Origin of the sequence: Mycobacterium sp. HUMS_12744610, from assembly GCF_041206865.1 — a bacterium.
In the GTDB taxonomy this organism is placed as follows: Bacteria; Actinomycetota; Actinomycetes; order Mycobacteriales; family Mycobacteriaceae; genus Mycobacterium; species Mycobacterium servetii.
The window spans coordinates 1-57,285 of sequence record NZ_JBGEDP010000003.1 but is presented as its reverse complement, the minus strand read 5'-3'; the positions used below and the strand labels follow the sequence as shown (position 1 = coordinate 57,285).

Annotated in this window: 59 protein-coding genes and 1 pseudogene (1 of these 60 only partly in view); 39 read left to right on the top strand and 21 right to left on the bottom strand. The window is 63.3% G+C overall.

What is annotated here, in order from left to right; genetic code table 11:
- The 5 genes from AB8998_RS31060 to AB8998_RS31040 all read left to right on the top strand — a co-directional run.
- Positions 1-172 carry the final stretch of a tyrosine-type recombinase/integrase gene (locus AB8998_RS31060; RefSeq protein ID WP_369742125.1) on the top strand. It extends 947 nt beyond the left edge of the window, so 172 of the gene's 1,119 nt are visible here — the last part of the coding sequence; the start codon falls outside the window, past its left edge; the stop codon is at positions 170-172.
- 389 nt (positions 173-561) lie between these two features.
- Positions 562-2,040, top strand: a complete 1,479-nt coding sequence (locus tag AB8998_RS31055; protein ID WP_369742124.1) for a tyrosine-type recombinase/integrase — start codon at positions 562-564, stop codon at positions 2,038-2,040.
- A complete protein-coding gene (locus tag AB8998_RS31050) occupies positions 1,967-2,443 on the top strand; it encodes a hypothetical protein (RefSeq protein ID WP_369742123.1) in 477 nt (158 codons plus the stop codon). The genes AB8998_RS31055 and AB8998_RS31050 overlap by 74 nt, the downstream gene beginning before the upstream one ends.
- Positions 2,440-3,552 carry a cystathionine gamma-lyase gene (locus tag AB8998_RS31045; RefSeq protein ID WP_369742122.1) on the top strand — a complete coding sequence of 371 codons (1,113 nt, stop codon included), beginning with the start codon at positions 2,440-2,442 and terminating at the stop codon, positions 3,550-3,552. The genes AB8998_RS31050 and AB8998_RS31045 overlap by 4 nt, the downstream gene beginning before the upstream one ends.
- Before the next feature lie 66 nt (positions 3,553-3,618).
- On the top strand, positions 3,619-4,077 hold the full coding sequence (locus AB8998_RS31040; protein WP_369742121.1) for a DUF6262 family protein: 459 nt from the start codon (positions 3,619-3,621) through the stop codon (positions 4,075-4,077).
- Here AB8998_RS31040 and AB8998_RS31035 read toward each other — a convergent pair.
- A pseudogene (locus AB8998_RS31035) lies at positions 4,070-4,360 on the bottom strand (transposase); the annotation flags it as partial. The gene AB8998_RS31040 and the pseudogene AB8998_RS31035 sit on opposite strands and share 8 nt — an antisense overlap.
- 260 nt (positions 4,361-4,620) lie before the next feature.
- Between AB8998_RS31035 and AB8998_RS31030 the strand changes: the two are divergent.
- From AB8998_RS31030 to AB8998_RS31005, 6 genes are all read left to right on the top strand, one after another.
- Positions 4,621-5,259, top strand: coding sequence for a vWA domain-containing protein (locus tag AB8998_RS31030; protein ID WP_369742120.1), 639 nt, complete (start codon positions 4,621-4,623; stop codon positions 5,257-5,259).
- 370 nt (positions 5,260-5,629) lie between these two features.
- The gene (locus tag AB8998_RS31025; RefSeq protein ID WP_369742212.1) at positions 5,630-6,499 is read left to right on the top strand and encodes a protein phosphatase 2C domain-containing protein; all 870 of its coding nucleotides are present in this window, start codon (positions 5,630-5,632) and stop codon (positions 6,497-6,499) included.
- 64 nt (positions 6,500-6,563) lie between these two features.
- Complete coding sequence (locus tag AB8998_RS31020) at positions 6,564-8,231, top strand: hypothetical protein (protein WP_369742119.1); 1,668 nt, start codon at positions 6,564-6,566, stop codon at positions 8,229-8,231.
- Between the two features lie 196 nt (positions 8,232-8,427).
- Positions 8,428-9,138: a hypothetical protein gene (locus tag AB8998_RS31015; RefSeq protein WP_369742118.1), complete on the top strand. Its 711-nt coding sequence runs from the start codon at positions 8,428-8,430 to the stop codon at positions 9,136-9,138.
- A 29-nt stretch (positions 9,139-9,167) separates the two neighbouring features.
- Entirely contained in the window at positions 9,168-10,718 is a 1,551-nt protein-coding gene (locus AB8998_RS31010) for a hypothetical protein (RefSeq protein ID WP_369742117.1), read from the top strand.
- A 63-nt stretch (positions 10,719-10,781) separates the two neighbouring features.
- Positions 10,782-12,122: an IS256 family transposase gene (locus AB8998_RS31005; RefSeq protein WP_172835062.1), complete on the top strand. Its 1,341-nt coding sequence runs from the start codon at positions 10,782-10,784 to the stop codon at positions 12,120-12,122.
- 130 nt (positions 12,123-12,252) lie between these two features.
- On the opposite strand, the gene AB8998_RS31000 is transcribed toward AB8998_RS31005, so the two are convergent.
- The 5 genes from AB8998_RS31000 to AB8998_RS30980 form a co-directional block, all read right to left on the bottom strand.
- Positions 12,253-12,435: a hypothetical protein gene (locus AB8998_RS31000; RefSeq protein ID WP_369742116.1), complete on the bottom strand. Its 183-nt coding sequence runs from the start codon at positions 12,433-12,435 to the stop codon at positions 12,253-12,255.
- 63 nt (positions 12,436-12,498) lie between these two features.
- A complete protein-coding gene (locus AB8998_RS30995) occupies positions 12,499-12,990 on the bottom strand; it encodes an ISAs1 family transposase (protein WP_369742115.1) in 492 nt (163 codons plus the stop codon).
- A gap of 243 nt (positions 12,991-13,233) precedes the next feature.
- Entirely contained in the window at positions 13,234-14,574 is a 1,341-nt protein-coding gene (locus AB8998_RS30990) for an IS256 family transposase (RefSeq protein ID WP_172835062.1), read from the bottom strand.
- A gap of 74 nt (positions 14,575-14,648) precedes the next feature.
- Positions 14,649-15,233, bottom strand: coding sequence for a tyrosine-type recombinase/integrase (locus AB8998_RS30985; protein WP_369742114.1), 585 nt, complete (start codon positions 15,231-15,233; stop codon positions 14,649-14,651).
- Positions 15,234-15,328: 95 nt separating this feature from the next.
- On the bottom strand, positions 15,329-16,564 hold the full coding sequence (locus tag AB8998_RS30980) for an IS256 family transposase (RefSeq protein WP_369741377.1): 1,236 nt from the start codon (positions 16,562-16,564) through the stop codon (positions 15,329-15,331).
- Positions 16,565-16,681: 117 nt separating this feature from the next.
- Between AB8998_RS30980 and AB8998_RS30975 the strand changes: the two genes are divergently transcribed.
- A complete protein-coding gene (locus AB8998_RS30975; RefSeq protein ID WP_369742113.1) occupies positions 16,682-16,975 on the top strand; it encodes a hypothetical protein in 294 nt (97 codons plus the stop codon).
- 211 nt (positions 16,976-17,186) lie between these two features.
- Positions 17,187-17,363, top strand: a complete 177-nt coding sequence (locus tag AB8998_RS30970; protein WP_369742112.1) for a hypothetical protein — start codon at positions 17,187-17,189, stop codon at positions 17,361-17,363.
- Positions 17,364-17,560: 197 nt separating this feature from the next.
- Here AB8998_RS30970 and AB8998_RS30965 read toward each other — a convergent pair whose 3' ends face one another.
- The 5 genes from AB8998_RS30965 to AB8998_RS30945 form a co-directional block, all read right to left on the bottom strand.
- Positions 17,561-18,112, bottom strand: coding sequence for a dihydrofolate reductase (locus AB8998_RS30965; protein WP_369742111.1), 552 nt, complete (start codon positions 18,110-18,112; stop codon positions 17,561-17,563).
- Between the two features lie 70 nt (positions 18,113-18,182).
- Positions 18,183-19,892 carry an ATP-binding protein gene (locus AB8998_RS30960; RefSeq protein WP_369742110.1) on the bottom strand — a complete coding sequence of 570 codons (1,710 nt, stop codon included), beginning with the start codon at positions 19,890-19,892 and terminating at the stop codon, positions 18,183-18,185.
- A 304-nt stretch (positions 19,893-20,196) separates the two neighbouring features.
- The gene (locus AB8998_RS30955; protein ID WP_369742109.1) at positions 20,197-20,613 is read right to left on the bottom strand and encodes a hypothetical protein; all 417 of its coding nucleotides are present in this window, start codon (positions 20,611-20,613) and stop codon (positions 20,197-20,199) included.
- A 28-nt stretch (positions 20,614-20,641) separates the two neighbouring features.
- Positions 20,642-21,352: an HNH endonuclease family protein gene (locus AB8998_RS30950; RefSeq protein WP_369742108.1), complete on the bottom strand. Its 711-nt coding sequence runs from the start codon at positions 21,350-21,352 to the stop codon at positions 20,642-20,644.
- A 58-nt stretch (positions 21,353-21,410) separates the two neighbouring features.
- Positions 21,411-21,992, bottom strand: coding sequence for an exonuclease domain-containing protein (locus AB8998_RS30945; RefSeq protein ID WP_369742107.1), 582 nt, complete (start codon positions 21,990-21,992; stop codon positions 21,411-21,413).
- Positions 21,993-22,187: 195 nt separating this feature from the next.
- On the opposite strand from AB8998_RS30945, the gene AB8998_RS30940 reads away from it, so the two are divergent.
- A complete protein-coding gene (locus AB8998_RS30940) occupies positions 22,188-23,816 on the top strand; it encodes a DNA cytosine methyltransferase (RefSeq protein ID WP_369742106.1) in 1,629 nt (542 codons plus the stop codon).
- A gap of 37 nt (positions 23,817-23,853) precedes the next feature.
- Here the strand turns inward: AB8998_RS30940 and AB8998_RS30935 are convergent, their stop codons facing one another.
- Together AB8998_RS30935 and AB8998_RS30930 are read right to left on the bottom strand one after the other, a co-directional pair.
- Positions 23,854-24,912, bottom strand: coding sequence for a transposase (locus AB8998_RS30935; protein ID WP_369739255.1), 1,059 nt, complete (start codon positions 24,910-24,912; stop codon positions 23,854-23,856).
- Between the two features lie 8 nt (positions 24,913-24,920).
- On the bottom strand, positions 24,921-25,250 hold the full coding sequence (locus tag AB8998_RS30930) for a hypothetical protein (RefSeq protein WP_369739254.1): 330 nt from the start codon (positions 25,248-25,250) through the stop codon (positions 24,921-24,923).
- Positions 25,251-25,309: 59 nt separating this feature from the next.
- Here AB8998_RS30930 and AB8998_RS30925 point away from each other — a divergent pair, with 59 nt between their 5' ends.
- The gene (locus AB8998_RS30925) at positions 25,310-25,585 is read left to right on the top strand and encodes a DNA cytosine methyltransferase (protein WP_369742211.1); all 276 of its coding nucleotides are present in this window, start codon (positions 25,310-25,312) and stop codon (positions 25,583-25,585) included.
- Here the strand turns inward: AB8998_RS30925 and AB8998_RS30920 are convergent, their stop codons facing one another.
- The 4 genes from AB8998_RS30920 to AB8998_RS30905 all read right to left on the bottom strand — a co-directional run bounded on the left by AB8998_RS30920 (position 25,586) and on the right by AB8998_RS30905 (position 30,876).
- The gene (locus tag AB8998_RS30920; RefSeq protein ID WP_369742105.1) at positions 25,586-26,368 is read right to left on the bottom strand and encodes a methyltransferase domain-containing protein; all 783 of its coding nucleotides are present in this window, start codon (positions 26,366-26,368) and stop codon (positions 25,586-25,588) included.
- A 43-nt stretch (positions 26,369-26,411) separates the two neighbouring features.
- Positions 26,412-28,343 carry a protein kinase domain-containing protein gene (locus AB8998_RS30915; RefSeq protein WP_369742104.1) on the bottom strand — a complete coding sequence of 644 codons (1,932 nt, stop codon included), beginning with the start codon at positions 28,341-28,343 and terminating at the stop codon, positions 26,412-26,414.
- 78 nt (positions 28,344-28,421) lie between these two features.
- Positions 28,422-29,531 carry an FHA domain-containing protein gene (locus AB8998_RS30910; protein ID WP_369742103.1) on the bottom strand — a complete coding sequence of 370 codons (1,110 nt, stop codon included), beginning with the start codon at positions 29,529-29,531 and terminating at the stop codon, positions 28,422-28,424.
- 898 nt (positions 29,532-30,429) lie between these two features.
- Complete coding sequence (locus AB8998_RS30905; RefSeq protein ID WP_369742102.1) at positions 30,430-30,876, bottom strand: helix-turn-helix domain-containing protein; 447 nt, start codon at positions 30,874-30,876, stop codon at positions 30,430-30,432.
- A 128-nt stretch (positions 30,877-31,004) separates the two neighbouring features.
- Between AB8998_RS30905 and AB8998_RS30900 the strand changes: the two genes are divergently transcribed.
- From AB8998_RS30900 to dnaB, 20 genes are all read left to right on the top strand, one after another.
- Positions 31,005-31,781 (top strand): hypothetical protein, encoded by a 777-nt coding sequence (locus AB8998_RS30900; RefSeq protein WP_369742101.1) that lies wholly within the window; start codon positions 31,005-31,007, stop codon positions 31,779-31,781.
- Positions 31,782-32,290: 509 nt separating this feature from the next.
- On the top strand, positions 32,291-32,581 hold the full coding sequence (locus AB8998_RS30895) for a WhiB family transcriptional regulator (RefSeq protein WP_369742100.1): 291 nt from the start codon (positions 32,291-32,293) through the stop codon (positions 32,579-32,581).
- A 194-nt stretch (positions 32,582-32,775) separates the two neighbouring features.
- Complete coding sequence (locus AB8998_RS30890; RefSeq protein WP_369742099.1) at positions 32,776-33,249, top strand: hypothetical protein; 474 nt, start codon at positions 32,776-32,778, stop codon at positions 33,247-33,249.
- A complete protein-coding gene (locus AB8998_RS30885; protein ID WP_369742098.1) occupies positions 33,246-33,641 on the top strand; it encodes a WhiB family transcriptional regulator in 396 nt (131 codons plus the stop codon). Before AB8998_RS30890 ends, AB8998_RS30885 begins: the two co-directional genes overlap by 4 nt.
- A 247-nt stretch (positions 33,642-33,888) precedes the next feature.
- Positions 33,889-34,473 (top strand): helix-turn-helix domain-containing protein, encoded by a 585-nt coding sequence (locus AB8998_RS30880; protein ID WP_369742097.1) that lies wholly within the window; start codon positions 33,889-33,891, stop codon positions 34,471-34,473.
- A 109-nt stretch (positions 34,474-34,582) separates the two neighbouring features.
- Positions 34,583-36,268: an IS1634 family transposase gene (locus AB8998_RS30875; RefSeq protein ID WP_369736745.1), complete on the top strand. Its 1,686-nt coding sequence runs from the start codon at positions 34,583-34,585 to the stop codon at positions 36,266-36,268.
- Positions 36,269-36,404: 136 nt separating this feature from the next.
- Positions 36,405-36,980: a DUF1643 domain-containing protein gene (locus AB8998_RS30870; RefSeq protein ID WP_369742096.1), complete on the top strand. Its 576-nt coding sequence runs from the start codon at positions 36,405-36,407 to the stop codon at positions 36,978-36,980.
- A 237-nt stretch (positions 36,981-37,217) separates the two neighbouring features.
- A complete protein-coding gene (locus AB8998_RS30865) occupies positions 37,218-37,661 on the top strand; it encodes a hypothetical protein (RefSeq protein ID WP_369742095.1) in 444 nt (147 codons plus the stop codon).
- Positions 37,658-39,403 carry an SNF2-related protein gene (locus tag AB8998_RS30860; protein ID WP_369742094.1) on the top strand — a complete coding sequence of 582 codons (1,746 nt, stop codon included), beginning with the start codon at positions 37,658-37,660 and terminating at the stop codon, positions 39,401-39,403. Before AB8998_RS30865 ends, AB8998_RS30860 begins: the two co-directional genes overlap by 4 nt.
- Before the next feature lie 61 nt (positions 39,404-39,464).
- On the top strand, positions 39,465-40,001 hold the full coding sequence (locus AB8998_RS30855; RefSeq protein ID WP_369742093.1) for a hypothetical protein: 537 nt from the start codon (positions 39,465-39,467) through the stop codon (positions 39,999-40,001).
- Positions 40,002-40,050: 49 nt separating this feature from the next.
- Complete coding sequence (locus AB8998_RS30850; protein ID WP_369742092.1) at positions 40,051-40,614, top strand: ATP-binding protein; 564 nt, start codon at positions 40,051-40,053, stop codon at positions 40,612-40,614.
- 43 nt (positions 40,615-40,657) lie between these two features.
- Positions 40,658-40,909, top strand: coding sequence for a hypothetical protein (locus tag AB8998_RS30845; protein ID WP_369742091.1), 252 nt, complete (start codon positions 40,658-40,660; stop codon positions 40,907-40,909).
- Entirely contained in the window at positions 40,906-41,295 is a 390-nt protein-coding gene (locus AB8998_RS30840; protein ID WP_369742090.1) for a hypothetical protein, read from the top strand. Before AB8998_RS30845 ends, AB8998_RS30840 begins: the two co-directional genes overlap by 4 nt.
- A gap of 5 nt (positions 41,296-41,300) precedes the next feature.
- Entirely contained in the window at positions 41,301-41,744 is a 444-nt protein-coding gene (locus tag AB8998_RS30835; RefSeq protein ID WP_369742089.1) for a hypothetical protein, read from the top strand.
- Positions 41,710-42,429: a MazG-like family protein gene (locus AB8998_RS30830; protein WP_369742088.1), complete on the top strand. Its 720-nt coding sequence runs from the start codon at positions 41,710-41,712 to the stop codon at positions 42,427-42,429. Before AB8998_RS30835 ends, AB8998_RS30830 begins: the two co-directional genes overlap by 35 nt.
- A 163-nt stretch (positions 42,430-42,592) precedes the next feature.
- A complete protein-coding gene (locus tag AB8998_RS30825; protein WP_369742087.1) occupies positions 42,593-42,817 on the top strand; it encodes a hypothetical protein in 225 nt (74 codons plus the stop codon).
- Positions 42,814-43,266 (top strand): hypothetical protein, encoded by a 453-nt coding sequence (locus tag AB8998_RS30820; protein ID WP_369742086.1) that lies wholly within the window; start codon positions 42,814-42,816, stop codon positions 43,264-43,266. The genes AB8998_RS30825 and AB8998_RS30820 overlap by 4 nt, the downstream gene beginning before the upstream one ends.
- Before the next feature lie 204 nt (positions 43,267-43,470).
- A complete protein-coding gene (locus AB8998_RS30815; RefSeq protein ID WP_369742085.1) occupies positions 43,471-45,897 on the top strand; it encodes a DEAD/DEAH box helicase in 2,427 nt (808 codons plus the stop codon).
- Positions 45,898-46,596: 699 nt separating this feature from the next.
- Positions 46,597-47,778 carry a hypothetical protein gene (locus AB8998_RS30810; RefSeq protein WP_369742084.1) on the top strand — a complete coding sequence of 394 codons (1,182 nt, stop codon included), beginning with the start codon at positions 46,597-46,599 and terminating at the stop codon, positions 47,776-47,778.
- A gap of 17 nt (positions 47,779-47,795) precedes the next feature.
- Positions 47,796-49,178 (top strand): replicative DNA helicase, encoded by a 1,383-nt coding sequence (gene dnaB, locus AB8998_RS30805; RefSeq protein ID WP_369742210.1) that lies wholly within the window; start codon positions 47,796-47,798, stop codon positions 49,176-49,178.
- A gap of 13 nt (positions 49,179-49,191) precedes the next feature.
- Here dnaB and AB8998_RS30800 read toward each other — a convergent pair whose 3' ends face one another.
- On the bottom strand, positions 49,192-50,496 hold the full coding sequence (locus tag AB8998_RS30800) for a TnsA endonuclease N-terminal domain-containing protein (RefSeq protein ID WP_369742083.1): 1,305 nt from the start codon (positions 50,494-50,496) through the stop codon (positions 49,192-49,194).
- Positions 50,497-50,730: 234 nt separating this feature from the next.
- Positions 50,731-51,204: a hypothetical protein gene (locus AB8998_RS30795; RefSeq protein ID WP_369742082.1), complete on the bottom strand. Its 474-nt coding sequence runs from the start codon at positions 51,202-51,204 to the stop codon at positions 50,731-50,733.
- A gap of 724 nt (positions 51,205-51,928) precedes the next feature.
- On the opposite strand from AB8998_RS30795, the gene AB8998_RS30790 reads away from it, so the two are divergent.
- The 4 genes from AB8998_RS30790 (at position 51,929) to AB8998_RS30775 (ending at position 54,287) form a co-directional block, all read left to right on the top strand.
- Positions 51,929-52,645: a hypothetical protein gene (locus AB8998_RS30790; protein ID WP_369742081.1), complete on the top strand. Its 717-nt coding sequence runs from the start codon at positions 51,929-51,931 to the stop codon at positions 52,643-52,645.
- 34 nt (positions 52,646-52,679) lie between these two features.
- On the top strand, positions 52,680-53,108 hold the full coding sequence (locus tag AB8998_RS30785; RefSeq protein WP_369742080.1) for a prevent-host-death protein: 429 nt from the start codon (positions 52,680-52,682) through the stop codon (positions 53,106-53,108).
- The gene (locus AB8998_RS30780) at positions 53,105-53,530 is read left to right on the top strand and encodes a cytotoxic translational repressor of toxin-antitoxin stability system (protein WP_369742079.1); all 426 of its coding nucleotides are present in this window, start codon (positions 53,105-53,107) and stop codon (positions 53,528-53,530) included. Before AB8998_RS30785 ends, AB8998_RS30780 begins: the two co-directional genes overlap by 4 nt.
- A gap of 250 nt (positions 53,531-53,780) precedes the next feature.
- Positions 53,781-54,287, top strand: coding sequence for a hypothetical protein (locus tag AB8998_RS30775; protein ID WP_369742078.1), 507 nt, complete (start codon positions 53,781-53,783; stop codon positions 54,285-54,287).
- 553 nt (positions 54,288-54,840) lie between these two features.
- Here the strand turns inward: AB8998_RS30775 and AB8998_RS30770 are convergent.
- Entirely contained in the window at positions 54,841-55,890 is a 1,050-nt protein-coding gene (locus tag AB8998_RS30770) for a transposase (RefSeq protein ID WP_369738131.1), read from the bottom strand.
- Between the two features lie 26 nt (positions 55,891-55,916).
- On the bottom strand, positions 55,917-56,261 hold the full coding sequence (locus AB8998_RS30765; protein ID WP_369738284.1) for a helix-turn-helix domain-containing protein: 345 nt from the start codon (positions 56,259-56,261) through the stop codon (positions 55,917-55,919).
- Positions 56,262-57,285 lie beyond the last annotated feature (1,024 nt).

The following is a 57,285-nucleotide window of genomic DNA, read 5'->3' as shown; positions in this document are numbered from 1 at the left end:
GTATGCGACAGAGTTGTTGCGCCGCAAGGTGTCAGTCGAGGTAGTGCAGCACCTGCTGGGTCACGCGTCGATTGCCACGACCAGTGACACGTATGCGCATCTGAAGGTCGAAGACACGCGTCGCGCGCTAGTGGCTGCAGGGTGGCTGGCCGAGCGGGACGGGCCGCTGTGAGCATCGAGACGCTGGCGGCCCCGATCGAGTCTGGCTGGGTTGCGCATTTGGGTGCAGCGGTGCGACCGGAGTTTCGGGGCGAGGTGCTGGTGCCCGCAGTGGACGATCCGATTCTCGGGTCGCCCGCGTGCGCGGTGCCCGGATGTGTGCGTTCGAGTCGCTACGGCGGACTCTGCCCGGCCCATCTGGGCCGGTGGAGAAAGACTGGTCGTCCGGACCGGCAAGCGTGGGCGGCGACCGCCGATCCAGAGGTGATGGGGTACCGGCCGCTGCAGTCGTGCCTGGTGCCTGATTGTGGTTTCGGACAACATCGGTACCGGTTGTGCTACATGCATTCTCGTGCCTGGGACAAGGCCGGACGCCCCGCGGTGGATCAGTGGACCCCGCAAGTGGCTGGCACGCCTGCAGCGGTGTGCGCCATCCCGGGGTGCGCGTTGTGGGCCGAACTGGACGCGGGCTGGTGTCATTCCCACCACAGGCGGTGGCGGCTGCGTGGTCGCCCGCCGGCGGCGGAGTTCATCGCCTACTGCGCTAGCTACGGTGAGGACCGCTTCGACTTGCGGCTGCTGGCGCCGCAGTTGCGGCTTGAGATCCAGTACGCGCTGCAATGCCGGGTCGATGCGAACCGAACCCGCACCACACCGCGGTCGATCAAGCCACTGCTGGACCACTTGGCGGCGACCGGGGCCGAATCGCTGCTGGAGTATCCACTCGATGACTGGCTGGCCGGACTGCCGGCAGCGGCCGCGCTGCACACACCGCGCGCGTTCCTCGGTTACGCGATCGAGTGCCTGCTCGACCTGCGCGACGGGACCGGCTGGGACAGCGAATACCAGCGTGACGTGTGGCGGCTACGCCGGCTCGGTGTTTCCGGCCATGACGGAGCCCGCCTGGATTTCACCGCGGTGCAACCACTGTGGCTGCGAGAGCTGGCCAAACGGTGGTGCCGCTGGCGAATGTCGTGCGGAGTCGGGCTGGGGCAGCTACGTCGGGACCGCATTGCGCTGGTGCGGCTGTCGCAGCTGACACCGAGATTGGCGAGCTCGCCCGGCCTGAACGCACTCGACCGCGCTGCCCTGGAGGCCTATCTGGCCCAACTCGCGGTCGAAATCCCGCACCCGAAGACCCGCAGCACCGACATCGGCTGCGTGACCGGGTTTCTCCACGCGGTGCGCCAGCACCGGTGGGCATCGCTGCCGGCCGAGGCGCAACTGTATCCCAGCGACCAACCCCGCCGCGACGAGACACCGGCACCGCGGGCGATTCCCGAGTTCGTCATGGCCCAGCTGGAAAGCTCAGCCAACCTCGACCGCATCAGCGACCCACGGATCCGGCTGCTAGTCGAGGTCCTTATCCGCACCGGCCTGCGCATCGGCGACGCCACCCGGCTTCAGATGGACTGTCTGATCCGCGACCCGCAGGGCGCGGTCTATTTGCGCTACCGCAACCACAAGATGCGCCGCGACGCGATGGTGCCCATCGACGACGAACTGGCCACCATGATCCAGGCGCAGCAGGCACGCACTCGGCAACGGTTCCCAACTACCGCAGTGCTGTTGCCGCGGAGCAGCGCCAACCCCGACGGGCGGCTGGCCATTCCCACCGCGACGTTCCACCTCCAGCTCGGGCAGTGGCTCGAAACATGCGGTTTCACAGATGAACTCGGTCAGCCAGTGCATGTCACCGCTCACCAATTCCGGCACACAGCCGCCACTCGGTGGATCAACCATGACGTGCCGCAGGAAGTGGTCCGACGGCTGCTAGACCACACCAGCCACACCATGACCGCCGTGTATGCCAGAGCGGCTGGCCGACAGCACCATCCGCGAGCAGTGGGAACGCGCTCAAAAGATCAACATCCGTGGTGAGCCCGTCGAGACAACGATCGACGGACCGCTCGCCGATGCCGAATGGATGAAGCAAAACCTTGCCCGAGCGAAAATGGCACTGCCCAACGGCTATTGCGGGCTCCCGCTGCAAAAATCGTGCCCGCACTCCAACGCGTGCCTGACCTGCCCGCTGTTCATCACGACCGCCGAATTCCTACCCCAACACCACAAGCAGCTCGACGACACCCGCGCATTGATCGCCCGCGCCAAGGCTGACGGTCACACCCGCATGGCCGAGATGAACCGCACCGTTGAGGCCAACCTGCTCACCATCATCACCACCCTTGAGGCTGATCGGTCCGACTGCCAGTGCACAGCAGAGTGCAGCGAAACGCAGGCAGCGACGCGCGGTTCCGCACCCAGCTGGAGTGAACACGCATGAGCAGTCGGTACGGCGATTCCACTCGTAGCCTCAAAGCCGTGCGTTCTGCGGCCATCCCGGGCCAACCGGTGGCGCCGTCGGCCGTGCTGGCGTCCACCTACCACTTGTCGACCGACGAAACGCCCGACCTGGACACCTACGGCCGCAGCTCCAATCCGACCTGGCGGCACCTGGAATCGGCGCTGGCCGACCTGGAGGGCGCGACCAGCGCGCTGGTGTTCGGCTCCGGTATGGCGGCCATCAGCGCTGCACTGCGCGTACTGGCCACGCCCGGGTCGGTGTTGGTGGTGCCGGCCGACGGCTACTACCAGGTGCGCCGCTATGCCACGGAATATCTTGTGCCCGTAGGGGTGACGGTCATTGAGGCGGCCAGTTCGCAAATCTGTGACGCCGCCGCGAGTGCCGACGTTGTACTGGCCGAGACTCCCACCAATCCGGGACTGGATGCGGTGGATCTCCGCCGGCTGGCCACCGTCTGCCATGGTCGCCGCGCACGCCTGATCGTGGACAACACGACCGCCACGCCGCTGAGCCAGCAACCGTTGTCGTTGGGTGCTGATGTGGTGGTGGCCAGCGCCACCAAGGCCCTGTCGGGTCACAGTGACCTGGTCGCGGGATACGTAGCCACCAGCCAGCCCGAGTTGGTCGCCGCCGTGGAACGCCAACGGCTGCTCACCGGGGCGATCCTAGGTGGATTCGAGGCGTGGTTGCTGCTGCGCAGCCTGGGCAGCGCTGGATTACGGTTCGAACGGCAATGCCTCAACGCGCAAGCTTTAGCCACGATGCTGGCTAGCCATCCGGCGGTACGGAAGGTGCGCTACCCGGGGTTGCCGCAGGATCCCGCGCATCCAGTGGCCGTGGCACAGATGCGCCGATTCGGTGCCCTGGTGTCGGTTGAGTTGGCCGACGCCGCCGCGGTCCACGCACTGGTGCAGCACAGCGAGCTGCTAATCGCGTCCACCAGCTTCGGTGGCATCCACACCTCGGTGGATCGCCGGGCCCGCTGGGGCGACCCCGTTGCCGACGGATTCGCACGCATCGCACTAGGCATCGAGGACATTGACGACCTTCTCACCGACATCCAAAACGCTCTCGGAACAACCCAATGAAGGGCCAAACAACGTTCCGTCCAAAGCTTTTCACACTTGCTCGATGCTGCAGGAGGGAATCATCAGATGCGCAGTGACAACAGCCACCACCTCGTCGCCGCCGCCCACCGCCGTCGCGACGACACTCTCGAACGCGCCCGGCGAGCCTTACACGAACTCCGTGAAACCGGTCGGCCTCATACCATCACCCAGATTGCGGCCCACGCCGGCGTCTCCCGCTCATGGCTCTACGCCCAACCCGAATTTCGCGACAACCTCCGCCAACTAACCGCTTCCTCTGAAACGGCCAACTTGGCACCCCCTCGAAGCGAGCCCGCATCCGATGCCTCACTACGGCAGCGTCTCACCCTCGCACACGAACGAGTCCGCGAACTCGACCAAGAGAACCGTCAACTTCGCAACCAGATCGCACACTTGCACGGACAGATTCGCGCCAGCCGCATCGCCAGCACCACCGTCGCGGACACTGTCCACGATGCAAACATCCTGGTCACGCCACCAAATGATCCAATCCGCTCAAGATAACGTTGGCGCGCTTGAGTTCTCGGACTTCCTGCTCGAGATCCTTGATCCGCGCGGACTCCGCGGTCGAGACACCTGGAGCATATCCATCGTCGATGTCGGCCTGGCGCACCCACGAGCGCACCGACTCCACGCCATAGCCGAGCTGGCGAGCGACCCGCTGCACCGTGCCGTGCTCGGTGCCCAACTCGGCCCGCAAGGTGCGCACCATCCGCACCGCAGCGGCCTTCTCCTCCGGGCTGTACCTACGCGTCGTCGGCTTCCCTGGCGACTGTTCCTTCGGCATACCTGCATCCTCGTTTCCAAGGTCAGGAGTCTCCAGCATTTCCAGGGCGATTCAGTTAGCTGGTACAATGAGCGCAGGCTCATGCACCGCCTGGGCCGCATCCCACCGGCCGAAGCCGAAGCCGAGTACTGTGCTCGACTCGAGGCCGGAGAGCACACCGGTCACACGTAACGAGGTGTGCATGAAACCGGGGATGCTTCAAGGCGCTGAGCAAAGCAGTGAAGGGGCTGAGGGTGGAACCACAGGGCACGGTACTTCCGGTGTATTTCGTCGCAGATGAGTCGGGGTCGATGACACCCAACATCGCGGAACTCAATGAGGGGCTGGTGACACTCCAGGACTCGTTGCAGAAGGAATCTTTTGCTGCTGCCAAGGTGCGTTTTGCGGTCGTCGGGTTCTCCGACACTGCCCACACTTATCTTGAGCCGAGCGATCTGCGTGAATTGCCAGCAATGCCGAACCTGCAAGCGCGGGGTATGACTTCCTACGCTGCGGCGTTTAACGAGCTCATTACGCGTGTCAATCAGGACGTTCCCAATCTGAAGTCTCAGGGGTTCGCGGTGAACCGACCTGCCGTGTTCTTTCTGACCGATGGTCAGCCAAATGTGGGAGATGACTGGCAGGCTGCCCGCTCGAATCTGCTCGCGCAGCATGGTCGCCCGAACATCCTCGCTTTCGGAATCGGTGAGGCGGATGCCGCCACGGTGAAAGAGATTGCCACCAAACCGGAGTATGCGTTTATCGCTGCCAAAGGTGTTGATACCGGGGCGGCGATCAGTGAGTTCATTACCTCGTTGACGCAGTCGGTGATTAGCTCAGGTCAGGCGTTGGCATCGGGTTCTGCGGAGCTGCAGATGGAGAAGCCCGAAGGTTTCTCGTTGGCCGTCGATATTCTGTAGCGGCTAAACGGATATGGCTGACACGCCGAAACGTCGTTGGGGAAAGCGGTCGAAGTCGCAGGACGGGACGGATACTGACGCTGAGGCTGGATCTCCCGCCGCGTTCAAACGGTCTGGGGATTTCGCTGTCGAGATAGCGACGGACCCTGACGCCTCGGAGAGCACGGGTGGGACCGACAAGGCGCCGCGCCCTCCGAAGAGTGAGCATCGTCCTCCGAGTGTGATTGTCGGGGCTGGTGATGGTACTGATGCGGTATTCAACGATGAAGGACCGCCGGTTAGCGATACGGTCGCGTTGGAGACTAAGCCCGCAGATTCCCCCCAGGGTGCGGTAGCGGAGATTTCTGGACCTATCGGGGTGCCGCAGTTGGTGATCGGTACTGCCTCACCTGATGTCGAGCCCGGCCCGATAGGCGATGCATTTCGGTCGGTACCGTTTCGCCCTGACACCGTTATTGATGGGTGGTCGAGCGATGCGATGACGGTGCTGGGGGCATCCCTGCGGGGGCACTTCCACAGGTATAACGGCGCTCCTCGGCAGGACGACTTCGCGATTCATCTAATGCCGGACGGTCGCATCATTGCGGTTGTTGCCGATGGGGTATCTGCTGCTACCCAATCGCACCTCGGATCAAGCGCCGTGGTCAACTACGCCGCGCAGTGGCTGCTGTCCCAAGCTCCCAGCGACTCTGAAGAGACAGACTGGGAAGCCCTCGTGAAAAGCACGGCCTGGGCGTTGACGGAGCGCGCGCAGGTTCTCTTCAAGACACCTGATCCTGATCCAGGTTTGGCTGAGAAAGAGCTAGCCACCACGCTGACTTGCGCGGTGGTGGAGGCAGTAGCTCCGGACGCGTATCGAGCTTTCGTCATTGGTGTGGGGGACTCCGGCGCGTGGCTTCTGCACGACGGTCAGTTTCACGCTGTGCTCGACGGTAAAACGGTTGGCGAAGGGGGTATTTCCTCATCGGCGGTCTCAGGTTTGCCGCGCGTTCCTGCCCAGGTGGAGCCCTCGGTGGTGGAGTTCGGGCATGGGGACGTGTTGTTGCTCGGTACCGATGGGATCGGTGATCCACTGGGCGAAGGACAGGGCGGCGTGGGAAATCTCTTCAGGGAGCTGCTTGGTGGATCAACCCCACCGTCGCTCATCGAGTTCGCGCATGCGGTGGATTTCAGTCGTGAGACATTCGATGACGACCGCACGCTGGTTGCTATCAGTCCGCGTTTCCGTCCATCCGAGTGAGTTCCGATGTTGTGGTGCAGCGGGGAGATGACGGTAGTGCTCGTGAACGCAGGGGCTTAGATCAGTGACTAAGTCCATCGAACTCTCCCGTATTTCGGCAACCTTGGTGAAGATAAGCCAAGGCGGTCAAGGGGTCGTCTACAAAGCACCCCAAATAAGTATTCCTTTCGCAAAGTCCATGGTTTATAAGGAGTACAAGCAGGCGGCGTTGGCTGCGCTGGATGTGAATGCACTCAAGGCGATGCCTGCGTGTCTCGAGTCGCTTCCCTATGGCGAAGGGGCGCGGCTCATCAGCATTGCGGCGTGGCCTTGCCGCGTTGTGGAGGACAACGGCAGAGCTACAGGCTTCGTGATGCCAACCATTCCCGATGAGTTCTTTACCGACTTCTGGACGGTCAAGGGTCCGTCGAAGATCGCCGCAGAGTTCCAGCATCTTCTGAACGAGCCGCACGTGCTGGCAAGAAGTTTCGGCGGGCAGATGATATCGGACCGTCAGCGGTACGGGCTGCTACGCAGCTTGGTCTCCGCTTTGACGTTTCTCCACGGACACGGCATCTGTGTTGGTGACCTCTCGCCGAAGAATCTTCTGTTTTCGCTATCAGGCAACAACCCTGAAACGTACTTCATTGACTGCGATGCGATGCGTGTCAACGGCGTGTCGTTGACCACGCAGTTGGAGACCCCCGGATGGGAGGTTCCCACCGGGGAGGAGAAAGCGACAACCTTCTCAGACCGTTACAAACTCGGGCTTCTCGCACTACGCTTGATCGTCGGCAGCCAAGACGCAAAGGACCCTGCTCGATTGCCTGCTTCGGTTCACCCTGTCTTGCGTCAGGTCATCACGAATACGCTCACCCAGCCCGCAGCGAATCGACCGAACCTCTCTACCTGGGATTCAGCACTAGAACAGGCATGGCAGGCGGCTCCAGTGAATGCTCCGCCGCCTCCTCCGCCACCCCCGACTCCGCGGGTGATACCTGTGCAGGTGATTCCACCACCATCTCCGCCATCGGCGATACCCATGCACGGCATGCCGCCGCCTGCACCGATTCCTGTTGTGCAGCCACGCAATCCACCAGGTATGCCCACGCCGCAGTACTATCCGCAGCCACCGACACCGTCCCCGCAGTACTATCCGCAGCCACCGACACCGTCCCCGCAGTACTCCAAGTCTTCAGGGAAGCTTGCTTGGCTGCTGGTCCCCGTTGTATTCGGAGCGCTGGTTCTGGCTGCGAAATTTGATCCCGCGTGGTTTTCGGATAGCGCGCAAGCCGCTGATAAACGCACCACTGCGAGTACGACGACGAGAACCACCGCGCCAACGTGGACTTCCACCTCCACGGTTCCGCCACGCACGACCACCACATCGCCTACTCCTGTTAACGTGATCCCGCCTCCGGGGGCTTCGGGGCCAGACCCGACCGGGGAATCATGTAGCGGCGGCTATAGCCTGACGGATCGGTCGGGGTGGGCAACGAAGGCCATACGGGGAACCGCACGAACTTCGTGCAAGTTCACCGAGAGCGTCCTCATCGCGTACTGGAACACTTTCGGTGAACCGTCCAGAGAACGCCGCGACATGGAAGTAGCTGGTTCGGTCCGCTGCGACAGTGTTGCCGGGGCATCCTGTGCGCCGGGCGGTCGATTGTACGAGGTGACCTGCCAGGCTGATGCTGGTGAAGATTGGATCACCTGTGAAGGTGGCGTTGGGGCGGAGGTGTACCTCTATTAATCATTCTGTGTGCTCTCGGCGCAGAACTCTTTCGCTAGCGCTTTCTTTGGTGTGCGTAGTGGGAACCGTTTCGTGTGGCGCCGGTGGGAATCTTGCTACTGGTGATTCACCCGATGATCAAGCACCTAGCGTTTCGGAAACGACCGCACCAGCATCGGCTGCACCGACAGCTACAGCTCCGGCGCCAACGGATGCGGTGACGGCAGACGGGCTTCAACAGAGTTTCGAAGCCGTGAGTACCGCTATTGCTGGCGAAGTCGGGGTAGCTATCGCGAGCGGCAACGGAGTTCGGAGTTTTGGCTCATGGACAACCGGTCCTGCATGGTCAACCATCAAGGTGCCTCTGGCTATTGCCGCGCTTCGCCACTCGAATAAAGCCGCTGCTCCCCTTGTCGTGCCCGCCATCAGGGACTCCGATAACGCAGCGGCGGAGGCGCTTTGGGGTCAGCTAGGTCAACCGTCACAAGCGGCACAGTCCGTGGGTGCTGTTCTTGCAGAAGCAGGTGACACCGCGACTGTCGTACAGTCCGAAAAGACTCGAAGCGAGTTCACGGCGTTCGGGCAAACGAACTGGTCGCTGGCGAATCAAGCGAAGTTCATGTCAAAATTGCCGTGTCTGAACCAAAGCGACGCGGTAGTCAACGACATGCGCAGCATTGGCGGCAACCAGCAGTGGGGACTGGCGGGCAGCGCGAATGCCGCCGTCAAGGGAGGCTGGGGTCCTTCGCCGGAAGGCAGCTACCTGGTGCGCCAAATCGCGCTGGTGAAAACAGATTCGGGCGCCGTGGGGATAGCCATTGCGGCGCTCCCATCCGATGGCGGCTTTCAAACAGGGACCGCGCAACTCGACGCCCTATCCAAATGGGTTGTAGACCGCCTAGGTTCGTTCCCCGGTGTGCAGTGCTGAAGTCATCATGATGAAAAGGTGGGGTTGTCGTGGCTAGTGGTCTGAACGCGCTGAGGTCGAACCAGCAACTGCTGTACGCCATTGCGGGTTTTTCAGGTGGCGCGCTCGGCGCTGTGTTCGCCGAACTCGTCGTCGGTAGCCAATTGGACGCCGATAGCACTGCCCGCCAGCTACGTTTGGTTCTGGAGACCGCCCTGTGGTCAGCCGCGTTCGCAAGCATCCTGGGATTTCTACTGTACATCGCCGGTGAGTGGTATCAGCGGCATGATTTGAATCCAAGTCGCGCAGCACAAGTCCTCGCCGGGAGTGCTCTCGCGGGCTTCGTCGCAGGTGCCGCCGCCCAGTACCTCTTCAGCATGGATATCGGCTCCTTCGAACTGAAGTACTACGCCCTGCGCATCGTGGCGTGGTCATTGATGGGAGCACTTCTGGGTGCCCTGCTATCGAGAGCCGTCCCCAACCTCAGCATGGCCCGTGGTCTCGGTGCCGGAGCGATTGGCGGAGCCATCGGCTGCATGGGCTTCCTCTTGGCGTCGATGTTCCTGCCAGGCTTCGCGGGAAGGGTCGTGGGGATAGCGCTGCTAGGACTGGCGCTCGGCTTGGCGATGTACTTCGTCCAGAACATGGCTCGCGAAGCCAGCGTCGAGGTGGAATGGGCACCCTATGAAACGTCGTACGTTGGTCTCGGTTCCCAGCCCGTATTCGTAGGCGGTGGAGGCGAGGAACACATATTCAAGAAGGGGCTGCCTCCCCAAGTTTCCAGCCTCGTATTCAAAGACGGTCAGGTCGAGCATGTTGAAACGGCCTCGGGGAAACGAACGCCCCTGCAGGACGGTAGCCGCCTGCGCATCGGCGGACTGACGTTGGTCGTCCATGCGCCCACGACCAACGGCGCTGCGCAGAAGAAGCAGAATCTACCTGTCGTGATTTCGGTAGTCGCCACGGTTGTCATAGCCGCTATCGCGCTTACCCTCTTCGGACCCAGACCCGCAGCCGATACCCAAGCAAGTGCGGGAGCTAGCCGCATCACGACGTTGGGCAGCGCGGGCGAGTCAGCAACCCTGGACACATCAAAACCGATCACCGAAGTCAACGTTCGATTGACGTGGCAGGCTCCCGTGGACCTCGATATCGAGGCGGACTACCGCTTGTCCTCCGACGAGAACAAAGTAGGCAAAGTTAGCTGGGAACAAAAAACTGGACCGGGGATGTTCCTGAACAAGGATTCCGGTGTGGGTAAAGTCGGCGGAGACAATCAGGAAAACATCAAGATGTCATCTCTCGATGGCTTCAAGGAAATTTTTATTGTGGCGAGAATCTATCATCACACGGCTTCGAGTTCGTTCAGCGACTACGACGGAAAAGTGACCGTGCAGACCAATAATGGTGACACGATCGTCGTCCCGTTGACGGCGACGAAACCGACAAACACGATCATGATCGCGAAGATTTCATTCGAGGGCGGCAAACCCACGATCACCAACATCAACGCTGCCGTCACGCCTCAAGAGGCTGTAGAGATGCTGGGACCACCGTGGAAAGTCGGGCCGGAAACCGGTCGCGTCCTGAAACCGGTGTAAATGGGGCCGGGCGTAGGTTCTGCTTCGAGACCTACCAAGTCATCGAAGAAAGGACCTACGCCCGTGCCTGCACGAGTATTGCCGACCGACCGTGTTCGCGCCAAGATCGACGAGTTGTTCGCCTCCGATCGTGAGCTGCCCGAGATCCTGGAGGAGGTGGCCCGCCTCGGTGCGCAACTGTTGATGCAGGCCGCGCTGGAAGCCGAGGTGACCGAATTCCTGGGCCGGGAGCGCTACCAACGCACCGCAGCGACACCGGATGCCCAGCCGGGGTCACGCAACGGCTATCAGCCGGTGACGGTCAAGACCACCGCTGGCCCGGTCACCTTGGAGCGGCCCAAGCTGCGCGGCACGACCGCCGCGTTCGCCTCACGGCTGTTCGGCAAGCACGTCACCAAGACCAACGCGCTGGAATCGCTGGTGATCGCCTCATTCGTGCGTGGATTGTCGGTGCGCGATGTCGAGGCCACCCTTGCCGATGCGCTCGGTGATCAGGCCGCGATCTCGAAATCAACGGTGTCGCAGGTATGCCAAGCCATCAAGGCCGAGTACGACTCCTGGGCGGTCCGCCGCCTCGACGAGGTGGTGCTGGACTACCTGTTCCTGGATGCCTCGTTTTTCCGGATGCATCCCGGCTCGCCGGCCGAGCCGGTCCTGGCTGTCTGGGGCATCACCACCGACGGCAAGCCCGTCTTCGTGGGCCTGGCCCCCGGCACCGGGGAGTCGACGGATGCCTGGGCCGACTTTTTGACCGACCTACGCGACCGTGGGCTGGGGTGCCCGCTGCTGGTGGTCTCCGACGGGGCCCGCGGATTGATCGCGGCTATCGAACAAATCTACCCAAAAGCGTTGCGCCAGAGATGTCTTATTCACCGGCTGCGCAATATTCTGGCGAAGATCCCGGCGGGGATGCAGGCCGAGATCCGCGACGGCTACTGGGCCTGCTTCGACACCGACGGCCTCAACATCGAACCCGGCCCACGCCTGGTCGAGCTCATCGACGCCCGGCTGACCGCGTTCGCCGACCGCTACGCGCCCACCTACCCGGCGGCGATGAAGATCTTGCTGACCGACCGGGAGGGTCTGACCGCTTATCTGCGGTTCCCGACCGAGCATCATCACCGCATCCGGCACTCGAACTTCATCGAGCGCACCTTCGGTGAAACACGCCGTCGCGCAAAGGTTATCGGCCGCTTCCCGGGCGAGACCAGCTGCATCAGCATCGTCTGGGCCGTCCTTGACCGCGCATCGCGCGGCTGGCGCGGACTGACCATGACCCCCGCCGGGTTACGCCAGCTCCAAGACCTACGCCGTGCCCTGCTGCAACCACCACGGCAACTACGACCCCAGCACACCCCGGACTCCGCCACCAACAACCCCGAGCCTGTCAGCGCCACCGCGTAACATCACCCACCGAAGCCAGAACCTGCGCCCGACGATTTACACCAAAATCTGGACGCCACCCGGAAACCCCCAAGTCGTAGGCTTCCGCAGGTGCCGCGGTGCGGATCCAGGGTCCCGGAAAAGTCACGTCTTATGAGGTCAGGATCAGTTTGAGAGCGTGATCTGGGTGTCTGGCGTGGCGTAGGCCGGCGGTGTTGTCCCAGCCGACGATCCGCAGCATGCTGATCGCGAGGTTGCGGCAGCTGGCCATCACCCGTGGTGCTTGCCCGGTGCGTACCTGCGAGCGGTCCTCGTCGAAGGTGACATCACGCACCCAGTGGAGGCGATTTTCTATGCCCCAGTGCCCCTGTACCCAGGGTCCCGGAATAGTCGCGTTTCATGAGGTCAGTACCAGTGCGAGGGCCTGATCTGGGTGTCTGGCGTGGTGGCGGAGGCCGGCGGCGATGTTGTCCCAGCCGGCGATCCGCAGCATGCTGATCGCGAAGTTGCGGCAGCTGGCCATCACCCGTGGCGCCTGTCCGGTACGTACTTGCGAACCGTCCTCTGCGAACGTCACGTCCCGAATCCAATGCAGGCGATTTTCTATGCCCCAGTGGCCTTGTACCCAGGCGGCGAGTCGCTGCGGTGGCGCGTCGGTGTGGTTCGCGGAGGTGATCAGGTAGACGACCTCAACGGTCTTGGTTGTTTTGTCGGTGACGGTGCGGCGCAGTTGGGCGACTTGGGCCGCACCGGGGAAATCGATCCAGTCGGGAACATCGGCGACCTTGATCGTGCGGGTAACCCGCCGGCCGCGGTCAGTGGTCCTCGCCGTGGTGGCGGGCATGTCCTTCCACGGCAGCTTTTTGAGCTTGTGATGCAGGGTGGGCATGTTCGCCTTCACCGTCTATGCCGATATCGGCATAGACCGTCTTATGCCGTTGCTGGGACTATGCCGAGTCTGTGGGTGTTCGGGCGGAGAGTGGTTGTGGGGCGGCATGTCTGGGGTCGGTACCGGATCGAGCATCGGCATAGTTACAGGCCTTCGAGGAAGGCGAGGACGGTGTCGGAGGGCGGTGGCGTCCAGATTTTGGTGTAAATCGTCGGGCGCAGGTTCTGGCTTCGGTGGGTGATGTTACGCGGTGGCGCTGACAGGCTCGGGGTTGTTGGTGGCGGAGTCCGGGGTGTGCTGGGGTCGTAGTTGCCGTGGTGGTTGCAGCAGGGCACGGCGTAGGTCTTGGAGCTGGCGTAACCCGGCGGGGGTCATGGTCAGTCCGCGCCAGCCGCGCGATGCGCGGTCAAGGACGGCCCAGACGATGCTGATGCAGCTGGTCTCGCCCGGGAAGCGGCCGATAACCTTTGCGCGACGGCGTGTTTCACCGAAGGTGCGCTCGATGAAGTTCGAGTGCCGGATGCGGTGATGATGCTCGGTCGGGAACCGCAGATAAGCGGTCAGACCCTCCCGGTCGGTCAGCAAGATCTTCATCGCCGCCGGGTAGGTGGGCGCGTAGCGGTCGGCGAACGCGGTCAGCCGGGCGTCGATGAGCTCGACCAGGCGTGGGCCGGGTTCGATGTTGAGGCCGTCGGTGTCGAAGCAGGCCCAGTAGCCGTCGCGGATCTCGGCCTGCATCCCCGCCGGGATCTTCGCCAGAATATTGCGCAGCCGGTGAATAAGACATCTCTGGCGCAACGCTTTTGGGTAGATTTGTTCGATAGCCGCGATCAATCCGCGGGCCCCGTCGGAGACCACCAGCAGCGGGCACCCCAGCCCACGGTCGCGTAGGTCGGTCAAAAAGTCGGCCCAGGCATCCGTCGACTCCCCGGTGCCGGGGGCCAGGCCCACGAAGACGGGCTTGCCGTCGGTGGTGATGCCCCAGACAGCCAGGACCGGCTCGGCCGGCGAGCCGGGATGCATCCGGAAAAACGAGGCATCCAGGAACAGGTAGTCCAGCACCACCTCGTCGAGGCGGCGGACCGCCCAGGAGTCGTACTCGGCCTTGATGGCTTGGCATACCTGCGACACCGTTGATTTCGAGATCGCGGCCTGATCACCGAGCGCATCGGCAAGGGTGGCCTCGACATCGCGCACCGACAATCCACGCACGAATGAGGCGATCACCAGCGATTCCAGCGCGTTGGTCTTGGTGACGTGCTTGCCGAACAGCCGTGAGGCGAACGCGGCGGTCGTGCCGCGCAGCTTGGGCCGCTCCAAGGTGACCGGGCCAGCGGTGGTCTTGACCGTCACCGGCTGATAGCCGTTGCGTGACCCCGGCTGGGCATCCGGTGTCGCTGCGGTGCGTTGGTAGCGCTCCCGGCCCAGGAATTCGGTCACCTCGGCTTCCAGCGCGGCCTGCATCAACAGTTGCGCACCGAGGCGGGCCACCTCCTCCAGGATCTCGGGCAGCTCACGATCGGAGGCGAACAACTCGTCGATCTTGGCGCGAACACGGTCGGTCGGCAATACTCGTGCAGGCACGGGCGTAGGTCCTTTCTTCGATGACTTGGTAGGTCTCGAAGCAGAACCTACGCCCGGCCCCATTTACACCGGTTTCAGGACGCGACCTCGGAGGGCCGGTAGCGTCCCGGTGCGACGGTCGGTTGGGCGGTTATGGCGAGGGCTTTTTCCTTGATGGTCAGGTCAGCGTGCAGGTATGGGTTCGTTGATCGGACGTCGGCGTGACCAAGCCAGAGAGCGATCACGGAGGTGTCGACACCGGCTTGGAGCAGTGCGACGGCGCAGGTGTGCCTGAGGACGTGGGGGTGCAGGTGTCTGGCCTTCAGAGAGGGGCAGCTCTGGGCGGCCTTGTGGGCGTGCACCGCGATGCGCTGCTCGATCGCGTCCCTACTCAGGCGCCGCCCACTGCGGGTCGGGAATAGCGGATCGCCGGGCCTGCCGGCGAGCTCGGCGATCCAGTTCGCGAGTACCGCCTGGATGGTGGCGGTCAACGGAACGGCGCGTTGCTTGCGGCCTTTGCCTTCGCATCTCAGGTGCGCTCCGGGGCCCAACGTGATGTCGCCACAGTTCAGCCCGATCAGTTCGGAAACCCGCAGTCCAGTCTGGATGTCCAACGCCAGCCAGGCGTGGTCGCGGCTGTCTGCGTAGCTGCGCAGCGCCGCGATGGTCGAAGGGGACACCGGCAGGTCCCGGCCCTTGCCGAATTTGCTGTCCCGGATCCGAGCCTGTCACGATTTCTGTGTAAGTCAGAGGTGATTTGACTACGAGTTGTATTCTAGCACAATGGGATTCGCCCAGGGAATAGTCTGGCGAGTGTGTTGAGCGCCACAGTCCAGTTGTGCGTTCCAGTACCCGAATAGCCTCCTCTCTCGCTGGAGATGTTGCGCAGCCCGAGGTACAGCAACTTCATCGCGGCGTCCTTGTCCGTGAAATGACCACGGTTCTTGGTGATCTTGCGCAACTGGAAGTTGATCGACTCGATCGCATTGGTGGTGTAGACGATCTTGCGCAACTCCACCGGATAGTCCAGGAACGGAACGAATTCCCCCCAGGCGTTGTGCCACACGTCAATTGCACCCGGATATTGGGCGCCGAATTGCTGGTCGAACTCCTTGAGTGCGAGTTCGGCTCCATCGACGGTCGGCGCACTGTAGATCGCCCGCATCGCGGTGGCGACCTTCTTGCGGTCCTTATAAGACACGAAGCGCATCGCATTCCTAATGACGTGCACGACGCAGGTCTGCACCACGGTATCGGGATAGATCGAGCGGATCGCATCAGGCAGACCGGTCAGCCCGTCGCAGCAGGCGATGAGGATGTCGCGCACCCCGCGGTTGCGCAGGTCGATGACGACCTTCTGCCAGAACTTCGCCCCCTCGGAGTCCTGGATCCAGCAGCCCAAGGCGTGTTTGCGGCCCTCCAGATCCACGCCAATGGCCAAATAGGCGACCTTGGTGGTGATGACCCCGTTGTCGCCGATCCGCAGCCGCAGCCCATCGATGTAGAGGATCGGGTAGACCTCATCGAGCGGGCGGGCCTGCCAGGCCTTGATCTCATCGACCACCACCTCGGTGATATTGGAGATCAACTCCCGCGACACCGACGCCCCATAGACCTCCTGCAGGTGGGCTTCGATATCGCGGGTGGTCATTCCCCGTGAATACAGCGACAACACCACCGAATTGATGTTGTTGAGCCGGCGGGTCTTCTTCGGCACAATCGCCGGCTCAAACGAGCCGTTGCGATCACGCGGCGCATCGATCTGCACCGGGCCGTTGACGGTGGTCACCGTTTTCGGCGTGGTGCCGTTGCGCGAATTTCCCGATCCGCGTCCGGCCGGATCGCCGGCCTCATAGCCCAGATGGTGGGTTAGCTCCGCATTCAGCGCCCGCTCCAGCACGGCCTTAGTCAGCTGGTTCAGCAAACCGTCCGCGCCGTCGATCGGGGTCCCGGTCTTCACCGCATCCTTAATCAACGAGTCCAGCGTCTCTTCGGTGAACATCTCGGCCAGCCGCCGCGCCGCGGTCGTCTCCTCAGCCGGCATCTGCATGGTCTTGGTCACAAAACACTCCTTCTGTCCGCCCAACGGCGGTCCGATGATGGACCACCCCGGACTTACACAGATGGAATGACACGCCCCCTGGGAGCCGCCAACGTGGGTGCGGTCAATGTGGGCCTGGGCAACACCGGCAGCTACAACGCCGGGATCGGCAACACTGGCACCTACACCCTGGGCTACAACAATGTCGGCAACTTCGACGTCGGGATCAGCAACACCGGAAGCGCCGACATCGGGGCCGGCAACCAGGCCAGCAACGACCTCGGCGTGAAACTCAACCGCGACGACCTCATCGGCTACGGACGCCTCAACATCGGCGCCCTCGAAAGCCTCGCCGCATCGTTAGTCAGCTCCACCAATTAGCAGAGCTGACCGCAGGCGCGCGACACGTGCGCCTGCGGTCTGTGCACTGGGTGCGCGCTCGGCACCGTCATGTCGCTTCAAGTTGCGCGCCAACGCATCGGGCCTGCCGCGAAGATGTGGCCGCTACACCCCCGATGACACCGGCGACCACACTGACGAACACACCCATAACCCGCTGGCACCAGGCCCCGCGACGCGACAGGATCACACCATGACCAGCAACGAGTGGACGCAAGCACCACCACTGGTGGGAACCCCCACCGACCCCAGAGACATCGCACTGCTTCGGATGCTCAAGGACGCCCATTTCGGAGACGGCGGAATCATCCTGCCGTCGGGGCAATTGATCACCGGCGAACAAGCGCGCGAACTCACCAAAGACAGCTAATACCCGGCCTCAGAAAATCGCCCAGGCGCGGAGTTATCCGCCGTCACGACAAGGAGTTTCAACACAGGTTGTCTTACCGGAACTCATTCAGTGGCTTCCTGCCGTGGCACTCGACGAACCCATCGGCAACATTGGCGGCGCAGCGCTCGCCGACACGACCGCGACCGTAACAGCGCTCGTTTCCTGACGCCACGCAATCATCGCCCGCCGGCGCGGGAGCGGGTGCCTCTGCTCGTGACTGTTGAATAGACGTTGTGTCGTACCTCGGAGTTTTCGTACCAGGCGGTGGCAGTCGATGTCAGGTGGTATGCGCTGGGCAGCTCGGGGAAAAATGTGTCGCACTGGTAGTTACCTGCCACCACCGAGATCAGGATCTCGTCGGCGACGAGCATCTCTAGCGCTTGCCGGTAGATCGAGGCACCGCCGAATATGAAGACGTTGTTGACATCGTGGATGCCGGACGCAAGATATAGCGCCTCAACGAAATTCGGAGCCGTCTGAACGGCTTCGTCGAACGCGTTTTGGCGTGAGGTGACGACGATGTTGAAGCGGTTGAAGAGGGGTCGCCGCTTCTCTGGAATTGACAAGTACGTCGTTCGTCCCATCACCAGTGCATTTCGTGAACCTGGGGGTGCGGTACGGGTGACTTCGGATGTCCATCGTGCCTCGCCGGGGATGTGCCATGGCAGAGTGCCGCCGCGGCCAATTCCGCGGCGTTCATCGTGCGCAACGATCAGCTTGATAGTCATCGCCTATGCCCGCCACTCACGCTTGCGCCGGCCGGCCGTTTGTCCTATACCGCCGATGGCAACCACTCCATCATTGGGATTCACGTGGGTGACAGTTCACGAGCGTGGTGGAGATTCGTAGGGCGCCGCGGCCGGTGGCGAGTTCGAGGGATCTCAACCGCGACAGGCTGTTGCGGAATCCGCCCGATGTGGGGCTGTAGCCGGTCGCTTTGGCGATTTCGTCGACAGGTACGTCGCGGTCGGGGTGGATGGCGAGATAGTCTAGGATGAGGCGTTCGGCTTTGCCGAGATGCGTTGCCCACCAAACGATCAGCTCGGCACCTTGCGGCAGTGGCTTCCAGGTGCCTAAGGCGTCCTTGCCGGCGGCGGTGATGGCGATTTCACCGCGGCCCTCGATGAGGCCGGCGGTGCGCAGCTTGGACAGGCTGTTGCGGAATCCTCCGCTTTTGTGGCTGCGGCGGGTGAGTAGTGCGACCTGTGTTGTGGTGCGCGGGCCGTGTTGGGCCAATACGGTCAGGATTTCGCGTTCGGCTTTGCCGAGGTGGGTCGGGGCTGAGGACGCACCGTTGGTGCTGACCTGGTTGAGCGGTGCCGGTTTTGGATCGGCGCCTGCGGGCTGTCGGTGGGGCGGCTGGGCGGGTTTCGCGGCGCGTGAGAGTGCCGAGGTGAGGTCGGCTGCTGTGGCGGTGAGTTCGCGGCCCAGGGCGGCGAGTTGAGCGACGATGTCGTGGAGGCGGGTGATGTCGGTGTCGGCGAGGACCGGGATCTCCTCGCGCAGGATTTGGGGTGGTTGATTGCGTGCGGCGGCGAGCTGCTGTTCGAGTTCGTGGATGCGGGCGTTCGCGCCGGATGACGGGGTGGGGGAGGTGGTGGTGGCGGTGAGTGTGTCGTGGATTTCTGCGACGTCGACGTGGGCCCACTCGGTAGGTACGACTCGTCGGGCGCCGGCCTTCGGAGTTGCGCTGGAGTCGAAGGTAGTGCGTCGGTGTACGTGGATCCGCTGGGTGACACCGAGCCATTCGGGGGACCAGACCCAGGCTTGGCCGACAGGCAGCGATGGCAGTGAGGCCTTCAACTGTCGCGCCTCTTTCGGGTCGGAGTGCGAGCTGACCCAGTCATCGACGGCGGAGACGTCTTGCGGCGCGGTCAATCCGAGCACGATCAGGGCATCAACCTGCGAGAGAACTGATTTCGAGAGCGAGGCGGGCCGCTGGCTGATCATTGTGACCCCTAAACCGCGGATGCGTCCGCGGCGCACGATGTCCTCTGCTGCGCCGAGTAGTCGTTCAACTCCTGCATAGGATCGTTGGGGCGCGAATTCGTCGGATTCGTCGATGACGACGTGGTGGGCCAACCGATTTTGTTGGTACAGGGTTTCGAGGAAGGCGGTTGCGAAGTGGCGGCGTTCGTTTTTGCGGAGCACCGACAGATCCAGCACCGCCGGAAAGCGGCGCTCGACAAGGATTTCCGCGATGCGGGTCCCCATTGTGGCGGTCAGCGGCGCATCGCCATGTTCACCGCCGAAGATCACCACTGGCAGGCCTGGGGCTTTCCCGTCTGCGGATGACCGCAGCCCGTACCACGCCCCTGTCGGGTCGAGGACTGTTGTCGGCACGCCAGCCTTGATCAGTCCTTCAGTGAGGACAGCGGCGGTGTGTGTTTTGCCGCGGCCTTTCTTGCCGAGAATCCCGAAGGTGGCGGTCGCAGTGTCCAGAGGCAGTATGAAGTCGTCTGCGAGCACAATCTCCGACGTAGTGTCCGCCGTCATTGTCTCGACCATGATTCCTCTGTTGTTGCTGGTAGATGGCCTGCTGCGGTTCAGTATGCCACGTCGGGCGGACAGCTCGGCGAATCTGAATGGGGGACATGGTCCTCATATCGCCTGGGGCCGAAGGAGTCGTTGATTCCGTAGCTGGCTTGTCGGGATTGCTGCCAGGACAGCGCAATCATTGTCGTCTGCGCGACGAACGCGATTTTCGCTACGGTCGCCCCTCTTGCAAACTTAGAAAGTTGGGCTCTACCGCGAGGTTTCGCCCCGCAGAATTTCTCATGTGTTCTGATAGTCGATGATCACCGCTGCCCGCTCACTCATGACGCGAACCTAGGTTTGGCAGAGTCACGCCCGCTAGGAACAGCGCCAGCGCGACGGCGGCCCCGATAATGGCGGGAATGCTGCTGCCAAGTTGGGTGGCAAGCGCCGCGCCGCCGCCGACCGCGACAACGGCGCCCTCGGCGAGGGCCTCGTATAGATTTGCTTGTTCGCGATCGGTGAGATCGACCGTCGCGTTCGGGGGACGCTTGCCGAGTTTGTGTGCGCGCCAGCCGCGGTGAACGGCCATGACCATGCCCCATGCTGCTGCCGTTCCCGCGACCACAAACATCCGGGCATCGTGTGTGCCCGACATCGCGAGCACGACGGCGAAGGCAGCGCTGCACGTCACGAGGCCAATGCCGATGTTTCGCTGGCGTCTCGACCAAAGATAGTCGGTCATGTTCGTCATTGGTCTACCTCTCATTGCAGTCCGATGGTTATGTCGTGCAGGCGTGAACTGCGGCGTCACGTTCTGCGGTGGTGATAGGCAGTTGGTATTTCGCCGCCACGGTCAGGTATTTGGTGACGTAGCTGCATGGCTGGTAGACGGGGAGCCAGCGATCTAATCCGCTGTCTTTCTTGGCCTCATTGGCTTGAGCGGAGACCGCGAGGAGTTCAACTGGATCGTTGGCGAAGATCCTGCGCTGCTGCAAACTCCACTTCGATGCACCCGCGTTCCACGCGCGATGCAACGGGACCAGATGATCGATAGCAACGTTTGCCAATTGGATGGTCTCTCCGGTGTATGGATCAATTAATTCCCCAGCCATCACTTTGCATTCGTGTGTTCCGGGTTTATATTTGATGTCGCTGAGTTGTTTGCTCAATACCCGGTCGCGGGTGTTGCAGCCGGAATGGTCGGTGGGGTCATCCCACGCCGGACCGAAATCGCACAAGTGGCCTTTGCGGCAGCTGCGGTCATAGCCGTCGGCCTGGTCGAGGTGATCGACGATCGTGACGCGGTGGAGCAGATCAGTCAGTTGGCCGCCGGCAGCTGCTACGGGCGGTTGCGCCGCGGTGGCTTCGTGGCCGAGCCCGGGGTGCAGCAGCCAGGCCGCCGCCGCCGCCATGGCCGCGGCAGCCCAAGCACCAGTGGCGCGGCCACGTCCGATACGCCCGAGAGGTGGGATTCGCCTGAGCACGTTCATGGCGCGGAATAATAAGCGCGGCGACGGACAGTAACGGCACGCCCGACGATGCGTGCAGTCATGCGGCCGCCGAGAACAGCGGCGGCCGCAGCGAGGTGGGCGGGCGGACCGGCAGCGGCACACCGTGTGCCCGGGCGCGCTCGATCGAATGGGTCAGGATCCGTGTGAGGACGTGTGCGTCGTCGAGGGCGTCGTGGGGGCGGGTCTGGGGCACCCGCCAGTGGCGTGCAAGGGTTGCCAGTTTGTGGTTGTCGACGGGTAGGTGCAGGTGGTTGGACAACTCGACGGTGCACATCACCGCGTCGACAGGGCACGGCACGGCTGTACGGCGGAATTCGTTGGCTAGGAACGCGTAATCGAAGGCGACGTTGTGTGCGACCAGTGTGCGGCCAGCTAGCAGTGCAGTCAGGCGGGTGGTGATATCGGCGAATTGCGGTTGACTGATCAGCATCTCGGCTGTGATGCCGTGAATGTTTGTCGGGCCTGGGTGCACGCCTGGATTGAGCAGCGTGACAACGGCGTCGGTGATCGTTGCGTGGTCGTCGACGGCCAACGCCGCGATGCTGATGATGCGGCAATGCTCGGGGCTGGTGCCTGAGGTTTCGACGTCGACGACCGCCCACTGTGCTCGATTACTCATGGACTCAGCATGGCGACCACCACCGACATGGGGAAAAATAGCCTGCTCTTAACTGTCCGTCGCTGGGTTTACATTCCGCGGCATGGATTACGGGCATGGCGGCCGGCGTGTGACGGGCGTTGGTCGCACCGGCCGACGGTACGGGCACGTCCACGCAGGGTTGATAAGGCCGATCATCGCGAACGGTGTTGTTCTGTGCTGGAAGTGATGGATTGGTTCTGCGGTGCGGGTGGCTCGTCGCAAGGCATCGAGGCTGTCCCGCATGTGCGGGTAGCCCGGGCGGCCAACCATTGGGGCAAGGCGATCGAGTCACATTCAGCGAACTTTCCCGAGGCCGATCACTATCTGGGGGATATCCGTGAGGCGCCGGTGGAGAAGTGGCCGGTCGCGGACCTGTTCTGGGCGTCCCCGGAGTGCCCGCAGTGGACGGTGGCGCGTGGGAAGCGGCGCGACTTCGATGCCACATTGCAGGGTGATCTTTTCGATACTCCGCGCGACGAGGAGGCCGAGCGCTCCCGGGCCTTGATGGAAGAGGTGCCCATGTATCTGCGCGGGGTGATCGAGCGGGGCGGGCGGGTTCGCGCCGGTGTGGTGGAAAACGTTGTCGATGTGCGGGCATGGGACCAGTGGGATCGGTGGCTGGGCGAGATCCGCAAACTTGGTTACAAGACCCGCGTGATCGCGTTGAATTCCATGCACGCCCAGTCGGCGCGTACGTTGATGGCTCCGCAGTCACGCGACCGGCTTTATGTGGCCTATTGGGACAGTGGATTACGCCGCGATCCCGATTGGGACAAGTGGTTGCGGCCGCGGGGGCTGTGTCAGACGTGCGGGGAGTGGGTTGAGGCGATCCAGGTGTTCAAGCGGCCGGGTGCTGACATGGGTCGTTTCCGGCAACAGTATGTGTACCGGTGTCCACGCGTGACATGTCGTAATGCTGTCTTCGAACCGCCGGTGTTGGCGGCGGCGGAGGCTATCGATTGGGCGCTGCGGGGTGAACGGATCGGCGACAAGCCGGTGCGTGAATTCAAGGACAAGAAGACGGGAGAGGTGTTCTTTGGCCCGCTCGCGCCGAAGACGATGACGCGGATTCTGGCTGGGATGCAGCGTTATTGGGGGCCTTTCGTTCTCGACCGGCGTGGTGAATACCGTGTGCGTCAGATCGATGAGCCGCTGTCGACGGTGACCACGATCGAGACCACGAAGGCGTTGGTGGTGCCCATCGAGGGGCGCGACGGTAAGGCCGCGGTGCCGGTCGGTGCGCCGTTGCGGACGATGACGACCCGCAACGAAACCGGGCTGGTGGTTCCCTGCGGTGGGACATGGCGCGACCAGGCCGCCTCTATCAGCGAACCGATGGCCACGCGTACGACTCGGGAATGTGACGGCATTGCGTTGCCGCCGTTTGTGACGCAGTTCCGTGACCGGCCGCGTCACCTTGCGCCGGCGACGGATCCGCTGAACACGATTGTGGCTGATGGCGCCAACCATGCTTTGGTGCAGCATGTTCCGTTTGTTACCGAGCTCCGGGGTGGCGGCAGCGACGCCCGGCCGGTCACCGATCCGCTTGCGACCGTGACCGCGTCGGGTAACCATCACGGCTTGGTCACTAGCTATTACGGCAACGGTGCAGCGCGCAGCACTGATCAGCCGCTGGGGACGGTCACTGCGGTCGACAGACACGCCCTGCTGATGCGGAACAACACCGCCCGTGGTGATCAGGGACAGATGACCACTCCGGTTTGGGAACCGGTCCGGACCATCACCACGTCGGGGCATCAGTCGCTGCTGAGTGCGTCGGTGCTGCCTGTTGAGCTCGCCTGAGGTGTTTCTGACTTAACCGCAGAGATCGCGCGGGAAATTACCCAATGCATGGCGTCTCCCCGGTGGGGTTGGTGCTGGTTCGACGATGGTAGTCCAGGCGGCGTTGGCGTGCTCGGTCGAGGCCGTCACGACGGGCCTGGCGGATAGCCTCTCCACGGCCGGCGTGCTCGTCGTCGGGGGTCACATAGCCAATCGCTTCGTGGAGCCTGACGCAATTGTATTCGGTTCGCACCCTTGCGAGTTCGGTTTCCAGCAGCGCCGGGTCGGTGATGGCCTCCAGGTGCGGCCACTCGCACTTGATGTGGCCGAAGAACGATTCGATCCACGCTTGGTCTTGTGGCACGCCGGGGCGACCATGGTGTTGGACGATGGCCATCAGGGCCATGAAAGCGCGGGTGTCGTGGGCGGTCATCGGCGGCCCGTTGTCGGAAACCGCCAGTAGGATCGGGCGGCGCGGATCGTCCGCGTCGAGGTCGAGGCGCTCGTCGGTCAGCAAATCCAACAGGTCCTCGATTTCGAGGGCGTGTTCGAAGACCACCTGCACCTGGGTGGTGGTCTCCTCGACGCTGACCAGGGTGTCGATCCACTTGCGTGACACCATATCGACGATGGCGAAGACGACGCGGCGAGCCCGGGTGAAGTGGGTCGCGTCCCAGATCCAAATCCGGTTGGGCGCCCACACCAGCCAGTCCGGCCAGGGCTTTTTCTCCGACCGGCGCCGTGGTTGAGGTGCCGGCAGGCTCAGCCCGTGGGTGATGAGCACCCGGCGCAGGGTGGCCGGCGCCACCCACACCAGCTGCTGGTAGGAGCCGCGGTGGGCCAGCTTGCGATGCGACCGGTCGATCGGACCCCACTGCTCGACCAGGTCGAGGATCGCGGCCACTTCCTCGGGCAGCAAACCGTGTATCGGGTGCCCGCCCGGGGCGCAGTCGACCAGGGTGCCAGTGTCGCGGCGCCGCGCCCGCCACCGGTGCACCCGCGAATCGGAGACCTGCCACAGCGCACACGCCCAGCTATGGGAGAACCCGGCTGCGACCGCCTCGTCGACCGTCTTGAGGACCAGCTCCTTCGCCTCGGCGGGGACCCGCGCCGGCACCGGTCCGCTCAGCCCCAGCCGGATTTTCCCCGCACAACCGCCAGCTCGATAGCCTGCGCCTTGACCGCCTCGGTCAACTGCGCGATCTCGGATCGTGCCGCCTCCAATTGCCAATCGCGTTGCCGGCCAGGACGCCCCGGCTTGCGGGCCAGGGCGGCCAGTGCGGCGTCTTTGACTGTGCGGCGTATCCCGATCACCGTTGACACGTCGACGGCCCACCTGCGCGCGGCCTCGGCCTGGCTGATCTCCCCGGCAGTGACCTGCAGGAAGATCTCCCACTTCGTCTCCGCCGACAGCTTCATCGGCCGCCGACGGCCGGACTCGTTCGACTCGGGCATGGATCGCTCCTCTCGGATCACCCGAGAAGACTCCCACCCTTGGGTAATTTCTCACCCCGATCTCTGCGGCGAAGTCAGACGCAAACCACGCCGATGTCTATTTTCGGATGCTTGAACCGCACGAGATTGGTCGGGCGATGGCGTTTGGGGATAGCTATGTGGTGGTGGGCAACAAGCGTCAGCGTGTCCGTCAGTATGGTAATGCCGTCACCCCGCCGGTCGCCGAGGTCATCGTGTCTGCGCTGGTGGAGGCGATCACCGGTGAGACCATAGAGCGTCTTGAACGGTGGTTGGTTTCTGACGAGTGCCACCGAACTGCTGTGTTGTGCAGCTAATTACAGCTTTGGTTTGTGGGCTTCGATTAGGACTCGTGAGCTGTGGGTGACGAAGCTTCCTTGGGCACGAATCTGCTCATGCATGTCGTGCAGTTTGTCGCGGTATTTGGCGACGGTGAAATCAGGGACCACCCAACTGAGTTTGCGGAGAAAGTAGACCACCGCGCCGATGTCGAAGAATTCTTCTTGGATTTCTTCGTGGCGGATGTCGACGGGTTCGAGCCCGGCCGCGGCGATTTCTTCGCCCACGGTTTCAAAGTTGACCTGTCCGCGGATTCGTCGATCTTTGGGTTGGGGGCCCAGGAAGTATTCGCGCAGCGTGCGTAGGTAGATGATGCCGACGTGCTGCGCGAAGTAGGTTCCGCCGGGCTTGAGGACCCGGGCGAACTCGTCCCACCACACAAATGACGGGTGGCGACTGGTGACGAATTCGAATGCGTTGTCGGAGAATGGTAGTGGTGGTTCGTTGCCGGTGGCGACGAGAACTGCGCCCAGAGGGTGCAGGAGTTGGGTGGCTGGCTCGATGTTGGGTGGCCAGGGTTCGGTGGCGGCCATGGTCGGAGGGAATGGGGCAGCGCCGGCGAGGACTTCGCCGCCGCCGGTCCACATGTCGAGTGCGGATTGGACCTGCGTGAGACGTTCTTTGAGTAGTCGTTGGTACCCCCAGGATGGGCGTTGCTCGGTTGCGCGGCCGTCGAGCCAGGAGAAGTCCCAACCGGAGACATCGACTGCATCGGCTTCGGTGATCAGTTCATCGAAAGTGCGGTCGCTGCTGTCGCTCATGTCTATTGCCTTCCGTTTTGTTTGTGCGTTTGGTTCGTGAAGTTCAGCGTGTGGGCTCGATGACCGACATGGTGTTGTTGCTGTTGGCGGTGTAGGCGGTGTGGGTGCTCGGGTCGATCGCTATGCCCCACAGCCGGTTTCCGACGTTGATGCTCGACGTGAGGGTGTGGGTGGCGGTGTCGATGGTCGCTACGGTCCCGTCGCTGCTGTTGGTGACGTAGGCGGTATGGGTTGTGGGGTCGACGGCGATGCCCCACGGGTTCGCGCCCGCTCTGATCGTGGCGGTGACGGCGCGGGCGGTGATGTCGACGACGGCCACGGTGTTGTCGGTGTAGTTGGCGGTGTAGGCCGCGTGTGCGGTGGAGTCGACCGCGATTCCGAGTGGACCGTTGCCGACGCTGATCGCGCTGGTCGTGACGGCGTCGTGCGCGGTATCGATCACTGACAGGGTGCCGTCACTGTTGTTGGTGACGTAGGCGGTGTGGGTCGTCGGATCCACGGCAACCATTTCTGGGTGCTTGCCGACCTGGACGGTTGCCATCACGCTGCGGTTGTCGATGTTGATGACGGACACCGTGTTATCCCAGTTGTTGGCCGTGAAGGCGGTGTGGGCCACCGTGTCGATGGCGATGCCCCAGGGATTTGTGCCGGCGGCGATCGTGGCGATGACGGAACGACTCATCGGGTCGACGACTGACACGCTGTCGTCGCGGTTGTTCGCGGTGTAGAGGGTGTGGGTGGCGGTGTCGACGGCCACCCCGATCGGGCCCCTCCCGACGGGGATGGTCGCGGTCACGGTGTGGGTTCGGGTGTCGATGACTGACACCGTGTTGGCGCTGTAGTCAGCGGTGTAGGCGCAATGAATGGCGGGGTCGACGGCCACTCCTTCTGGGTGTTTGCCGACTGGGATGGTGGCGCTGACGTGGGCGAAGGCCGTGCTGGCTGCGGGGGTGGCGGGCTGGCTGTGACTGCTCATCCAGAATGGGGTCGCCCCGATCAGACCGGCGGCAATGGTTCCGGCGGCGGCCAGCGCAGCGATCCTGCGGCGGCGAGACGGCGGGGGTGCGGGGATCTCTACGGGCGGGGCCGATGAGGCGGGGGCCGCCGTAAGGTTGGATTGGTGTGGTGCGGTGAGTGCGCGGCGAGCCGCGGCAGCTAGCTCGCCTGCACTGGCGTAGCGGTCGGCGGGGTCTTTGGCCATGCCCCGCGAGATGACGTCGTCGAGTTCGACTGGCACACCCGCGTGTTGGCTGGGTAGTGGGATGGGTGTTGCTAGGTGGGCGGCAACGAGAGCGGCCTGGTCGTCGGCGTCGTAAGGCGGTGCGCCGGTAAGGCATTCGTAGAGCACGCAGGTCAGAGCGTAGACGTCAGTGCGACGGTCGATCTTTTGCCCGTTGAATCGTTCGGGGGCCATGTAGGCGAAGGTTCCGATGGTGGTTCCGGCGCTGGTGAGTTTGGCGTCGGTGGCGGCGTTGGCCAGCCCGAAATCGACCAGGCAAGCGAAGTCCTCGGTGGTGAGCAGGATGTTCGCTGGCTTGACGTCGCGGTGCACAATTTCTTCGGCATGTGCGGCGTCCAGCGCGGAGGCGATTTGTGTGGCGATGGATATCGCTCGGGTGAGCTCGAGTGGCCCGGACTGGTTCAGCACGGCGCGCAGGTCAGTGCCCGGGATTAGACGCATGTCGATGAAGAGTTGGTTGTCGATCTCTCCGTAGTCGTGAATGGGCACGACGTGGGGTTCGTTGAGTCGGCCTGCGGTGGAGGCTTCCCGAAAGAGGCGTTGCCGGAAGGTCGGGTTGGCTGAATAGGAGGGCGGCAGCAATTTCAGCGCGACGGTCCGGTTTTTGACAGTGTCGAAGGCCTCATACACTTCGCCGAATCCGCCGCTGCCGAGCAGCCGCTTCAGCAGGTAGGGGCCAAACCGCGATCCGCTGCGCCATTCGGTCGTGTCGCCGGGGGGCGGCTGCTGCGACACAGTAACCCCCTGATGACCGTGGCGGTGGTATTTGTCGGGAGTTTAATCCGGTGCGTGCCACCGCTGATTCAGGTGGCGTTAACGTCGGCGGGTGAGCGCTTTGAGCGCCATCGACAGCGCCGCCTTGGTCTTGTCGTTGAGTGGAAGTTCGGCTTCGGCCGCGGTGATCATTTCGGCCGGCACGCCGGCGGCGTTGGCGGTTTCCTCCACGCTCAGCTCGGCGCGGTATCTGGCGGCGTAGAGCTGCTGGCCGAGCGTGGCACCGGGTGCGCGTGCCGCGCGCAACATGAGGTCTTTGTAGCGTCTGCGGACGGAGCTGAGCACGAGCGCCAGATCGGGATTTCCCTTGGCGGTAGCCGCGGCGTTGGCTGCGACGGACTCTAGTCGGCGCAGATCGGCCAAGAGTTTCCCGGCGCGGGCGCTGAAGGTCGCATCGTTGGTATCCGGCAGTTTCTCAATGGCATCGTTGACCGTCCCTAGTGCCACCTCGACGGCATCGGCCATGAGGGAGGCCTGACCTGTATTCGTTGTGCCGCCGGTGTTTTCGGAGTCGGCGGCGGTGATGTTGCCTTCCCGGCGGCGGCGCGCGATCTCGCCGTGCGGCCAGTTCAGCGCGTCCTCGAGTTTGGTCCGCGTGGCCTTGCGAGGCCAGCGGCGACCTTTCTCAAACTCGATGAGTCCGCCTGCGTTGATGATGCCTTGGCGGGCTAAATAGCGCTGCGTCAGCTTGAGTTCTTGGCGGCGTGCGGCGACCGCTGCGCCCGCGCGCGCGATTCCGGGGTCTTTGACCGGCAACTGCTCACTAATGTCGTCATCGTTGAGGGTGGGTTCCGGTGCTGGGGGTTGTGGCCCGAAGGCCACCGGGATCCCGTCAGGATTTCCTAGGTGGATCGTGATGCCGTCGCGGATCGGGATGGTGGAGTGCTGCACGCGGTCAGCGAAGATTCCGTTGCGGCTTTGGTCATAGGCGACCCATCCGTCGTCTGCTGTGTGTTCGAGGCGCATGTGCGTGCGAGAGATTCGGTCGTCATCCACGATGACGTGGGCGGATGCTTCGCGGCCCACGAGGATGGGGGCGTCGCGTGTATCGAATGTGTATGTGTCTGGCCCAACGTGAATGACCAGCGCTGACTGTGTGCGGCGCGGCTCGGATAATGCTGGTGGTGACGCTTCCTGGATGGTCCTCATGTGATCACACTCCAATGTTGCGCCCCCGCTATCACTGCTACAGCTAAAGCTATCACAGGGTTCCGCTCCGGGCTGTAGCGGATTCGGCTTGCGTTGGTGGGGCTAGATATGTCGGCTCGCTCTAGGAGACGAGTGTTCCCTTCGTCATCTAGCGCGAGCATCTGAAGGGTTGGTTGACCCGTCGCTGCAGCGGTCAGAGAGCGGCGTTTTTGCTGTTCAAGCATGGTCGGTGGCTGATTATGCTTCGCGAGGAAGATTGCCTCGATTTCCTGTTGCACTGCTACTGGGGAACATGATTTGATATGTAGCACTATTCGGGGAGTGAAGGCGGTGTAGACGTGTCAATTCAGGTTCGTGACGGAGTTGGAACGCTCCGCAGTCCAGTAGCACGTGTCAGCGCCGCGGCTGTGGCTTGTTCCCGCTCCCGGGCGCACCGCCGAGCCCATGCGAGCGAGCGGGCTGCGGTTGGCCGGCAAGAACAACATCGGGAGCAGTCAAATCCATTGTGGCCTGGTCTATTTCGGCACAGCTTGGCCTCATCGGCACGGGCTCACTACCAGCACGGGTGGTTACAACAAGTGGCCGCTCAGCACAGCCCTTCCGTAATTGTTATCAAATCGTTACCGCCAACTTGTCGGATCGATGTTTGCCAACTTACGTGACTTCTGCGGTGGTGACGTGTTGGAATTTTTGTACGAGTCGGGATAAGGCGCCGGCACCGGCGGCGGCGCAGGAAGGATTGGCAGTGCCTAAACAGCCCTCTAGCTGCATTCTTGGCCATCCAGCCAAGTTAATCAATGTGGCGTTTGAGTGCGGGGCAGATGCCGGAGAATCGCGCGCACGGATAGGCGTTGCGGGTCAGGTCCTGGCGGACCATTGTTTGCTCGACGTTCCGGGTTTACACCGGGATGCCTGGCGGCCGTTGACGGGCGCGGTTGTAGGCCGCACGGTACTCGTCGACGCTGATTCCCAAGCGTGCAGCCAGATTGGCGGCGTTCGTATCGGTCAGTCCGATGTCGGCGCGTTCGATGCCGCGAAGGGTGGTCGTGGCGATTCCTATGGCGGCCGCCAGCTCCGGTTGAGTCAGGCCGTTCATGACTCGCCAATCGCCGGGATAGCGATCAGGCGGGGCGATCAGCACGACTTCGCTGATCGGCGCTTTGAGGATTTTCATGGCCTTGGCCAGCAGGTCGACCTGCGGCGTGCGGGTGCCGGCTTCCCAGGAGTGGATCGTGGATGCGCCGATGTCGGCGAGTCGCGACAGGTCGGACACGCTGAGACCGCGGGTGCGGCGGGCGTCGGCGAACGCGGCGGCGCTGAAGCCACGCAGAACTTTCCTGGTCATGTGTGTTCTGCGCCGGTCATAGGAAGACAGGTTCACCGACGTCACCACTTTTCTTTTAATACGGCTGTCGTATCGAGTTGTCTTTGTGTAGAGTACAGGCTTGTTCGGTACTCACGAAGGAATTCGACATGAGCGCGCGGCGACTTATTGGACGGGGTGTCGACGGCCGCCCCATCCCTGAGCTGTCGCTGCTGGCCGGTTACGAGCCGCAGTTCGCACCCGTCCCGGGTGGCGGCGTCAATCAGCCTGTTGCGGCGGTGCGTCCGGTGTATTGGTGGGCGCAAGAGTTGAACCGTCAGGGTTACGTGGTGCGCCGGGTCCGGTTCGAGCTGAAATCGGTAACCGCAGTTGTCGTCGTCGAGTTGCCGTCGCACCGAGTCGTGGAGCTGATCCGGCGTCCGCAAGACACACCCGTGGTCACCGACCTGCCCTCGCTCTTGTTGGAGGCGGTGTGGCGGCTCAGCGCCGGCGGGTGGGTGCAGGAGCTTGCAGGTGCGGTCGGTTTGCTGAATGGGGCGGCTCCGCTGGCTCCGCTTGCGGTGTGCGAGCACAGCATTCCGGGTGTGCGTGATCAGCCCGAACCGCTTGTGCGAGTGCTGTATTGGTGGGCGCGGCGACTTTTGGGTTATGGGTGGCAATTGGAGTCCCTGGGCGAAGAGGTCGCCCGCGGTGGCTTCATTGCCCAGATTCCTGAGCCTGGCGGGCCGCTGCTGGTGATCTACCCGCGTCTGATACCTCACGATGGGACGGAGGCGTCGGCTCTGGCCAATGCGCTGTACCGCCTTACCCTGCCTCAGCGGGCGCTGCTTACTGGGCTTGTCGATGCCGCGGCTGCCGAGATCCAGGCCGCGGGTGCGACGTCGCTTAAGCGGACCGGTTCAGGAGGTGATGCCGCACCGCTGTGATTTCGGGGCGTATCGGCTCTTGATGCGCCTGCCGGACACGTTCATATAGACCCCAGGTGTGACGAAACCCCCCGAAGGGGGTTCGCTCCGATCCTTTTTGGTCGGGTGGAAGGTGACGCTTCCAGTCCCGGGGTCTCCATTAAAGGAGAGACTTTGCCAAGTCCATCTCAGGGTAAAGGCTGCGCCGGTGCCGGGGCAAGCGTTTCGCTACCTGTAGTTCAGAACTTTGCTGCGACCAGCGCGAATAGCTCCGCTACACGGAGCACGGTCCATGCCAGCGGTCACAGCGCGCGGATTAGCTCATTTGCGGATTCTGCCGGTCGTGGCTGCCCGCTGTGCGGTGAGGTGCCGGGAGAGCCGGTGTTTGTCGACGGCCAGTTGGCCTGCCGCGGCTGTGTGAGTTCGTGCGGCTGCTGCGGAGCCGCATGCCTACCGGGGGAGACGGCGTGCGATGAATGCCGCCGGCCTGATGAGGCGCTTGCGGGGGCGTCGGCGTTGGGGGCGTGGCGATGAGCGCGGCGATGGGCGAGGGGCTCTGCGTGCTGGGCGGGGCCCCGGAGATGTGGGCGCCCGAGCGGAAGCCGCACCGACCGCAGCTGGCGGTCCTCGCTAGCGTCTGCCGCGGTTGCCCGGCGCGGCGGTCGTGCGCTCAAGAGGCGCTGGACGACGAGTCCGGGTTGATCTACGGAGTCATTGCCGGCATCTGGGTTCCGGATCGGGGCAAGGCACGGCGGGACGCGATGGATGTCCTGGGCATCATCGCCGGCCAGCCCCGCCAGGACTTGGCGGTGCCGGCATGAGCGCGGCGGCTCGAGCCATGGTCGATGGGCGCGGCGGGGCGGGGCGGGGCGTGACTGGCAGCCCTCGTTATACCGATGTCGTTGCGCGGGTGCGCGCGGAGCTGTGCGGGCTGCCTGAATCCGGTGACGTGCTTGTCGGGCATGTCGCGGGACTGATCGCCTGGACAGCAGACGTACGACATGAAAACGGTGCTATGGCTGTGCCGTTGGACAACATCAAGACTGCCCGGTGGCTGGCCAGCCGGCTACCCGAGCCCGCTGTTGACGTCGAGGTCGACAGCCCCGGGGCGGTCGTTCGGATCAGGAACCCGCAAACGGTGCTAGGCCGCTATGGTTACCGGCGCGGGCGGTGGATGTTCAGCCACGGCTTGCTCACGGCCCTGGGTGTCGCACGCGGTGCGGTGCACGCCGCGGGAGTGTTTACTGCGCGGGGCGATTTGGTGGTGCCCAGCCCGACGGTGTCGTCGATGTTGACCGTTACCGGGATATTTCGGCGGTTGCGTATCGATGCGGTGCCCAGCGGAGGTGTTCCGAGGACTCGCATTCGCGCCAACGGCGATGACGTCGGTAGTGCGTTGGGGCGACTGGGCGTTGATGATGCTGCGGGCTACTACCGGAAGGTTCGGGAAGCGACAACCGTGGTGCGCGGGAAGGCCCCACGATCATGAGCGGGTCTATGCGGGTAGATTCGGCTCGCCGGCGTTATATCGCGCATACGATGCGGCGGCGGGGCACTCCGCTTGATGCGATCGCTGAACATCTCAAAGTTGAGAAACGCAGTGTCGCTCGTTATTTGGCACAGCCATGCCCGACGTTGGAAACGCCAATCAGGCTTGATGATTTCATCTGGCAGGGTGCGTGTGCGGGCCAAGGTGACGTGATGTTCCGCGAGGATTCCGCGGGGATCGCCGCGGCCAAGCAGTTGTGCGAGCAATGCCCGGTGATGAGTCAATGCCGCACCTACGGATTGACGACCGGCAAGCATGACGTAGGCGTGTGGGGTGGTCTGTCGGAGACCGAGCGGCGGGCTATGTTACGCCGGAAGACGCGTGCAGCATGACCAGACAACATGTGGACTCTGTTGTGGCGGCGAGTCTTTCCGCGGTTGGGCCTCTACCTGCGGATGGCGACGCGGCGTACCGGCGGGGGTTGTGCCGCGACTGCTTTGTCACTCGGTACTCGCCGGGTCGGACACGGTGTACGGACTGCCACAGCGTCTATGCGGCCAGTGGGCCTGTGGCGGCGGCGGCCGCCGGGGCTGCTCGGCGGGCAGCCTGGATCGGTGACCGCGTGGGGGTGACGGCGTGATGGCTGGTGCGCGCCGGCCGCGCGGATATGCAAATAATCCCGAGCTGTCCGGTGCTGGGGCCCGCGCTAATTCGCGCCGGGCGGCTGAGGCCGGGCGGCGGCAGGCCCATGTGGCGCGCGAGGCTCTGGCAGTCCTTCGGGCCGGCGGTGGTCGTCAGCAGTGGCTGAATGCGCTGGAATTACGTGTGGCTCGGCCTGATTCGTCTATGGGTGAGTTGGGCGCGGCGATGACGCCGCCGATGACTAAAGACGCGTACGCGGCATTGCTGCGGCGGGCTGTGCGGGCCGCAGATGCTGCGCGGGCCGGTGAGTCGACGGCCCCGCGGGCCGGTCATCAAGATACCGAAGCTATTCGCGTTGTTTTGGGGGAGTTGTTGTCCTCAGGTCGATTCATCACAACATCCGAGCTTCGTATCCGGTTGGGCGATCACGGATTTCCTGGTCTGGCTCACGAGACGGTATATCGGCAGCTGCGCGTGTTGGCCGGCCGAGGGCTGATCCGGCGCGTTGGGGGGGCCGGGCACGGCCGTGATGTGCGATGGACGAGCCGCGGTAGTTGGTCCGGCAGTGGGGTTCGGCGATGACTCTTGCGTTGAACGTGCACCTAGCGGGAGTTTCCAGCCTTTGTAGCTGATCGGCGTGTCTTGCGTTGTGGTGCTTGATGTTTGTGGGGCTGGAGTGTATTACCCATATATGGCGTCGATCGTGGGTAAGCGGCGCGGCAAGCAGACCTATTACTACCTGGTGGAATCGGCCCGCGTGCAAGGTAAGCCGCGCATCGTTTCGCAGCAGTATTTGGGCAGCGCGGAGGAGGTGATGGCGAAGCTGTCGGCGACGCCGGCCGGGCAGCCGATCCGTAGCCAGCACAAGCAGTTCGGGGATCTGGCTGCGGTGTGGTCGATGCTGGCCCGGCTGGATGTGGCCGGCATCGTCAACGACGTGGCGCCCCGGTACGCGAACGCGGCCGCACCGGTGGGCACCTATGTGGCCCTGGCGTGCGCGAACCGGATTGTCGACCCATGTTCCAAGCGTGGCTTCGCCGACTGGTGGGCCACCACGGCCGGGTCACGGTGGGTGAAGCTGGACCGGGCCGCGCTGGATCATCGCCGGTTCTGGGACGCGATGGACCGCCTCGGCCAGACCGAACTGCGTGAGATCGAGACCCGGCTGGGACGGCGGATGGTGACCGAGTTCGGGCTGGATTTGACCGGGCTGGCGTTGGACATGACCAACTTCGCCACCTTCATCGACACCGGCAACGACCGCGCGCCGATCGCGCAGCGGGGCAAGGCCAAGCAGAAACGCACCGATCTGCGGTTGGTCGGGCTGGCCCTGGTCGTCACCCGCGACGGCGGGGTGCCCGTGATCAGCCACCCCTATCCCGGGGACCGGCCCGATGTCACCCAGTTCAGCACCGTCGTCGACGAACTGCTCACCCGCTACCGGGACCTGGTCGAGCACGTGGAGTCGCTGACCGTGGTCTATGACGCCGGGCAAAACAGCAGCGACAACCATGCGGTAGTGGAGGCGCACCGGATCGGGTTCGTCGGTTCGCTGCCGCCCAGCGATCACCCCGAACTGCTGCAGATCCCGACCCGGGACTACCGGCCCGTGGACGACGACCGCTACCCCGAGCTGAGCTATGTCGACACCACCGTCACCGCGCTCGGCGTCACCCGCCGAGCGGTACTCACCCACTCGGCGAACCTGGCGGCCAAACAATCCCGCGGCCTGGACCAGACCCTGGCCAAGGCCCGGCGCCGCCTGGCCGAGCTGGCCGCCCGCCTCGCGCGCGGCCGCACCCGCCGCGACCGCGACCAGGTCCAGGCCGAGATCACCGCGATCCTCAAACCCCGCTGGGTCGCCGACATCATCACCACCACCCTCACCGGCGACACGCCCGCCCAATTGAGGCTGTCCTGGCGCACCGACACCAAGGCCCGAAAGCGCCTGCAAGAACGGCTGTTCGGCAAGCGCATCCTATTCACCAACCGCGACTGGCCGGTACCCGACGTGGTGGCCGCCTACCGATCGCAATCCGACGCCGAATTCGGGTTCCGCCAACTCAAAGACCCCCACGTAGTCTCGTTCAGCCCGATGCACCACTGGACCGACTCCAAGATCCGGGTGCACGTGTTCTACTGCGTGCTCGCCCTGGCCGTCGCCCACCTGATGCGCCGCCAGACCGAGCACGCCGGGCTGCACCTGTCGGTACGCGAACTACTCGACGAACTCTCCGGCATCCAAGAGACCGTGTTGATTTACCACGACGGCAGCAAGGGACGGCCCCGCGTGCAGCGCATGCTCACCGACACCAGCCCCACCCAACAGCGACTCGCCGACCTGTTCGCAATCCACCAATACGCACCCACCCGCTGACCAACAACGCCCAACACAACGACTTGGGTAATACACCAACCCTGCCAAAAACCCAACCCCACCAGGGCAAATCAGGCCGTCGATCAACGAAGGCCGGAAACTCCCGCTAGGGCATCTCAAGAGCGCGTCACACGCGGTGTTCTCCGATGACGGCCGTTATCGGTACCAGTTGACTCGTTGCCCGAAGCCACGGCTGCCGATGCTGGCTGTGGTGGGGCTCGCGCCGTCGACCGCCGGGGTGTATCGAAATGATGCGACGGTTCGGCATCTGCTGGGCTTGGTTGAGGCCAGTGGTCACGGCGGATTCACACTCGTCAACTTGTATGCCGGTATCGGCTTCGATCCGAAAGATCCTGCCACGATCGACGATCCGGTCGGCGCGCTAAACGACATGTATGTGCAGCGTGCCGCCGACGAGCACGACCTGATCGTGTTGGCGTGGGGCGAGGGCGCCGATCCGGTGCGGGCCCGCGCTGTGGCAGCCCGGCTGTGGCGCACGGTGTGCAGCACGGGAGGGCAGTTGGCGGTGTGGCAGTGGACGGCCGGTGGCCAACCGCACCACCTGTTGGAGGTGAATCACAACACCCTATTGCAGTGCCTCAGCGGTGGGGCGCACACCGATTTCGTCGATGTCGATCCTCGGTGGCCGGACCTGGTCGCGTCATGCGTCGAACCTGATTATGGGGTTGGAGGCCACTATGTTTCACCATGACGGCCCTCATAGTGTGGGCCCGGTTCTGGGTCTGTTGCGTCTGATGGTGTTCACGCTGGGCGTCGTACTGCTGGTGCGGCTGTGCCTGGAATGGCATGCCAGTTGTGCTTGGCTACTGGTAGTTGGTGCGGTGTGGATCTGGAGGCGGCGGCGGACCCGCACCCGCGCTCTTGTGGCCCGCCGTGAGGCGTGGTTGCAGCGTTACGTCGCCGAGTCATTGACCGATGCCAATCTTCGGTGGGCGGTGACGGTGTGGTCACGCAGGAACCGATGATGCTCGCCGGCGATATGGCACGCGTGGGCGGCTCGGCGGTCGGGGTGGCCGAGGACCTGGTCGGGGTGCTGCGGTCACACATCATTCGCGGGCAACGGGAAACCCAGATCCAGGACGGGGTGGAACAGGTCCTGCGGGCCGCCACACGGTATGAGGTTGTGCGCGAGTGCCGGTTATCGGCGCAAGACCGCCCGGACTTTCTCGTCGATGGCCGAGTGGTGATCGAAGTCAAAATGCGGGCATCGGGATCTGAGGTGCTCTGGCAGTTAGGGCGTTACGCCGCACATGAGCGCGTTGCGGCGATCGTTGTTGCCTCACCACGGTTTTCGACACTGTCACGGATCCCGTCGATGATCCACGGGGTTGCGGTGCGTGTCGTCGGGCTGTCGGGGGCGGGGCTGCGATGAGCGCGCGGGTAGCGGGTCAGTACCGGTGGCTGCCAGAGGGCGTTTGGGAAATAGAGGCCACCCCCGATGTGATGATGCGGATCAAGCGGTGGTTCCCGCGGGTCGACACCACCTGCCGCGGCACGGTCACCGTCACCGGCACCGATGAGGTCGCCCGCGATCTGGAGATGATCGTTGGACGCCACCCGATGCGCGCCTCGGTGCAGGATCGCCGGCGGCTGCAGGAAATGGCCGCGGCGCACCGGCGCAGTGAGGCGGCGGTAGCGCGGTTGATGTCCGGCGAAACTCTCAGTGTGGGGGAGGGGCCGGGCTGGGTGCAGTCGACTAAGCCGTTGCGTCCTTCTCAGCGGATCGCCCGGGATCTGGTGTGGACGTCGGGCGGGGTGCTTGTCGCCGACGCTTTGGGCGCGGGTAAGACGGTCACTTCGCTGGCGTTGTTGGAGCAGCCCGAAGCGCGGCCGGCGCTGGTGGTGACGTTGACCGGCGTTATGGGTCAGCAGTGGCGAGATGAGCTGGCTGAGTTCTACCCGATGCTGACCTCGATCGAGGTGCGAACCGGTGAGCTGCACTCGTTGAAGGTGCGGGGCCGGGTAGCTGATCTGATCGTGATGAATTACGCCAAGCTCGACAAGTGGCAATACAGGTTGAAAGGTCTTGTGCGAACAGTGATTTTCGACGAGACCCAGGAACTTCGCCGTTGCGATTCTAACCGGTACAAGGCTGCGATGAGCGTGGCGTCGGCGGCGCGGTTCCGTATCGGCATCACCAACACCCCGGTCTTCAATTACGGCGGATCGGAGATCTACAACGTCATCGACGCGCTACGGCCTGGTGTGTTGGGGTCCCGGGACGAGTTCGCCCGCGAGTGGTGCAACACCTCCAGCCTGCATATCAAGTCGATGGTCGCTGATCCTGCGGCGCTGAACTCGTACCTGAAAGCTCACGGGTTACTGTTGCGGCGCAGCCTGGAAGAGATCGGTATCGAGCTTCCTCCGCTGTATCCGATCGAGCAACCCGTTCCCTCAGACCCGAAGGTGCTAGCCGAAATTGAGGGCAATGCGGTCGAGTTGGCGCGGTTGATCCTCGATCAGTCGGCCAATCCGCGTGAGCGGTGGAGCGCGGCCGGGCAGTTCGACTGGCTGATGCGCCAGCAGACTGGAATCGCCAAGGCCCCGTTCGTTGCCGACTTCGTCAAGATGGTGCTGCAAAGCCAGCAGCGCGTCATCCTTCTGGGTTGGCATCACGCGTGCCACCGGATCTGGATGGAACAGTTGGCCGACTACGAGCCGATGCTGTACACGGGGGAGCAGACCAACACCCAAAAGGCGCGCAGCATCGCGGCTTTCAAGAACGGTTCTTGCCGGGTTCTGATCATGTCGGTGCGCTCCGGGGCCGGCGTGGATGGACTGCAGCAAGTTGCGTCCACGCTGGTGTTCGGTGAGCTCGACTGGTCCCCGGGCCCGCACAAGCAAGCCATGGGGCGGCTACACCGGCCCGGTCAGACGGTCCCGACGATGGCCTACTTCTGTGTCACCGACTCCGGGTCCGACCCCATCATGGTGGAAACTCTTGACCTCAAGCAGATGCAGGCCGACGGGATCCTCGATCCTGTCCCCCTTGACGCGGATTCGCGTCAAGGCCAGCTCGAGCCACACGTCGAACGCTACGACCAAATCAAGCGCATCGCCGCCAACTACCTGGCCAGTATCGACGAGCAGTCTTCGCAGCGGAGGTCCGCATGACCGATCACCCCTATGCAGCAACGGTTTCCAATGTCTGCTCCCTGTGGGTGGGGGTGATGTGATGGGCACGTACTACGAGCCGGTCGTGGAGCTCGATGAGGGCCCGTACCCGATCATCGACCCCGACGCTGAGGGCTTCTACCTGTCGTGGCAGCTCGACGTCACTGACCTCCGGACGCGAGCCGTGCTCGCTCTCATCCAGGAGGCACCGCGGCGGGTGTGGTGGGTCGCCGATGACACACCGTTCTACTACACCCTGACTGACCACTGGCGTCAGCGCCTCGGCCCGGGCTACGACGCGACATCGACGATCCCCGAAGGGATTGCCGACTCGACGATGTCGTACCCGGTCGTCGTCAACGTCGACAAGGACGAATTCTTTGTCGCCGCACAGTGGGACGGTTGCCCGCTGCCTGTGCTGGCCGCCTCCCACCTGCCCCGCGTGCTGCCCGATGGCTGGGCTGCGCTGTGCGGGCGTTGGCACGGCGACCGGATCACGGTGCGCGCCGCGCAGCCTTGTGGGCTCGTCGAGCTTCGTCCCGAAGGCGCACACACGAATTCGGCCATCACATCTGGAAGCGAGGAGACAGGGTGCTGACGTGCACGTCGCTATCAGCGCGATACGGCGCGCCCTATCCGAGAAAGCTATGAACACATTTGGTGACCCGTACCCGGCACCGGTCGTGACAGATGGGCTGGTCCGCCTGGGCGAGTTCGTCGTTGATCGCAACTTCCTGTGCGCGGTCGTCATTTGCGGTTATCCCAGCTGCGCGAAGACCGCGCTCGCAACGCGACTAGCGGAGATCGCCGACGCTGTCGTGCTCGACACCGACACCTACGCCTCGATGCCCGATCGGCATGCCCCCTCGCGGCTTGCAGAAGTAGTCGAGATCGACGCCAGTGGCGCTCAGAGGCGCACCACGTTTCCCCTTCAGGCGTTCTCGGCCCTTTTGGCCACGGGGTTTCGCACCGCCAAGCGGTGTCCTGTCGTTATCGATGCGCCGTGCCTGGGACACGTTCACATCGCCGCGCAGCGGCGAATCCGTCTCGCTGACCATCTTCGTGAACATGTCGGCGACGACGTCGCCGTCGCGACCGCATGGGTCGAGACCAACGACCCCCCGCCGCCCTACTGGCCGGCATCGGGTTCAGTCATTCAAAGACCGACTGTGTCAGCAGGCCCGCAACATCGTCGACATTGTCATCGCTAGCTGAAACAGACTGTCAAGCAACCTGACTCAGAAAGGGACTCTTATGCCTAAGTCCGCTCTCGCCTCCCGCTCGACGGCGGTATTGACGCCGGGCTGGCTCGTCATCGACCCCACGGGAGCCGCGTACGCCTGGTACAGCCAGGCGATCGCCACCGACATCACGGCGGTGTGGAAGCTCATCGGCCGCAACGCCGCGATCCGCAAACGGTATGTGGCTGACGGTTGGACAGTTCGGGCCGGTAGCTGGCCTGAACTGTTCAGCGACGGCGCCGAACTGGTTGCGGTCTCAGCATGACCGCACTCAACGAGGTGTGCGGTCCTATCCTGCGGCGGCCCGATAGCGGTGACAGCGACCGCGATCTGTTCGAAGACCTTTTCGCGCGCCGCATTCATGACGTGGCCAACGGTTCTATCCGTGTAGTCTCCGCCGTTCGTCGCCCTGGCCGAGGCAGCGTGGTTGCGGTGCAGTCGGCTGCCGCCGGCGTCGACGCCGCAGCGGCATGCATCGGGTCGGGCGGATGCCGTGTCCGCGACATCGAGGCATGGTTCCCCGGCGAACACATCACCATCGTCAGCAGCGACCCACCGTCTCCGCCTGTCACGGCAACAGGCGCTGCTTACCAACGGGTCCGCGGCGAGTCGGCCGCGTTGGTCTCACGACACAGCCACATCGAGGAGTAGCAACGATGTACCGAGCAGCTCACATCACGACTAACCGGACAGCTCACGACATCGCCATCGGCGGCACGCACGATATTGCCGAGGTACTGCGCCAACGGCACATCGAAAGCCTCAGTGCGCATGATGATTTGGATTTTTGGTTCAGTCCGTCACTCATTACCACGCAACGGCTGAACATATTCGCCACCGACCTGCTCTTGCTGGCGAGCACGCGGTACGGTGCGTCCAGCGTGCCACTGTTGTACGGCGACATCGTGGTGGCGGCACACAATCCGTCTGGGGCGCTAGCTGACCTCACAAAGGATCATCTCGAGCGTCTGCGCGCGGTCCTGGGCTGGCGCCGCGAGTGGATCTTGAATTGGCGGTACGACTTCGCCGAACGCCGCGCCCGGTCATGCGCGAAATCACGGGTCTGTGCGCACGCCGAAGGGATTCACCGTGCCTTCTGATCCAGCCCTCACCCGAAACGGCTCCATGGTCCAGGAGGCCTCAATGACATGCCCCGCACAGAACCCTGCGCCCTGTTCGGTCGACGATCCCAGCACCGCGGAGCTGGCGCGGATGCCGGAGTACATTTTCGATGAGCGCCGAAACATGCTGTGGGAGCTCGAAGATGACGGCCTGTACGGTCTTGTGGCCTCACAGGATCCGATGGCATATATGCGTCAGAGTCTCACCCAGCTGCGCGGCGTGCTCGGCAGCGTTCTTTTACCATTGCGCGTCGATCGGCGACCCCGCGACCCCATCTCGTGTCGGCTTCGCGATGAGACCGATCCGCGTTCTCCGATAGGTGCGGACAGCGAATCGCCAGTGGTCGACATCGACTCGCTGTCTCGGGCCGTGGGGGAGTGTCTGGACCGCATGGGTGTCGAACGCTCGGATTGGTTGCGGGTGGCCAAGGTCGGCGAGGAGGCCGGCGAGGTGATCGGCGCTTTGATTAAACGTGGCCTCGCGCGCGCCGATATCGACGATCTGGTGGCCGAACTCGGCGACGTGTTCCTGTCGGCGCTAGGTGCCGCCGATCAGCTCGGACTAAAGGCGTCCGCGGTGATCGCGCAGCGCTGGCAAACCGTCGCGGCCCGAGCCGACGTCGGCGATCCAGCAACAGCTGGACACGGTGGACAGGAGTTGTGACCCTATGCCGAGATCGTCGACACACCAAGACATTGGCTCAGGTAGAGCCGCGGCGGCTTGTGCCACCGCTGGGCGCTGCTCGCATGGCCGCACGCCAACCATTGGCGGCTACGCCCCCTATGCGACGCCCTGCACCCATGAGCAAGCGTGTATCCGCTGCCCGATGCTTCACATCGATCACAGGATGATCCGCCGCCTTGATGAGATCGAAACCGACCTCGTCAAGCGCCGCGAACGCGCCGAGATCGAGGGCTGGATCGGTGAGATCGAAGGAGTCGACCTCACCCTGACGTTCCTGCGCTCCAAACGGATAGGAGCCGTCCGCCTGAGCCGACGAATTGTCTCACTCGGACGTCCCCGCCAGGCGCATGAGGAGACACCGTCATGAGGGATGCAGCGATGAACGGCACCGCCTACGCCTTGATCGAGCCGATACCCGCCGACGCGGTGGGCGGCGCCGACGGTCACCCCTGGCAGCCGGCCGCGAGGCACACCGGTCACCGCAGCGACGGTGTGGTGTCGACCGGGGCGGCCAAAGACGAGATCGGTGAACTGCGCCGCATCGTCGACCTGGACACCCCACCCGCGCCACCGGGCCCGGCAGCGCCGCCAGCTGTAGAAGCATGCGCCGCGCCCGCCAACGCCGCGGCGCTGTCGGAACCAGCGGGCTCAGCAGTCCGGTCAGGCGACAACGGCGGTCCCCATACCGCGGGGGCCGACTGGTGGTCGCTGTTGCAGGATGACGACCCCGAGGAGCACGTCAAGGTCGAACGCGTCCCCGAGACGGGGATCCCACACGACATAGCCATCGAGGGAGCGCGGTGGCCCAATGCCTGACCAGCGGCGGACCGGTGACACGGCCTCCGATATGCGCGCAGACGCGGTAGCTAACGAGGCCAAAGTGCGTGTTCTGTCGCGCTTTTGGACCGGCGATGGGTCTGCTGACATCCGACTTGTCAGGTCCTTCCCCTCAGCCGAAGGCACCGCTGTGAGCGCACACCACACCTTGAGCGCGGCACCGTCAGTATCGGATCTCGGCAGATGACCACGGCAGAGGTTATTACCTGGGACGACCGTGGATCGCTGTCTGTGGCTCCTTCAGTCTCGGTAGCGCTGCGACCACACCAGCAATCGGCGTTCGACGAGGCCAACGGCCACCTGCGCAGCCACGACCGCGTCACCGTCGTGATGCCCTGCGGGACCGGCAAAACGCTGTTGGGGCAGCGGATCGCCCAGCATCAGGCCCGTCACGGCAGTTCGGCGATCCTGGTGTTGGTACCGACAGTCGCGCTGCTGAAGCAGACGCTGGATTCCTGGGTTAAGCACAGTCGCCGGCCGGTGGCGGCGTTCGTGTTCTGCCACGACACCACGATCGCGTCCAGCGATCTGCACGTTCCGGTGTCAACACGGCCGGGCGCGCTCGCCGAGTGGCTGGCACGGACACGCCGCGCCAGCCGGGGACCCTCCGACGAGCAGGTCGTGGTGTTCGCCACCTACCAGTCGAGCCCGCGTATCGCCGACGCCCACCGCAACCACCACCTTGCGCCGTGGCACGTCGTGGTCGCCGACGAGGCGCACTGCTGCGCTGGTGAATTCGAGGCAGCGTTCGCCACCGTCGTTGACGACAATCGTGTTCCGGCGGCGGTCCGGATCTTTTTGACCGCCACCCCCCGCGTCCGCAAGAACGCCGCGCAGGCAGCGTTCTGCATGGATGATCCGGCCGCATTTGGGCCCATCGTGGCGCCGCTGTCAGTGCGGTCCGCGATCGACGCCGGCCTGCTGTCTGACTATCTGATCGCCGTTGTGGCAGTTACCGACAACGACGTCCGTGAAGCGATCACCGCTGGTGGATCGCCGGTCATGGTCGGTGAGCAACCACTGCCAGTCGAACAGGTTGCCGTGCAGCTGGCCGTAGCAGCCGCCGCAAGAACTTATGACCTGCGGCGAATTATGGTGTTCCACAACAGCATCGCAGCTTCGCGGGCTTTTACCGACACGTTAGCCACCATTGTGGATGGGCGCGGGGTGCGCGCCGAAGATCTGGTCGCCATGCACCTCGACGGTGACACACCGGCCCTTCAACGCGACGAGCACCTCCAGGTGCTTGCAGCGCCGCCAGACCAGGGTTTGGCGGTTCTGTCCAATGTTCGCTGCCTCGGTCAAGGTATCGACGTTCCTGCTCTCGATGGCGTCGTGTTCGCCGGCCCCCGCACATCTCAGCTCGACATCACCCAATGCGTGGGTCGGGCCCTGCGCCTAGACCCCCAGCGTGCAGACCCGGCTGTGGTTGTTCTTCCGGTGTTCCTCGACGCTGCCGCGGATCTCCATGCGCAGGTGGCGTCGTCGCGATTTCGGCACGTCTACCGCACGTTGTTGGCGTTGGCCGATCAGGACACCGAGCTCGCCGACGAACTGTCAATGGTCTATCGGCGGCGCCGGGGATCATCGCCGAACCGCGGTGGAGGGGACCGGAAGGTTGTGCTGCTCGACGCAGTCGGCGGACCTGGCACCGATGATCTATACAACGCGCTGCAACTACGGTCTCTGCGGCTGCTGACGCCGAATTGGGAGCGCGGATACCAGGAACTACAGGCCTACGTCGCCGAGCACGGCGACGCCCGGGTCCCCGCCAATTACGTCACCGCCACCGGCTTCCCTCTCGGTGCATGGGTCCGGGGCAACCGGCACAAACGGGATCGGTTGACCCACGAACAGGTAGCCAAACTTCAATCAGAAAACGGTTGGGCATGGAACCTGCACGAGGCCGCCTGGTGGGAGGCCTACGAGCGGCTCCGTGTCTACATCGACCAACACGGTCACGCCTGCATTCCGCGCCGTTACCGTTGCGCTGACGGTTTCGCGCTCGACCAGTGGGTCAGCGTACAGCGGGCCGACATCGCCGCCGGGAGAATGCCCGCAGACCGTGAAGCGGCGCTCCGTGCTCTCAAGGTGTTCTCACTGCGTCCCTCAGATGACCGTTTTGAGGCTGGCCTTGTCGCGCTATCCAAATACGCCGCCACCTACGGGCACGCCTGCCCGCCCCAAAACTATGTCAACCCTGCCGATTTCGCACTGGGCCACTGGACCAAGAATGTCCGCAGACGCTACGCACAGCTGACCGCTGAGCAGCGGGCGGCGGTGGAAGCTCAGCCCGGATGGGTATGGGATGTCCGCGAGGCCAACTGGCAGCGGGGGCTGGCTGAGCTCGTCGCCTACGAGGCGGCCCATGGGCACCTACGTGTAGCACGCGACTACGTCACAGCTTCCGGTGAGCCCCTGGGGAAATGGTTCGACAACCAGAAGACCGCCCGCCGCGCCGGAATGTTGGCGCCGCACCGAGCCCGCGCCCTAACCGACCGCTTTGGCCCCAAATGGTTTCACTTCCCGTCGACGCCAGCGGCCGGGTTGAAAGGCGCACCAAGCGATCCCACCCGTATCTGCTCGCCGGACGGAGCCGTTCATGCATAGACCTGCCGGCAGCCGGTTCCTGGCCGAGCGCCCTGAGACCGCTGGGACGGAGCTCAGCGGGTCCCTGATGCAAATTGGCGACGCCGGCTCCAGGTGGGCCGACGTTTTTCTACACGGCGTCGCTGAGGCTACTGAGACGGCTGTGACATCGAGTTTTAGTGTCTGCCGCTGCCCTGACAACGGCTCGCGAAGTACACACCATGCCGCTGACGACGCATTTTGGCGATCTGCGGAGCGGTGTGTCGGTACAAGTTCTCCGGCCAGTGGCGTGGTCGGATTAGAGGTAACGACTAGGTAAAGGAGGTTTTCGAACAAGCGTTCTATTTCCCGCTGCTGCGGATTTGACAACTACATAGAGGATCGGGCCTGAAAAGGGCACAACCGCATCCCCTCCCCCGAAGGGGATTTTCAAAAGGGAAGCGATTCAGAAATCGGAGCTGCCAACTCCGATCTGTGCAGAACCGAAGCTACCAACTTCGACTCTCGATCCTCGCGCCAACGAGGAGAACAACCGTGCAAGGTCGTTCTCAGGGTAACTCTTACCCTGAAGTAGAAGCAACATTTGGCGCCGGTGTTTCCCAAAAACACCCTTTGAACAGGGTTAATGATCCTGATTCATGGGCGTGTCGCAAAGGTGGAATTCGCCGGCGTGACGTACCGCGTCATCGGGATCGCGTATCTGCCCCTGACGCCGCAACCGTGCATGCGCGCGTCGTCGAGCAGGCAGCTCAGCTAAGGCTGCGCGGCGCCCGGCAATGGGTCCTGACAGCGGTGCTGTGGCTGCTGTGTGAGCGGTGGACCAAAATCGCCGACGATCAGTTGCGGCTGTCTCAGATTGTCGATGAGATCAGCCGCCGCGGTGGCCGGCGTTATGACCTCAAGACCGTCGGCCGCGCCCTGGCCGCCCTAGCCGGCCACGAGCTCATCTCCTATCAGCCCGCTCAGGGCCGCGGAGGGTTTGCTGTAGTCGCGATCCACGGGCAATTTGTCCGCGATATCGCGGTCCTGCAACGAGACAAATCAGGGCGGGTCATCACCCAATCCGTCACCTTTTCCGACGGTGTACCTATATCTTCCCCGAAGGGAATACCTCACTACTCTCCAAGCCCACGCAGCAGCACCCAGCCACACACCACCCGACCGGTTGAGGTCGATGTTCGCCCGGGTGAACTTAGCTACATCCTGCGATCGCTCCCCGCGCCGCTCGACGAGCTACCCCGGCACCTGCGGTGGCTTCTCGGCCGAGAGATCCGGATCAAGCTCTCGCGGGGGTTTCTTCCAGAACAAATCCTGCACATCCTCGGCAAGCAGCTGCCAGCCGGGCTCGGTGCGCCCTACAAGCTGGCGATGTGGCGGCTGCGCAACAACATGCGCGACGTCGGCCCACGCCTGAAACCCCTTCAGGCGCAATGGGACCGCGAAGACGCCGCTCGCGCGCGACGAGCCGCCAAGCAAGCCACGACGTGCTGGTATTCCGATGTGGCCGCCGTCACCACACCAGACCAACGACGCACGATTCTGCAAGCACACGAGGTCAAATTCGGTGCGGGGATTCCCGATCCGATCGCGGCGCTAGCCAATGCCGGCGCGCGAGCGCAGCGGCTTCACCCTGAAATGTCACTGGCAGCGGCGTTGCACCGCTGGGTTCACGACACCCTCAGCCAAGGCGAACAGGACGCTGACAGCGCCACGACTGCTGGCGGGACGGACCTGCTGTTGGACCTGGCCGTCAACGGCTGCATTCAGTGTCACGACCCGCACGCGCCACTACGCACGGAAATGCCGCTGCCAGCCCCGGTCTGCGACCGCTGCTGGCCCGCAATGGCCGCTGACTTCACCGCCGGACCGGCGGACGACGAACTAGCGAGGGAGTGCGCATGACAGACGTCGAGACCCCCATCTCGCCGGCGCAGCAGCGACGCACGCCGGGCCAGACAGACACCGATCTCGACGATCGGCGCCAGCCACCACAGGACCTCGACGCCGAGCAGTCGGTGCTCGGTGGAATGCTGCTGAGCAAAGATGCGATCGCCGATGTCATCGAAAAGTTGCGGCCTGCAGACTTTTACCGGCCCAACCATCAGGTCATCTACAACACCATCCTGGACCTTTACGGTCGCGGCGAGCCCGCTGATGCTGTGACGGCGGCCGCCGAGCTCGACCGCCGCGGACTGCTCAGGCGGGTTGGAGGGGGCCCGTATCTACACACGCTGATCTCGACAGTGCCGACAGCGGCCAACGCCGGCTACTACGCCGGGATTGTTGCCGAGAAGGCGATCCTGCGACGTCTAGTCATCGCAGGAACCCGGGTTGTTCAGTACGGGTACGCAGGCGCGGAGGGCGCCGACGTAGCCGATGTGGTCGACCGGGCGCAGGCTGAGATCTACGACGTCACCGACGAGCGCGGCTCTAATGACCTTGCCTTGCTCGAGGACCTGCTGCAACCGACGATGGATGAGATTGACGCTATCCAATCCGGTGGCGGCTTGGCTCACGGTGTTCCAACGGGTTTCGCCGAGCTCGATGAAATCACGACTGGCCTGCACGGGGGACAGATGATCATCGTGGCCGGCAGGCCAGGTATGGGCAAATCGACACTGGCACTCGATATTTTACGATCCTGCTCGATCAAACATGGAATGCCTAGCGTCATCTTCAGCTTAGAGATGAGCAAATCAGAGATCGTGATGCGCCTACTGTCAGCCGAAGCGAGGATCAAGTTGGCGGACATACGATCTGGACGACTCAGTGACGATGACTGGACAAAGATGGCGCGGAGGATGGGCGAGATCAGTGAGTCACCACTGTATATTGACGACTCCCCGAACCTCACGATGATGGAAATCAGGGCCAAAGCTCGTCGGCTCAAGCAGAAAACCGATCTCCGGGCTGTGGTGGTCGACTATCTGCAGCTGATGACCTCGGGCAAAAAGGTCGAATCGCGACAAGCCGAGGTTGCCGAGTTCTCGCGCAATCTGAAGCTCTTAGCCAAAGAACTCGACGTGCCCGTCATCGCGGTGTCCCAACTCAACCGGGGTCCCGAACAACGCGTCGACAAAACGCCGCAGTTGTCAGACTTACGTGAAAGTGGTCAGCTCGAGCAAGATGCGGACATGGTTATCCTTATCCATCGGCCCGACGGATACGATCCCACTGACCCCAGAGCTGGAGAAGCAGATCTGGTCCTGGCCAAACAGCGCAACGGACCCGCGCCGCGAACAATCGCTGTGGCAAATATGTTGCATATGAGCATGTTTCGCGACCTGCCACGCCACTATTGATACGTGTAGGTTCTCACGGAACGTGGCGGAATCTCACGAGTGATGGCGTAGCGATGGCGGATCCGCCAAGTTCGTGAGACACGCTGGTTCCAGATCGGGTAACCGTGAGCCGAAACGGTTCGCATTCCCACCGCCAGCGGTTGACGATCGTTAAGGTGATCAGGTCGAGAAGCCGAAGGCCTTGAGCCTTGAAGCATCGCATGGTGCTCCAATCGAGACCCCCGGCCATGACTGCGGCTGTAATACGTTCCGCCAGCACAGGATCAACATCGCGTCGTCTCAGTTCAGGGATGCTGCATCGGTCTGTCCACACCAGCCAGCCCCATCCCCGGCTGTGCGCAAAAACGCGTCCCGCGTCGAACTTGTCCTGATTGACCGCATACGCGACCTCATAGATCGGTTTCGCCTCGATCAGCACCGTACGGCCATCGTGCAGCTGTGCCACGACATCGGGGTAGTAAGACTTTGTGTGACCGCCCCACTGGTAAGGGACCTGCACAGGTTGTTCTTGAAACGTCGCGACCAAGTGGCTGTCATTCAAGATCCGCAACAGCCGCGCCTCGAACCGGCTGTCCCACGCGGCATCGCGGCCGAGCTTGTCGAGAAATGTTGCGCCGTGCCCTTCTTCATCCACATCGACCTGGCGAACTGCACGGTCGGGAATCGGGCAGTGCGACTGGGTGGTGTCGGCCGGCCACTCGATGTGGCTGAGCCAGCGTTGCAGGTGCGAGGTTGCGTAGTTGTCGGCTACGGCCGTATTGCGCTCAATACGCTCTAGAGTTCGTAGCCGACTACGAACTCTAGCGACTCGGGAGCGGACTTCGTTGGCAAGTCGGTTGGTGTCAGACACACGGTGCCCGGCGAGGCGCAGTTTCAGAACTGCAAAGTTCTTTGTCAATGGCCCAGTCTCGGTTGCGCAAGCCTCCAGAGTGAGCCGCCGAACAAGTGGCTCGATATCCGCGGTGGAACCGTACCGTTCAGTCAACATATCGCGGGCAGCTCTGCCCTCCACGGACGTGAGCGCCCGGCTGGCCACCCGCATCACGGAGCGGTCGACGAGTTGGCGGACCCGCTCGCGTGAAATCGCATGTTGGTGGCCAATCTCCTGCAAGGTGGCGCGATCCCGGTCGTTTATGCCGAATCGCCTCGTCAGGATGTCGTGCTCGCGGTCATCGCGGGAATAGCGGCTGAGCATCGACGACACGAGATCGTGGACCGGAGCGACATCGTAGGCCAGCTCATCGAGCCAGACACAGAACTGATCGACGTCAGAGGGATGTGCCAGCGGCGGCGGCGACAACGGCAGAGGGTCAGCCATAGCATCAAACGGTAACGGCGACTTCCGACATGAGAGGGCCGCGCAAAATGCGGGAGTCAAAGCCCTTACGTGAGACGAAGGCTGCATGCGGTCGACGTGAGACGGTTCGGATATCAAGGTCAGGCGGTCGGGCAAATGACGTCGAGCGTGAGAACCTACAATACGTGTGGAGTCTCATTGAGAGCGCCCAAATCTCACGTCGAGTGGCCAAGCCCAAGCTGCTGCCGGAGTTCTTCATCGTGGCCTGTCGAGCACTCGGCGGAGGATCTCACGCACCGTTACTAGGTAGATCCGCTGAAGCGCAGCGGGCACAGGTTCGCCCCGACAGCTAGCAAGAAGCTTCTCCGGTAGATCACCTAACTCCGCCAAGGCCTGATCGATCACAGGATTCGGTTCTGCCTTGGCCAGCGCGGCGACTTGCGGTAACACCTGCCCTAAGAGGTCTAGCAGGGGATTGACGCCGGGCGGCAAGACTTGATCGCGCAGCGCTAACCATTCTGGATTCTCGTAGGCCTCAGGCACGACCGCGCATCGATACACGACCTCTGACAGAGTGCGGCGTAGTTTCGGGGAAAAAGGCGCGGGTGCTGAGTCAAGTACCGCACGGGCCAAAGTGATCGCGTTCTCAACAGCGATCGTGGTGTGCCCGGAAGGTACCGTTGCAGCGTGCATCGGCACTCGAATCCGGTGAGGTTCCTTCTCGGACATATTTCCTAGTATCCCCGTCAGAGGCAGGATCAGATCCTGCCATTCGATGCATAATCCTCGACTGCCCGCGACACGGCCTCGTTATGTTGCCCGCCAGTTATCCCGACGTCTGGCGCCGCGAACGATTGTGCATTCTCCGATGACTACGCTATCGCGATGGAGGCGCTCCCGGAGCAGGCCGCACTGCCAGATCGAATAGGCGCCGAGCCAAGGTGCGTCGATGTCCAATTCGGTGTTGAACCCGAACCCGGCACGCCCGTACAACGAGAACGAATCCTCGAGTCACTCAACGGCGGGATTATCTGTCGGCAACTGGCGCGCAGAACTCCCGGATCGTCGTCGAAAAGGATGGTGTCGAGATCAGCCTCGACCTCGGGATATTCGTCGCCCGACGCAGCTAATCGGTAGCGCCAGCTATTGCGGCCCCAGGTTTCACGGTGCGACATCAGGTGCTCAGTTTTTCGACGGCCAGCAAGCAGGTCATCACGTACCTGTGCCCGCGACGCGGACCGTGATCCGTGTGCCGGTTGTCCCACCTTGGCGCTATGCTTACAGCAACGCCGACGCACGGCGGACATCCCGATGCTAGCGGCTCACTGCCCAGATCAGAGAGTCATAATCTTTCCGGGACCAGGACCCACTGGGCCATGCGTACCGCCTAACCGATCACGGCGTAGAGCGAATCTGGGACGCGCTCGCCGGTTGATTGGAGGCTGAATCCCCCATGGTTGACTCATCTGCTTGGAAGAAAGCCGCTCGCGAGCTCGCGCGCGACGCGGACATGCCCTACCCGGAAGCGAAGCGGCGCACTGCGGCACCACATCTGTTGCCCGTCAAGATTACCATTGGCCTCCACGGTCGCCGGCGCCGGCGGTTGATGATTGACCTGAATCACCAACGCCCCGTGTTGATTACCGGTACTACCGGCGGTGGGAAGACGGCTCTGATGAGATCGATGGCTGCCGATCTTCGGCGGCGATGCCCGTGGGTTGAGAGCTGGTCGATCGCTGATGAGAAGCAATGTTTCGTGCTGGGGACGGCGGTCGATCACTTTGTGGAGCCGTTCGATCACGGGGGCGCGCCGGAGCTGTTGGGCGGCCGGTTCGGTGATCAAGTGAACGAAGCCCGGAAGCGCAAGCCCATTGTGGTATTCCTCGATGGGCTGTACTGCGGTATCGATCGCACCGTGGTGTTTCTGGATGCGGCGATGCGGGCCGTTGGACAGGCCCGCGGTCATTCGGTGTACTTCGTTGTCGCGACGCAGGTGACGTTCACCGGCGAGCTGACGAGCTATACGCCGGTGTCCGAGGAGGATCTAGCTGTGTTCGGCTGCCGCATCCAGGTTTTTAACCGCGGTGCGGCAGGGGCGATCGCGGCAAAGCCGGGTGGGGCGGTGCGGGAATTCGTGCCCACGGTCGTCGCCTCCGCTCATTGCGGATGAGAAGGCGTCATGTACAGGCTGTACACTAATGTACATGACAGCCTCTGCTTGGTTCAACAGCGTCACCGAAGGTCGAGCTCACCTAAGGAAAATGCTCGACGCGGCGGCGCGCGGTCTACCAGCGGGGCTACGTCGCGACCAGGCGGCGTTCGCACTCGTCGATGGCGAGCGTCTGCGCCGTTTCCTCGAGGTGCAGGCGCGCCAACCCGAGGTGATCGCCGAAGCTGACGGCTGGTCCATCTTCATTCCTAACACGCCCCTTTCTGCTGATGGCCCCACTTTGGCGGAGGCGGCGACGGACATGATCGACGCTCTGCGTGAGTACGCGACCGACTGGACTGAGCGGCTGCACGCGGCACCTAACCACGCTGATAATTGGTGGATTCCGCAACTCAGTGCGGTGTCTACCGATGACGAGCTCTCGAGCTGGCTGACCGCCGGACAACTGGCAGGCCAGGCGTGACATGGCCCGCACCCACTCGGGCGGATCACGACGCCTTCTGCCGCCTGGAAGGGTGGACGCCTGTCCGTGATGCGCTCGGCCGCACCGGAACTCACCACATCACATACGAACTCCGTCTACCCGATGGGCGGGTCCTTCGGACTCGCATTTCTCACCCGCCGAATCGCCAGACCTACGGCCCGCGCCTGTGGGCCCATATTTTGCGTGATCAGTTACAGGTCGACGAGTCCACTTTCTGGGCCGCGGTACGTGACAACAAGTGCCCGGCGCGGGCGAGTGTTCAAGAAACCGCCGAGGCGGTGCCTGCTGAAGTGGCCGCACTTCTCGTCAACCGAGTTGGCCTCAGCCGTAAGGATATTGCCGGCCTGACCCGCGACGAGGCAATCGGACGGCTCAATCAGTTTTGGACCGAGGGCCGCTGAGATGCGCGTCTTATCGGCCGCCGAGGCTTTTTCTATGCGGACGGGTTGAAGGCCTCATTCAGTGACCACAATGCGATGCACGGTGCATCGAATCGTAATTCTTGTATGCCCGCTTCTTCGGCTGTCGGTAACTGTCGCTCCTCGGGTTTACATTGCTGGGCATGGCGCGCGCGACTCTTATTCAGCCTCGGGTGGACACCGATTGTGCCCCGGTGTCGCGTCGCACTCGGCACTGCCACCCGGTAGAAGGTTGCTGGCCGTCAATGCTGCAGGTGAGGACGTTGCGGTGATGGGGCGGGCCGCGCTGTCAGGGCTGCATCGATCCGAAATGTCCTACCGATTAAGGAGGCAACGCCACATGGAGCTAGTAGATAGCGGCTCGGCGGGTGACGAATCTGTCGACGAGCAGATCGACGAGGAAGTAGGGGCGCTGGCCGTCATCGTCGATGTTGTCGCTCCGTTGCCGCCGGATGCACAGTCCAGGATCGTCGCGTATTTGAGCGACCGCTACGCCGGGCCGCGGACATGGACATTAGCGATGACGAATGAGTTACGGAAGGCTGGCGCGACGGCCGACCTGCTCGACGCGCTGTCATCGTTACGGGCCGCGGTCGCAGTGATGGCGGACTCCGCGGTGGGAGCTGCTGAATCTCACGTCGCCGCCGCGCAGGCGCACCTAGCCTCGGTCACAAGTATGCGCGCCGCGATTCACAGCTACGACCGAGCGCTCACGGTGCTCACATCAACCAACCCGTAAAGACTCGAGGCGGGCAATGACGATCACCACACCCGATCGCACGCGCACCGAATCCATTGTCAGCGCTCATGACTGCGACTGGATGGTTGGCGATGGCGAGCAGGGGCGTTGTGGCTGCGGTCTGATCGTGACCAGCGAGGACGAGTGGCGGCGGCAGACTGAGCAGTTGGTGGTCGCCGAATTATGGTCCCCCACAGCTGAACTGATTACTTCGGCGAGCGCGCTGGAAGGACTTCCGGAGCGCTCGGTCATCGTTGTGCACCCTGGCACGCCCACATCGTGGAGGCGGTCACGGCGTTGGAAGACAGCGTGGTCAGGCGTGGGAGACGGAGTCCACCGCATGTAGAAGTCGCTCGACAAGTGGACTCTCAAATCCATAACGCTCGTCAGTTGTGCTGTGGGGCATTTATGTTTGCTCCGATCTACCTTCAACGGGTATCCAACTGAGGAGTGGGTTCGATTCTTGTGGCGAGAAGTCGAAGCGCTCCGGCGAGGTCGCCAGGGGTGGGCTCGCCTCGGTCCTGGTGACTTTGCGATAGACATTCGCGTTTGATCAGACAACATCGTCGGGATCCTGTATGGGTTGAGTGTGCCTTTGCTGGCGGTGCCAGGCAAGTCGGCGGTTGCGGGCGGATTCGAGCCCGGCTTGGCGTGCTTTGCGGATGGCCTCCCCTCGTCCTTCGTGTTCGTCGTTGGGCGTGACATAGCCGATGCCGGCGTGCAACCGGACTCCGTTCCAGAATTGGCGGGTGACGGCAAGTTCGGCGCGCAGGGTGGCGGGGTCCTCGATCGCGAGCAGGTGCGGGAACTCGGCCTTGAGGTGCCCGTTGAAACTCTCGATCCAGGCTTGATCGGTCGGCGTTCCGGGGCGTCCGAAGTGCTGGGCGATCGCAGACATGGCCATGAACTCCCGCGTCGAGCCCGACGTCATCTGGGGACCGTTATCGGACACCGCGAGCAGGATCGGCCGGGCCTGGTCGTCGATGCCGATATCGACCAGGCCGTCGGCGCGTCGCTCAACGGCCTGCAGGAGTCCCTCGATGTCGAGCGCGTCGGTGAACCCGATCTCGACCTGGGTGGAGGTTTCCTCAGCGGAGACGACCTCGGTGATCCACTTGCGCGAGACCAAATCCTGAATGATCAACACTGCCATCCCCGCCCTGGTGAAGTGCGTCGTATCGTAAATCCAGATCGAGTTCGGCTTGTAGTCCACCCAATCCGGGAAGGGCTTGCGTTGAGAACGTCCAGGCTTGGGAAGTGGTCGAAAGTGCTTGTCCGCCAAGAACAGGACCCGACGAACACTCGACGGTGACACCCATACCCGGCCCAGATAAGAGCCGCGGTGAGCAAGCTTGCGGTGCGAGCGGTCGGTCTCGCCCCACTGGTCGAACAACGCCAAGATCTCGCTGACTTCTTCGTCGAGCAGCCCATGCATGGGCGACCCACCAGGGATCTTGTCGACCAGCTGGCCGATCGCTCGGCGAGCGATCCAGCGATGTGCCCGCAGCTCGCCGAGCTCCAACGCATGGCATGCCTGGCGCAGTGTCCAACCTTCATCGACCGCCTGGTCGAGCAAGCCCAACAGCGCCGTCTTGGTGGCCACGTCGACACGGTGTGGGACTCGGCCACTTAGCCCCAGCGCCCTTTTCCCTCGACCAACGTCAGCCGCACGGCCATCTCCTTGAGTGCCTCGGACAGCCGCGCGTTCTCGGCCTTGGCGGCATCGAGTTCGTAGTCGCGTTGGCGGGCCGCCGCGCCTGGCTTGGCTGCCGCCAGCGCGGCCAGCGCACCTTCCTTGGCGATCGTGCGGATGCGCATGATCGTCGTGCGATCCACCTGATGGTTGGCGGCGGCCTCGGCGATCGTCACCTCCTGGCGTACCAGCTGCAGCCATATCTCGTACTTCTGCGACGGGCTCAAGAACCGCTTCGGGCGACGGTGCGAGCGGTCGCCACCAGAGTTTGCTTCGGACATGATCAGATCCTCCAAGAGAGCTCGGAGAACCCGTCGGATGTCGTCTGATCGACACACCGATCTCTATCGCGAAGTCAGACGCAAAACACATTGGCCTGGCGTGCCAAGACCACAGCGCTGGGTCTATTCGGCCGTGACGTGGAGCGGGCCGGCATTAACGACATCAAACAGATGTCCGTTGAAGGTACGGAGAGTCAATTAGCGAGGAGAGAGAAATGACGGACACAATGTCGACGTCGTTGGAGGCATGGACTGATGCCGATACGGCGGCGGGTCCGTTGGGGTTGGCGTGTCATGCCGATGTGTTGTTGGTGCGGGCTAATCCGTGGTTGGTGACGGGGTAGTGGGCTTGGTGTGGGCTGGGTCGGGGGTGGGTTAAGCGACCTGGGGTGGTTCGGGGGCCGAGGGGTCTCTGGTGGGCTGTGTGGCCTGTGGGGTGCGGTGGCGTGTGATGGGGTGGCTGGCTGGTGGTGCTGTAGCGGGTGTGGGGTGCTGCGGTAAGCGTGGTGGGGTGTGGCCTGCCGGTGGCTGGGTGAGGTTGTCGGGGTGGGCTCGGTGCCGCGGTGTGGCCGGCGCGTGAGCGTCGGCAGGGGGTCGGGTGTTTGATGCGATGCCGGGGCGGGCCGCGACGAAGGATCAGCGGAGAGCGCGTCGGGATGTCCCCGGTGATAAACCGATTATATAATCAATAATTGGGACGCTGCTTCTGTTAAAACGGCTGTGGGATAACCATAGTTATGGTATGGTAAGTGAAAGCTATTGTATAGCAACGAAATAGGAGTAACTATCGTGAGTATGGCAAGAGGCAGCCGTCGCGGAGCGCGGCGTATCGTGTCACTCATTGAATCGCGAAAGCGATTCAGCCACAACGATAAAGGAGCTGTCAGCAGCGCCGCGTCAGCGGCGCATAACCAAAAATGTTGCGGCACAATAAAATACGAGTCAACCGCGAAAGCGGTTGGCGAACAGCACATCTCGCGGGCGGGCTTGCCCGCCCGGTAGGAGGAGCCGGCGCAGCCGGCGA

Bases quoted from the DNA above. Each gene is read 5' to 3' on its own strand.
- AB8998_RS30890 (WP_369742099.1), top strand. From the start codon at position 32,776: ATGGCTGTGCCGTTGGACAACATCAAGACTGCCCGGTGGCTGGCCAGC.
- AB8998_RS30975 (WP_369742113.1), top strand. From the start codon at position 16,682: ATGACACGCCCCCTGGGAGCCGCCAACGTGGGTGCGGTCAATGTGGGC.
- AB8998_RS30765 (WP_369738284.1), bottom strand. From the start codon at position 56,261: ATGTCCGAAGCAAACTCTGGTGGCGACCGCTCGCACCGTCGCCCGAAG.
- AB8998_RS30995 (WP_369742115.1), bottom strand. From the start codon at position 12,990: ATGCCCACCCTGCATCACAAGCTCAAAAAGCTGCCGTGGAAGGACATG.
- AB8998_RS30885 (WP_369742098.1), top strand. From the start codon at position 33,246: ATGAGCGGGTCTATGCGGGTAGATTCGGCTCGCCGGCGTTATATCGCG.
- AB8998_RS31040 (WP_369742121.1), top strand. From the start codon at position 3,619: ATGCGCAGTGACAACAGCCACCACCTCGTCGCCGCCGCCCACCGCCGT.
- AB8998_RS30825 (WP_369742087.1), top strand. From the start codon at position 42,593: ATGCTTCACATCGATCACAGGATGATCCGCCGCCTTGATGAGATCGAA.
- AB8998_RS30820 (WP_369742086.1), top strand. From the start codon at position 42,814: ATGAGGGATGCAGCGATGAACGGCACCGCCTACGCCTTGATCGAGCCG.
- AB8998_RS30790 (WP_369742081.1), top strand. From the start codon at position 51,929: ATGGTTGACTCATCTGCTTGGAAGAAAGCCGCTCGCGAGCTCGCGCGC.
- AB8998_RS30905 (WP_369742102.1), bottom strand. From the start codon at position 30,876: ATGACCAGGAAAGTTCTGCGTGGCTTCAGCGCCGCCGCGTTCGCCGAC.
- AB8998_RS30950 (WP_369742108.1), bottom strand. From the start codon at position 21,352: ATGAACGTGCTCAGGCGAATCCCACCTCTCGGGCGTATCGGACGTGGC.
- AB8998_RS30970 (WP_369742112.1), top strand. From the start codon at position 17,187: ATGACCAGCAACGAGTGGACGCAAGCACCACCACTGGTGGGAACCCCC.
- AB8998_RS30895 (WP_369742100.1), top strand. From the start codon at position 32,291: ATGAGCGCGGCGATGGGCGAGGGGCTCTGCGTGCTGGGCGGGGCCCCG.
- AB8998_RS30880 (WP_369742097.1), top strand. From the start codon at position 33,889: ATGGCTGGTGCGCGCCGGCCGCGCGGATATGCAAATAATCCCGAGCTG.
- AB8998_RS30960 (WP_369742110.1), bottom strand. From the start codon at position 19,892: ATGGTCGAGACAATGACGGCGGACACTACGTCGGAGATTGTGCTCGCA.
- AB8998_RS30845 (WP_369742091.1), top strand. From the start codon at position 40,658: ATGCCTAAGTCCGCTCTCGCCTCCCGCTCGACGGCGGTATTGACGCCG.
- AB8998_RS30965 (WP_369742111.1), bottom strand. From the start codon at position 18,112: ATGACTATCAAGCTGATCGTTGCGCACGATGAACGCCGCGGAATTGGC.
- AB8998_RS30840 (WP_369742090.1), top strand. From the start codon at position 40,906: ATGACCGCACTCAACGAGGTGTGCGGTCCTATCCTGCGGCGGCCCGAT.
- AB8998_RS30855 (WP_369742093.1), top strand. From the start codon at position 39,465: ATGGGCACGTACTACGAGCCGGTCGTGGAGCTCGATGAGGGCCCGTAC.
- AB8998_RS30815 (WP_369742085.1), top strand. From the start codon at position 43,471: ATGACCACGGCAGAGGTTATTACCTGGGACGACCGTGGATCGCTGTCT.
- AB8998_RS30850 (WP_369742092.1), top strand. From the start codon at position 40,051: ATGAACACATTTGGTGACCCGTACCCGGCACCGGTCGTGACAGATGGG.
- AB8998_RS30945 (WP_369742107.1), bottom strand. From the start codon at position 21,992: ATGAGTAATCGAGCACAGTGGGCGGTCGTCGACGTCGAAACCTCAGGC.
- AB8998_RS30785 (WP_369742080.1), top strand. From the start codon at position 52,680: ATGACAGCCTCTGCTTGGTTCAACAGCGTCACCGAAGGTCGAGCTCAC.
- AB8998_RS31050 (WP_369742123.1), top strand. From the start codon at position 1,967: ATGCCAGAGCGGCTGGCCGACAGCACCATCCGCGAGCAGTGGGAACGC.
- AB8998_RS30835 (WP_369742089.1), top strand. From the start codon at position 41,301: ATGTACCGAGCAGCTCACATCACGACTAACCGGACAGCTCACGACATC.
- AB8998_RS30795 (WP_369742082.1), bottom strand. From the start codon at position 51,204: ATGTCCGAGAAGGAACCTCACCGGATTCGAGTGCCGATGCACGCTGCA.
- AB8998_RS30920 (WP_369742105.1), bottom strand. From the start codon at position 26,368: ATGAGCGACAGCAGCGACCGCACTTTCGATGAACTGATCACCGAAGCC.
- AB8998_RS30800 (WP_369742083.1), bottom strand. From the start codon at position 50,496: ATGGCTGACCCTCTGCCGTTGTCGCCGCCGCCGCTGGCACATCCCTCT.
- AB8998_RS30900 (WP_369742101.1), top strand. From the start codon at position 31,005: ATGAGCGCGCGGCGACTTATTGGACGGGGTGTCGACGGCCGCCCCATC.
- AB8998_RS30910 (WP_369742103.1), bottom strand. From the start codon at position 29,531: ATGAGGACCATCCAGGAAGCGTCACCACCAGCATTATCCGAGCCGCGC.
- AB8998_RS30875 (WP_369736745.1), top strand. From the start codon at position 34,583: ATGGCGTCGATCGTGGGTAAGCGGCGCGGCAAGCAGACCTATTACTAC.
- AB8998_RS31045 (WP_369742122.1), top strand. From the start codon at position 2,440: ATGAGCAGTCGGTACGGCGATTCCACTCGTAGCCTCAAAGCCGTGCGT.
- AB8998_RS30860 (WP_369742094.1), top strand. From the start codon at position 37,658: ATGAGCGCGCGGGTAGCGGGTCAGTACCGGTGGCTGCCAGAGGGCGTT.
- AB8998_RS30930 (WP_369739254.1), bottom strand. From the start codon at position 25,250: ATGCCCGAGTCGAACGAGTCCGGCCGTCGGCGGCCGATGAAGCTGTCG.
- AB8998_RS30955 (WP_369742109.1), bottom strand. From the start codon at position 20,613: ATGACGAACATGACCGACTATCTTTGGTCGAGACGCCAGCGAAACATC.